General features: G+C 50.3%; 54 protein-coding genes (1 of these 54 running past the window's edge). 34 read left to right on the forward strand and 20 right to left on the reverse strand.

The window, feature by feature from the left end; all coding sequences use genetic code 11:
- The first annotated feature begins 489 nt into the window (after positions 1-489).
- Positions 490-1,029 (forward strand): gamma carbonic anhydrase family protein, encoded by a 540-nt coding sequence (locus tag CLC93_RS16005; protein ID WP_095506998.1) that lies wholly within the window; start codon positions 490-492, stop codon positions 1,027-1,029.
- Here the strand turns inward: CLC93_RS16005 and aroE are convergent.
- The 8 genes from aroE to CLC93_RS16045 all read right to left on the reverse strand — a co-directional run bounded on the left by aroE (position 1,015) and on the right by CLC93_RS16045 (position 7,288).
- Positions 1,015-1,818 (reverse strand): shikimate dehydrogenase, encoded by an 804-nt coding sequence (gene aroE, locus CLC93_RS16010; RefSeq protein ID WP_095506999.1) that lies wholly within the window; start codon positions 1,816-1,818, stop codon positions 1,015-1,017. The two genes, CLC93_RS16005 and aroE, sit on opposite strands and share 15 nt — an antisense overlap.
- A 5-nt stretch (positions 1,819-1,823) precedes the next feature.
- Positions 1,824-2,741 carry an oxygen-dependent coproporphyrinogen oxidase gene (gene hemF, locus CLC93_RS16015; protein ID WP_095507000.1) on the reverse strand — a complete coding sequence of 306 codons (918 nt, stop codon included), beginning with the start codon at positions 2,739-2,741 and terminating at the stop codon, positions 1,824-1,826.
- A gap of 11 nt (positions 2,742-2,752) precedes the next feature.
- A complete protein-coding gene (tsaC, locus tag CLC93_RS16020; protein ID WP_095507001.1) occupies positions 2,753-3,310 on the reverse strand; it encodes an L-threonylcarbamoyladenylate synthase type 1 TsaC in 558 nt (185 codons plus the stop codon).
- A gap of 5 nt (positions 3,311-3,315) precedes the next feature.
- Positions 3,316-3,819: a 5-(carboxyamino)imidazole ribonucleotide mutase gene (gene purE / locus CLC93_RS16025; protein ID WP_095507002.1), complete on the reverse strand. Its 504-nt coding sequence runs from the start codon at positions 3,817-3,819 to the stop codon at positions 3,316-3,318.
- A 113-nt stretch (positions 3,820-3,932) separates the two neighbouring features.
- Entirely contained in the window at positions 3,933-4,502 is a 570-nt protein-coding gene (locus CLC93_RS16030) for a DNA topoisomerase family protein (RefSeq protein WP_095507003.1), read from the reverse strand.
- 106 nt (positions 4,503-4,608) lie between these two features.
- The gene (locus tag CLC93_RS16035; protein WP_095507004.1) at positions 4,609-5,085 is read right to left on the reverse strand and encodes a DUF494 family protein; all 477 of its coding nucleotides are present in this window, start codon (positions 5,083-5,085) and stop codon (positions 4,609-4,611) included.
- Positions 5,086-5,087: 2 nt separating this feature from the next.
- Positions 5,088-6,167, reverse strand: coding sequence for a DNA-processing protein DprA (dprA, locus tag CLC93_RS16040; protein ID WP_483874414.1), 1,080 nt, complete (start codon positions 6,165-6,167; stop codon positions 5,088-5,090).
- Positions 6,164-7,288, reverse strand: a complete 1,125-nt coding sequence (locus tag CLC93_RS16045; protein WP_095507005.1) for a LysM peptidoglycan-binding domain-containing protein — start codon at positions 7,286-7,288, stop codon at positions 6,164-6,166. The genes dprA and CLC93_RS16045 overlap by 4 nt, the downstream gene beginning before the upstream one ends.
- A gap of 124 nt (positions 7,289-7,412) precedes the next feature.
- Between CLC93_RS16045 and def the strand changes: the two genes are divergently transcribed.
- From def to trkA, 4 genes are read left to right on the forward strand one after another with little or no spacing between them, the layout of a single operon-like run.
- Complete coding sequence (gene def / locus CLC93_RS16050) at positions 7,413-7,931, forward strand: peptide deformylase (RefSeq protein WP_095507006.1); 519 nt, start codon at positions 7,413-7,415, stop codon at positions 7,929-7,931.
- On the forward strand, positions 7,931-8,881 hold the full coding sequence (gene fmt, locus CLC93_RS16055) for a methionyl-tRNA formyltransferase (protein ID WP_095507007.1): 951 nt from the start codon (positions 7,931-7,933) through the stop codon (positions 8,879-8,881). Before def ends, fmt begins: the two co-directional genes overlap by 1 nt.
- A 1-nt stretch (position 8,882) precedes the next feature.
- Complete coding sequence (gene rsmB / locus CLC93_RS16060; RefSeq protein ID WP_095507008.1) at positions 8,883-10,181, forward strand: 16S rRNA (cytosine(967)-C(5))-methyltransferase RsmB; 1,299 nt, start codon at positions 8,883-8,885, stop codon at positions 10,179-10,181.
- A gap of 13 nt (positions 10,182-10,194) precedes the next feature.
- A complete protein-coding gene (gene trkA, locus CLC93_RS16065) occupies positions 10,195-11,595 on the forward strand; it encodes a Trk system potassium transporter TrkA (RefSeq protein ID WP_095507009.1) in 1,401 nt (466 codons plus the stop codon).
- 35 nt (positions 11,596-11,630) lie between these two features.
- Here the strand turns inward: trkA and hemG (CLC93_RS16070) are convergent, their stop codons facing one another.
- Genes hemG (CLC93_RS16070) through pepQ form a run of 6 tightly spaced genes read right to left on the reverse strand, consistent with a single transcriptional unit; the run spans position 11,631 to position 17,127 of the window.
- Complete coding sequence (gene hemG, locus CLC93_RS16070; RefSeq protein WP_095507010.1) at positions 11,631-12,170, reverse strand: menaquinone-dependent protoporphyrinogen IX dehydrogenase; 540 nt, start codon at positions 12,168-12,170, stop codon at positions 11,631-11,633.
- A gap of 3 nt (positions 12,171-12,173) precedes the next feature.
- Positions 12,174-12,701, reverse strand: coding sequence for a menaquinone-dependent protoporphyrinogen IX dehydrogenase (gene hemG / locus CLC93_RS16075; RefSeq protein WP_095507011.1), 528 nt, complete (start codon positions 12,699-12,701; stop codon positions 12,174-12,176).
- 9 nt (positions 12,702-12,710) lie between these two features.
- Positions 12,711-14,168, reverse strand: a complete 1,458-nt coding sequence (locus CLC93_RS16080) for a TrkH family potassium uptake protein (protein ID WP_095507012.1) — start codon at positions 14,166-14,168, stop codon at positions 12,711-12,713.
- 14 nt (positions 14,169-14,182) lie between these two features.
- The gene (locus CLC93_RS16085) at positions 14,183-14,800 is read right to left on the reverse strand and encodes a YigZ family protein (RefSeq protein ID WP_095507013.1); all 618 of its coding nucleotides are present in this window, start codon (positions 14,798-14,800) and stop codon (positions 14,183-14,185) included.
- Positions 14,797-15,810 carry a hypothetical protein gene (locus CLC93_RS16090; protein WP_095507014.1) on the reverse strand — a complete coding sequence of 338 codons (1,014 nt, stop codon included), beginning with the start codon at positions 15,808-15,810 and terminating at the stop codon, positions 14,797-14,799. The genes CLC93_RS16085 and CLC93_RS16090 overlap by 4 nt, the downstream gene beginning before the upstream one ends.
- A gap of 3 nt (positions 15,811-15,813) precedes the next feature.
- Positions 15,814-17,127 carry a Xaa-Pro dipeptidase gene (pepQ, locus tag CLC93_RS16095; protein ID WP_095507015.1) on the reverse strand — a complete coding sequence of 438 codons (1,314 nt, stop codon included), beginning with the start codon at positions 17,125-17,127 and terminating at the stop codon, positions 15,814-15,816.
- Between the two features lie 216 nt (positions 17,128-17,343).
- Between pepQ and fadB the strand changes: the two genes are divergently transcribed.
- From fadB to CLC93_RS16125, 6 genes are all read left to right on the forward strand, one after another.
- Complete coding sequence (gene fadB / locus CLC93_RS16100) at positions 17,344-19,485, forward strand: fatty acid oxidation complex subunit alpha FadB (RefSeq protein ID WP_095507016.1); 2,142 nt, start codon at positions 17,344-17,346, stop codon at positions 19,483-19,485.
- A 26-nt stretch (positions 19,486-19,511) separates the two neighbouring features.
- Positions 19,512-20,675 carry an acetyl-CoA C-acyltransferase FadA gene (fadA, locus tag CLC93_RS16105; RefSeq protein ID WP_095507017.1) on the forward strand — a complete coding sequence of 388 codons (1,164 nt, stop codon included), beginning with the start codon at positions 19,512-19,514 and terminating at the stop codon, positions 20,673-20,675.
- A gap of 129 nt (positions 20,676-20,804) precedes the next feature.
- Positions 20,805-22,016, forward strand: coding sequence for a cytosine permease (codB, locus tag CLC93_RS16110; RefSeq protein ID WP_095507018.1), 1,212 nt, complete (start codon positions 20,805-20,807; stop codon positions 22,014-22,016).
- A gap of 12 nt (positions 22,017-22,028) precedes the next feature.
- Positions 22,029-23,291: a cytosine deaminase gene (codA, locus tag CLC93_RS16115; protein ID WP_095507019.1), complete on the forward strand. Its 1,263-nt coding sequence runs from the start codon at positions 22,029-22,031 to the stop codon at positions 23,289-23,291.
- A 97-nt stretch (positions 23,292-23,388) separates the two neighbouring features.
- Positions 23,389-23,634, forward strand: coding sequence for a sulfurtransferase TusA (gene tusA, locus CLC93_RS16120; RefSeq protein WP_095507077.1), 246 nt, complete (start codon positions 23,389-23,391; stop codon positions 23,632-23,634).
- 104 nt (positions 23,635-23,738) lie between these two features.
- Positions 23,739-26,927 (forward strand): amidohydrolase family protein, encoded by a 3,189-nt coding sequence (locus tag CLC93_RS16125; RefSeq protein WP_245837184.1) that lies wholly within the window; start codon positions 23,739-23,741, stop codon positions 26,925-26,927.
- Between the two features lie 66 nt (positions 26,928-26,993).
- On the opposite strand, the gene CLC93_RS16130 is transcribed toward CLC93_RS16125, so the two are convergent.
- The gene (locus CLC93_RS16130) at positions 26,994-27,560 is read right to left on the reverse strand and encodes a DNA-3-methyladenine glycosylase I (RefSeq protein WP_095507021.1); all 567 of its coding nucleotides are present in this window, start codon (positions 27,558-27,560) and stop codon (positions 26,994-26,996) included.
- 122 nt (positions 27,561-27,682) lie between these two features.
- Here CLC93_RS16130 and glyQ point away from each other — a divergent pair, with 122 nt between their 5' ends.
- Both glyQ and glyS read left to right on the forward strand, forming a co-directional pair.
- A complete protein-coding gene (gene glyQ, locus CLC93_RS16135; RefSeq protein WP_095507022.1) occupies positions 27,683-28,600 on the forward strand; it encodes a glycine--tRNA ligase subunit alpha in 918 nt (305 codons plus the stop codon).
- A 1-nt stretch (position 28,601) separates the two neighbouring features.
- Entirely contained in the window at positions 28,602-30,665 is a 2,064-nt protein-coding gene (glyS, locus tag CLC93_RS16140) for a glycine--tRNA ligase subunit beta (RefSeq protein ID WP_095507023.1), read from the forward strand.
- A 101-nt stretch (positions 30,666-30,766) separates the two neighbouring features.
- Here the strand turns inward: glyS and gyrB are convergent, their stop codons facing one another.
- Genes gyrB through dnaA form a run of 4 tightly spaced genes read right to left on the reverse strand, consistent with a single transcriptional unit; the run spans position 30,767 to position 36,809 of the window.
- Positions 30,767-33,187 carry a DNA topoisomerase (ATP-hydrolyzing) subunit B gene (gyrB, locus tag CLC93_RS16145; RefSeq protein ID WP_095507024.1) on the reverse strand — a complete coding sequence of 807 codons (2,421 nt, stop codon included), beginning with the start codon at positions 33,185-33,187 and terminating at the stop codon, positions 30,767-30,769.
- Between the two features lie 2 nt (positions 33,188-33,189).
- Positions 33,190-34,287 (reverse strand): DNA replication/repair protein RecF, encoded by a 1,098-nt coding sequence (recF, locus tag CLC93_RS16150; protein ID WP_095507025.1) that lies wholly within the window; start codon positions 34,285-34,287, stop codon positions 33,190-33,192.
- Positions 34,288-34,299: 12 nt separating this feature from the next.
- The gene (gene dnaN, locus CLC93_RS16155) at positions 34,300-35,400 is read right to left on the reverse strand and encodes a DNA polymerase III subunit beta (protein WP_095507026.1); all 1,101 of its coding nucleotides are present in this window, start codon (positions 35,398-35,400) and stop codon (positions 34,300-34,302) included.
- A 23-nt stretch (positions 35,401-35,423) separates the two neighbouring features.
- Entirely contained in the window at positions 35,424-36,809 is a 1,386-nt protein-coding gene (dnaA, locus tag CLC93_RS16160; protein ID WP_095507027.1) for a chromosomal replication initiator protein DnaA, read from the reverse strand.
- Positions 36,810-37,257: 448 nt separating this feature from the next.
- On the opposite strand from dnaA, the gene rpmH reads away from it, so the two are divergent.
- The 21 genes from rpmH to glmU all read left to right on the forward strand — a co-directional run bounded on the left by rpmH (position 37,258) and on the right by glmU (position 55,646).
- A complete protein-coding gene (gene rpmH, locus CLC93_RS16165; RefSeq protein ID WP_095499575.1) occupies positions 37,258-37,395 on the forward strand; it encodes a 50S ribosomal protein L34 in 138 nt (45 codons plus the stop codon).
- Positions 37,396-37,415: 20 nt separating this feature from the next.
- Positions 37,416-37,772 (forward strand): ribonuclease P protein component, encoded by a 357-nt coding sequence (rnpA, locus tag CLC93_RS16170; protein WP_095507028.1) that lies wholly within the window; start codon positions 37,416-37,418, stop codon positions 37,770-37,772.
- Positions 37,739-37,993 carry a membrane protein insertion efficiency factor YidD gene (yidD, locus tag CLC93_RS16175; protein WP_095507029.1) on the forward strand — a complete coding sequence of 85 codons (255 nt, stop codon included), beginning with the start codon at positions 37,739-37,741 and terminating at the stop codon, positions 37,991-37,993. The genes rnpA and yidD overlap by 34 nt, the downstream gene beginning before the upstream one ends.
- 3 nt (positions 37,994-37,996) lie before the next feature.
- Positions 37,997-39,619 (forward strand): membrane protein insertase YidC, encoded by a 1,623-nt coding sequence (gene yidC / locus CLC93_RS16180; RefSeq protein WP_095507030.1) that lies wholly within the window; start codon positions 37,997-37,999, stop codon positions 39,617-39,619.
- Between the two features lie 47 nt (positions 39,620-39,666).
- Complete coding sequence (gene mnmE / locus CLC93_RS16185; protein ID WP_095507031.1) at positions 39,667-41,037, forward strand: tRNA uridine-5-carboxymethylaminomethyl(34) synthesis GTPase MnmE; 1,371 nt, start codon at positions 39,667-39,669, stop codon at positions 41,035-41,037.
- A 114-nt stretch (positions 41,038-41,151) separates the two neighbouring features.
- On the forward strand, positions 41,152-41,613 hold the full coding sequence (locus CLC93_RS16190) for a GyrI-like domain-containing protein (protein WP_095507032.1): 462 nt from the start codon (positions 41,152-41,154) through the stop codon (positions 41,611-41,613).
- A 63-nt stretch (positions 41,614-41,676) separates the two neighbouring features.
- Entirely contained in the window at positions 41,677-42,108 is a 432-nt protein-coding gene (gene mioC / locus CLC93_RS16195; RefSeq protein ID WP_095507033.1) for an FMN-binding protein MioC, read from the forward strand.
- 440 nt (positions 42,109-42,548) lie between these two features.
- Complete coding sequence (gene mnmG, locus CLC93_RS16200) at positions 42,549-44,438, forward strand: tRNA uridine-5-carboxymethylaminomethyl(34) synthesis enzyme MnmG (RefSeq protein ID WP_095507034.1); 1,890 nt, start codon at positions 42,549-42,551, stop codon at positions 44,436-44,438.
- Positions 44,439-44,522: 84 nt separating this feature from the next.
- Entirely contained in the window at positions 44,523-45,146 is a 624-nt protein-coding gene (gene rsmG, locus CLC93_RS16205; RefSeq protein ID WP_095507035.1) for a 16S rRNA (guanine(527)-N(7))-methyltransferase RsmG, read from the forward strand.
- A gap of 10 nt (positions 45,147-45,156) precedes the next feature.
- Positions 45,157-45,954, forward strand: a complete 798-nt coding sequence (locus CLC93_RS16210; protein ID WP_095507078.1) for a ParA family protein — start codon at positions 45,157-45,159, stop codon at positions 45,952-45,954.
- Between the two features lie 2 nt (positions 45,955-45,956).
- The gene (locus tag CLC93_RS16215; RefSeq protein ID WP_095507036.1) at positions 45,957-46,841 is read left to right on the forward strand and encodes a ParB/RepB/Spo0J family partition protein; all 885 of its coding nucleotides are present in this window, start codon (positions 45,957-45,959) and stop codon (positions 46,839-46,841) included.
- 226 nt (positions 46,842-47,067) lie between these two features.
- A complete protein-coding gene (locus CLC93_RS16220) occupies positions 47,068-47,454 on the forward strand; it encodes an ATP synthase subunit I (protein ID WP_095507079.1) in 387 nt (128 codons plus the stop codon).
- Between the two features lie 12 nt (positions 47,455-47,466).
- Positions 47,467-48,258: a F0F1 ATP synthase subunit A gene (gene atpB, locus CLC93_RS16225; protein ID WP_095507037.1), complete on the forward strand. Its 792-nt coding sequence runs from the start codon at positions 47,467-47,469 to the stop codon at positions 48,256-48,258.
- 76 nt (positions 48,259-48,334) lie between these two features.
- Entirely contained in the window at positions 48,335-48,586 is a 252-nt protein-coding gene (gene atpE, locus CLC93_RS16230) for a F0F1 ATP synthase subunit C (protein ID WP_095507038.1), read from the forward strand.
- A gap of 39 nt (positions 48,587-48,625) precedes the next feature.
- Entirely contained in the window at positions 48,626-49,096 is a 471-nt protein-coding gene (atpF, locus tag CLC93_RS16235; RefSeq protein ID WP_095507039.1) for a F0F1 ATP synthase subunit B, read from the forward strand.
- 14 nt (positions 49,097-49,110) lie between these two features.
- Positions 49,111-49,644, forward strand: coding sequence for a F0F1 ATP synthase subunit delta (atpH, locus tag CLC93_RS16240; protein ID WP_095507040.1), 534 nt, complete (start codon positions 49,111-49,113; stop codon positions 49,642-49,644).
- A gap of 14 nt (positions 49,645-49,658) precedes the next feature.
- Complete coding sequence (atpA, locus tag CLC93_RS16245; protein ID WP_095507041.1) at positions 49,659-51,200, forward strand: F0F1 ATP synthase subunit alpha; 1,542 nt, start codon at positions 49,659-49,661, stop codon at positions 51,198-51,200.
- Positions 51,201-51,244: 44 nt separating this feature from the next.
- Positions 51,245-52,105 (forward strand): F0F1 ATP synthase subunit gamma, encoded by an 861-nt coding sequence (gene atpG / locus CLC93_RS16250; protein ID WP_095507042.1) that lies wholly within the window; start codon positions 51,245-51,247, stop codon positions 52,103-52,105.
- A 34-nt stretch (positions 52,106-52,139) separates the two neighbouring features.
- Positions 52,140-53,528: a F0F1 ATP synthase subunit beta gene (gene atpD, locus CLC93_RS16255; protein WP_095507043.1), complete on the forward strand. Its 1,389-nt coding sequence runs from the start codon at positions 52,140-52,142 to the stop codon at positions 53,526-53,528.
- 17 nt (positions 53,529-53,545) lie between these two features.
- Entirely contained in the window at positions 53,546-53,971 is a 426-nt protein-coding gene (locus CLC93_RS16260; protein ID WP_095507044.1) for a F0F1 ATP synthase subunit epsilon, read from the forward strand.
- Between the two features lie 310 nt (positions 53,972-54,281).
- Complete coding sequence (gene glmU / locus CLC93_RS16265) at positions 54,282-55,646, forward strand: bifunctional UDP-N-acetylglucosamine diphosphorylase/glucosamine-1-phosphate N-acetyltransferase GlmU (RefSeq protein WP_095507045.1); 1,365 nt, start codon at positions 54,282-54,284, stop codon at positions 55,644-55,646.
- 85 nt (positions 55,647-55,731) lie between these two features.
- On the opposite strand, the gene CLC93_RS16270 is transcribed toward glmU, so the two are convergent.
- Positions 55,732-57,671 carry the 3' portion of a TonB-dependent receptor gene (locus tag CLC93_RS16270; protein ID WP_095507046.1) on the reverse strand. It continues 214 nt past the right edge of the window, so the window shows 1,940 of its 2,154 coding nt (coding positions 215-2,154); its start codon lies beyond the right edge, outside the window — the gene reads right to left on this strand; the stop codon is at positions 55,732-55,734.

The following is a 57,671-nucleotide window of genomic DNA, read 5'->3' on the forward strand; positions in this document are numbered from 1 at the left end:
TAAATATACGTTATGTATTGACATAAGCTATATGTTCACTTCGTTACATTGAGTTAAATATCGTTTTGGATACTTACACAATCAACGGAGTGCCCACACAGATTGCTTGATAAATTGTTAAAGAGCAGTGCCTGAAGTCTTGCCTCAAGCCGGAGCGCTATCTTACGCTCACCACCTAAAAAGTCAACCCTATAAATGAAAACTTTTTAAATTAACCTCACCTTTCAAGCCTTGGGGCAAGTGATTAACTCGACCCCCACTTTTCTGACAACTTATTACTCATAATAGACATCAGAATAGTGACTTACCTTTGGGAAACGATACGAGCAAAAGCCCTTAGTAGCGCCCCTTTCCGGTGAAGAGGAGGCGCATTATAGGGGAGTTAATTCCGATTACAAGGGGTAATTCTAATATTCTTCATCAAGTGGTTATTATTCGGCCAAAGCTGGTATAGTCATGGCTCAATGACTAGAAAAACAGCTAAAACCCATGTCTAAATCGATTCGAACCTTTAAAAACAAAACTCCAGTAATAGGCGAAGGCGCCTATGTAGATGAGTCCTCGGTATTGGCCGGCGATGTCACCCTTGGTAAAGATGTTAGCATTTGGCCACTAGTAGCTGCCCGTGGTGATGTGAATTGGATACGCATAGGTGATCGCACCAATATTCAAGACGGGTCGGTACTGCACGTATCCAGAGAGTCTTCTATTAACCCTGACGGCTATCCGTTAGACATTGGCGCGGATGTGACCGTGGGTCACAAGGCCATGCTGCACGGTTGTCGTATCGGCGATCGAGTATTAGTTGGAATGGGTGCCATCGTACTTGATGGCGTAATAGTAGAAGACGAAGTGATTATTGGCGCTGGAACCTTGGTCCCGCCGGGTAAGCGATTAGAGTCAGGCTACCTATACGTAGGGTCACCCGCTAAGCAGATACGTGAACTCTCGGAAAAGGAAAGAGGCTTTCTAAAAGACACCGCGGCCAAGTACGTCGAACTCAAAGAGGCCTACTCAGCCGAGTCGTAAACGCTTCATCACAGCCTGGGCATCAGGCGCGACGCCGCGCCAAAACTCAAACGCCAATGCCGCTTGATGAACCAGCATGCCCAAGCCATCTATACACTGCTTTGCCCCGCGCTTGTGCGCCCATTGGTTAAAGGGGGTGGCCCCATCGCTATACATCATGTCGTAAGCGGTGGTTTCACGTGAAACCAATTCGTCAGGTAAGTCGATGCTCTGACCCTGTAAGCTGGCAGAGGTTGAGTTAATAATCACGTCAAAGTTGCCGGACAACTCGGCTAAGGGTTTAGCGACGATGGCGCGCCCTTGATGCATCGCGGCAATTGCTTCCGCTTTATGATAGGTACGATTTGCGATAACCAGCTCAGCTACGCCTGCATCTAAGATAGGCAGTGCCGCGCCTTTGGCCGCGCCACCGGCACCAAGCAGTAAGACGCGCGACCCGCTCAGAACCACACCTTGGGAAATCAGGTCTGCTACCAAGCCAAGTCCATCGGTATTGTGGCCAACACACTGACCATCACGGATAAGAATAGTATTCACCGCTTGGGCGGCTTTAGCTTCAGCAGTTAGTTGGTCGCAAAGCGCATAGGCCTGCTCCTTAAAAGGCACGGTAACATTAAGCCCTTTGCCTTTATCGGCAACAAACCCTTGTAGCCAACACGCAAAGCCTTCAAGGGGTGCAAGTTGCTTGTCGTAGTGAATCGCTTGCTGAGTTTGCTCAGCAAACATGGCGTGAATCAAAGGTGACTTGCTGTGGGCGATTGGGTTACCCACTACCGTGTACTTATCCAACGAGCTTACTCCAAGCCTAACCAGTCTTGTGGCTTTAAGTATCTTTGATACAGCAAAGCTTCGGCACTATTCGGCTCTGGCTGGTAGTCGTACTCCCATCGAACCAAAGGTGGTAGAGACATCAAAATCGATTCGGTACGCCCGCCACTTTGAAGACCAAACAAGGTGCCACGGTCAAACACTAGGTTAAATTCCACATAGCGTCCACGACGGTACAACTGGAACTGGCGCTGAGTCTCGTCGTACTCAGTGGCCTTGCGACGCTCAACAATCGGTAAGTAGGCATCCATATAGCCATTGCCCACCGCTTGCATGAAAGCAAAGCTCTGCTCGAAGCCGCCACGATTGAGATCATCGAAGAACAAGCCGCCGACACCACGAGTCTCTTGGCGGTGTTTCAAGTAAAAGTACTCATCGCACCATTTCTTGTATTTGGGATAGACGTCCTCACCAAAAGGAGCGCAAAGGTCATAACAGACCTGATGCCAGCCAACCACATCTTCTTCAACTGGGTAATAAGGAGTTAGGTCAAAACCACCACCGAACCACCACACCGGATCTTCACCATCTTTATGAGCAATGAAGAAACGCACATTGGCGTGGGAGGTAGGAATGTGCGGGTTATTGGGGTGTATTACTAACGACACGCCCATGGCTTCAAAGCTGCGCCCAGCGAGCTCTGGACGGTGTGCCGTTGCAGAACCCGGCATCTTGTCGCCAAATACATGGGAGAAATTCACCCCAGCTTGTTCAAACACTTCGCCGTGGCGCAGTACTCGAGTACGACCACCGCCGCCCTGCTCTCGCTCCCAGGCGTCCTCCACAAACCGAGTTTCCCGCTCAAAGCCCTCTAACGACTGACAAATACGGTCTTGAAGATCCAATAAAAATGCTTTGACCGATTCAACGTTAACTTGGCTCATAAGTCATTCCTTTAAGGTCGGAGAGTATTCCCTGTAATCGCATCGCGAATAGTCGAAGGGCTGGTCGCGCCGCCAAGCGGCCCGTCTAGAATGGGTACTTGGTCACCCAACTGTTGTTGAACCGCTTGCCAGTCCATCGCCGCAGGATGTCCGCTAAGGTTGGCCGAGGTAGAGACGATTGGCTTGCCAAAAGCGCGGCACAACTCGGCCGCCGCTGAATGCCCAGTCACTCGAACCGCAAGCGAGTCAAACTGGCCTCGAAGCAAAGGCGATACGAAAGATTTGGCAGGAATTACCCAGGTATTGGGGCCAGGCCAACTGGCCTGAATGGTCTCGAGTCTAGAATCAGAAAGGGCCGAAAGCTCGAGATAAGGCGCTAGCATGTCGAAATCGCTAGCGATAAGAATCAGCCCTTTTTGCCATGGGCGTTGTTTGAGATCCAACACGGCCTGCAAAGCCTGCTCGTTGTCCGGATCACAACCAACGCCGTACACGGCTTCCGTTGGATAAACGATAAGCTGACCTTGTTGTAAGGCCGATACCGCTTGTTCAACGGAACACAACGCCATACTGATTAGGCCAGTTTAGCCTGTAGCTTAGCGTCTTTCGCTGCAACTTCTTCAGCACACTCAGCGCGCTCCGCTTTAACGCGAACCGCTAGGTCTTCGTCACCGCAAGACAGCATTTGTGCCGCGAGGTAACCCGCGTTTTTGGCACCAGCTTTACCGATAGCAACAGTTGCAACAGGAACACCGCCAGGCATCATCACGGTAGATAGTAGAGCATCGTGACCTTGTAGAGGGCCATTGTCGATTGGCACACCGATAACAGGACGAGTAGTGATACCAGCAACAGCACCAGCCAAGTGGGCAGCCAGACCAGCAGCACAGATAAATACTTTACAACCTCGAGCTTCCGCGTCTTGAACGTAAGCGTGAGTAGCCGCTGGAGTACGGTGCGCAGAAGTTACTTTTGCTTCGAAACGGATATCGAACTTTTTAAGCACATCTAGAGTGGCTTGCATGGTTGGAAGATCAGAATCGGAGCCCATTAATACGGCAACAAAAGGAGTTGTCATGAGTAAGTCCTTGTTGAATGGATAGAGGTTGGTATTGTTGTTGGCGGCAATTATACAAATACTTGAGCAAAGTCACACTGTCTTTTTGCTCAAAAATTAGCAATTGAGGCTCATTAGTCTTTGGAACGTTTGTAATTGCACGCTTTTTGCGGGCAAGCCAACGAAGGGCCCGCGGCCAAATTGCGTTCCACTAAGATTGACCAGCCACATTTGGGGCAAGCTTCAGCGACCGGCGTGTAGTTCACCACGTATTTACACTTAGGGTAGCGGTTGCAACCCCAAAACACTTTGCCGAAACGGCTGGTGCGAGACTCTAACTCCCCTTTGCTACAGACAGGACAGGGGGCCTTGTCGCTTTCCTGGGCCTGATTAGGGTTTTCGTGATAATCGCATTCAGGAAAGCCGGTACAGCCAATAAACATACCGTAACGCCCAGACTTCACCGCCAGCGGTTTTTCACATTGTGGACAGCGAGAGCCATCGATCACTTGTGATTCCATTGCTGAGGCTTGCACCAAAGGTCTGGAGTATTGGCATTTAGGGTATGCAGAGCAACTCAAAAAAGGTCCGCTCTTGCTTGAGCGAATTTGCAGTTTCGCCCCACATTCAGGGCAGGTTTCTAACTCACGCTCAAGGGCGTGCTCATGCAAAGAGAAGAGTTCAGAAGGCGTTTTGGAGGTCATGAGTGCAAACTTAGTAGAAACCTGCGTTGAGTTTATCATTTTTTAGCCCGGTTACAGACTAAAAAGCCACTCGAGTGAGTGGCTTAAACTTGGATTTAGGCAAATGTTACTGAAGCACGCCCGTGGCTGGGGCTTCAAACAACAAATCCTCCATATGCGCGTACGCACTCTCGCTGTTAGGTACGTTAAACAACACCATGAGAACAACCCATTTAAGGTCTTCCAACTCGAGCGTGCGACCTTCAAGAGCCATCAATCGATCGATGACCATTTCGCGAACCTCAGGAGTGATGACCGCGGCCTGCTCTAGAAACAGCAAGAAGCCTCGACACTCAGTATCGATCTTGTCCATTTCCTTTTGAGTGTAAAGACGAATAGAACCAAGGCCGGCGTTGATCAGATATGGCTTAGTATCGCTTTCTTGCAGTTCAGCCAACTTTTCAAGCCAGGTTAACGCCTTGAGAATGTCCGCGCGGTGGAAACCGGCACGGGTCAGCTCTTCGGTCAATTCCTCCTGATCGACCATCAGCTCCACTTCACTGTGTATAACGTTTTCGAACAAATACATGAGGATATCAAACATAATTAGCTCCTCTTTAAGCGCACGTAGCCACCGGGTACTGCGGAAATCCATCCCTGTAGCTCCAGAGTTAATAGTTGTTCTAGCACTAACTCCATTGCCAGCCCACTGGACTCGAGTATCGAGTCAAGATCTGTGACCTCAAAACCTACACTATCCAACACTCTGCGAAATGGCAACTGAGTTTGTTGAGCATCTTTTGAGGTTAAGCTTGCCAACCGCTGTCGCTGCACTCCGGGTAACTCCTCAAGCACATCCGAAATGCCGGTGACCAGCTTAGCTCCTTGTTGTATTAAACGATGACAACCGCCACTTTGTTCACTCAATATCGAACCCGGTACCGCGAACACTTCTCTGCCCTGCTCCGCGGCCAACCTAGCAGTGATAAGCGAGCCGCTTTGCACCGCTGCCTCTACCACCAAAGTGCCCAAACTCAAGCCGCTGATGATTCGGTTGCGCTTGGGAAACTGGCCTTTTTGTGGCGCCTGCTCTGGCCAGCACTCGCTAACTAGCGCCCCCGAGTCGACAATTTGATCTGCCAAACGGCGATTAGCGCTCGGATAAACCCGCTCCAAACCACAGCCTTGCACCGCGATGGTTCTCCCCTTAGCGGATAGAGCACCTTTGTGAGCGTGAGTGTCGATACCCTGAGCTAAACCACTGACAACCGTCAAATCAGCATCACAAGCGCTTGCGGCTAGCTCGGTTGCGACTTTCGCCCCTCCCGGAGTGCAGCGTCGACTACCGACCATAGCCAACGCAGGGTCGGTTAAACACTTGAGATCGCCCTTTACAAAGAGTACCACTGGAGGGTCTGGCAGCTCTGACAGTTGGGGAGGATATTTTGCGTGGCGAAGAGGCAGGATGTGGTGTTCATCTTTGGCTGCCTGCCAATTGAGGGCTTGCTCGATAAGATGATGGTGATGATCTTGCAGAGGTTTGGCGCCCAGGCTGGCGGGTTCGTAGCGAACCCGCTCAAGTAACTCTTCTAGGCTTATTGCATCAAGCCACTTGCGAATCCTGGTGGCGCCAAGGCCAGGTACTACACGTAAGGTGAGCCAATCCAGCAGTTGCTCGAGGCTCACCGCATCTGTGAGCCCGAGAAGCTCTTCGCCAGTTCAACCGGCGTTTTTAGCTTGTCATCAACACGTAAGGGCTTGTTGATTCGTAAAACAATGCCAAGCGATACCTTGTCGAAGACTTTGAAGACCATGACTTCGCCGTGATACACATCAGGCATATTCAACGCATTCTCCTCGGAGAAATTCGCCTTGATTCTGTTGTAGCGGCTGCGCTCGTTTGGCTGCACCGGTTTACCCTTGCTATCGATCACGATTCGCTTGCCTTGGCGGAACCCACTGAACACTTGCCCTGGTTGCAAGCCCTGTTCGGCGCCAGCATCGAGGTAAATGACTTCCATATTGCCCACGGCGCGCGCACCGTTATTAGTCGCTAGCACGCGTATGTCTTCGCCGCTTCCGGCTTGCGGCATGAAGTAAGCTGGCATCAAGCTTGAATCGTCAATGGCGATGACCTTATCACCAGCTGTGGTTTCCGAGTAATCGCTTTTTAGCTCGATGACATTGACGTCCCCGGATTGGCGAACAATACCACTGGCGCTGAGAATGATCTCAGTACCTAAGGGCTCGATGCCATCGACGGTTTGCTTAGTAAATGAGCGGCCAATACGATAAATGCCGACGCGCTGCCCTACTTCAAACTCGCCCTGACTATATACCTGCTGGCCACTGACGTGGTATTTGCGATTGGTTTCACCACTTAGCAGCTGCGGTTGCTCTTCAAGCCATTCGCTTTCTACCACGCGGTTCTTGCTTAAGTACGCTTGTATCGCCGATAGCTGAACCGGAGGAATTGGGCCATTCTTAGATTGGACACGGCCTTCTGGGCTGCGCTTGATAAAGGCTTTCTTCACCAGTCGCGGTTCGCCATCGATGAACACTAAGGTCAGACGGTCGCCGGGGTAAATCAAATGAGGGTTGGAGACTTGAGGGTTAGCGCCCCAAAGTTTCGGCCACAGCCAAGGATCTTCTAAAAACTTGGCAGAAATGTCCCAAAGGGTGTCCCCCTTAACGACCGTATAGGCCTCCGGATGACCGGACTTAAGGGTCAAGGTATCAGCAACTGCAAAGGCTGACAGCACAGTTAAACTAACGGCAACAAATAGCCTTTTAAGAGTCACATCCATGTTTCGTGCGCCTTTTATATTATGTATGGCTAGGATTGACAGCCACTAAGGATTAAAATTAGTAGCCAGAAACCCAGTATAATCATCTATTAATTGTTTTAGTAGGTTTGGCAAGAGTTTAGTTATGGCAAAGTTAGAAGTTTTGAAATACCCCGACGAAAGGCTGAGAAACAAGGCCCTTCCGGTGACAGAATTCAATGCAGACGTCAAAAATTTGGTGGCGGATATGCTTGAGACCATGTACGCCGAAAAGGGGATTGGACTGGCCGCTACCCAAGTGAACGTCCACAAACAAGTGGTGGTAATGGATCACTCAGATGACCAGTCTGAGCCTATGGTATTCATCAATCCCACATTCGTTGAAAGTGAAGAGCACTTCATCAATGAAGAAGGCTGCTTATCGGTTCCGGGCATCTACGCCAAGGTAGAGCGCGCAGCCAAAGTTACCATTAAGGCGTTTGATGCCGATGGCAAAGAGTTTGAAATGGAAGCGGACGAGTTGCTAGCGATTTGTATTCAACACGAAGTGGATCACCTAAACGGCGTGTTGTTTGTCGATTACTTATCGCCACTAAAGCGTCAGCGCATTCGTCAGAAACTTGAAAAGGCCGCCCGTCAAGCAGCGCGCGCCGGAGCCGCCTAATGACCCAAGCTTTACGTGTCGTTTTTGCAGGTACTCCAGAGTTTGCCGCTGACCATCTGCAAGCGCTGATTGACAGTACACATGAAGTAGTCGCAGTCTACAGCCAACCGGACCGTCCCGCCGGGCGCGGTAAAAAACTACAACCCAGCGCGGTGAAGCAATTGGCGTTGCAACACGAGTTGCCAGTAGAGCAGCCGGTTTCACTTAAAGACGCCGATGCCCAAGCGGTGCTTGCCAGCTACCAAGCCGACATCATGGTGGTGGTGGCCTACGGCTTGATACTACCGCAAGTAGTGCTTGATACCCCTCGCCTTGGTTGCATTAACGTGCACGGTTCCATTTTGCCAGCATGGCGTGGTGCGGCACCGATTCAACGCTCGATTTGGGCGGGTGACGCACAAACCGGCGTTACTATCATGCAAATGGATAAGGGCCTAGATACTGGCGACATGCTGCACATCGCTCGCTGCGACATTGAGGACAGTGACAATAGCGCTAGCTTGTATCTCAAACTGGCCAAGCTTGGGCCACAAGCTCTACTCGACACCCTTGCAGGCTTAGCCAAAGGTGAGATCACTCCTGAGCCGCAAGACGATGCACTTGCCACCTACGCTGAAAAGCTTTCCAAAGCCGAAGCCAAGCTCGATTGGAACAAATCCGCCGACGCATTGTGGCGTGAAGTACGGGCCTTTAATCCATGGCCCATCAGCTACTTTGAGCACGACGGACAAGCCATCAAGGTTCGCAGTGCCCAGACTATAGACCAACAGACTTCGGCCACTCCAGGCACGGTAATCGATGCCGGTAAGCACGGAGTCGACGTAGCCACCGCCAATGGCGTTCTGCGCTTGCTCGAGCTGCAAATTCCAGGCAAAAAATCACTGCCCGCCGCCGATGTGGTCAATGCTCGCCCTCAGTGGTTCAGCACTGGCAATCGCTTAGGAGAATAAATTGAGTCGAACCAATGTTCGCGCCGCCGCCGCTCAGGTGTGTTTCGCGGTAATCGACAATGGCCAGTCGTTGTCACGTGAGCTACCTAGGCACCAACAGACCCTCGCCAATGGCAAAGATAAAGCGCTACTAGCCGAGTTGTGTTACGGGGTTTTAAGACAGCTGGTTCAGCTAGAGCGCCTAATCAGCGACCGCTTACAAAACCCGTTGAAAGGCAAAAAGCGGGTCATTCATCACTTGTTGCTAGTGGGCGCCTATCAACTCTACTACACTCGAGTGCCGGTTCACGCCGCTTTGTCGGAAAGTGTAGAAGCCACGCGCAAACTAAAAGCCCCGGGAATGACCAAGCTGGTCAATGGCGTACTGCGTCAGCTAGAGCGCGAACGTCCCGAGCTTAGCCAAGATTCTCCGAGCTTAACCTACAATCATCCGGGCTGGCTTATCAAGTCACTGCAGCAAGCGTATCCCGACCAGTGGCAGCAAGTTCTCGAAGCCAATAATCAGCGTCCGCCTATGTGGTTGCGCAACAACGCCTCTTTGCAATCTCGAGAGCAATACCTGCAAGAGCTACAACAAGCGGACATCGCCGCTAGCGCTGGTGATAGCCAAGACGCCATTTTGCTCGAAGCACCAACCGATGTGGCCAATTTGCCCGGCTTTGATGCAGGCCGTGTTTCAGTGCAAGACGGCGCCGCGCAATGGGCTGCCGAGTTACTGGATGCCCAACCGGGCGAGCGTGTGTTGGACGCTTGTGCCGCGCCGGGTGGCAAGACCTGCCACATTCTCGAGCGCCAACCACAACTAGCCAGCTTGCTAGCGGTGGATTTTGACGGAGAGCGCTTAAAGCGCGTGCATCAAAATCTGGCCCGCTTGAACCTACAAGCTGAAGTACTGCAAGCAGATGCCAGCAACCTCAACGCCAGCTACGATGGCGAGCAGTTTGACCGCATTTTGCTGGATGCGCCTTGTTCGGCCACTGGCGTGATTCGCCGTCACCCGGACATCAAATGGTTGCGCCGCGCCAGCGATATCGACGAGCTGGTTTTGCTACAGCAACAAATACTCGAACACTTGTGGCAATGGCTTAAACCCGGCGGCACCTTGGTGTACGCCACTTGTTCGGTATTGCCTCAAGAAAACGAGCGTCAAATCAAAGCGTTTGCAGAAAAAACCGACGATGTTAGGATTGAAGCAATTACAGCTGGCAGCGACACGCTTGGCTGGCAATTGTTGCCAGGGAAAGCGCAAACCGATGGTTTTTACTACGCCAAACTGGTCAAGCAATCAGTGCCTGCCTAAGACTGGGTAATCAATGAAAATTATTATTCTTGGTGCAGGCCAAGTCGGCGGTACCCTCGCCGAAAACTTAGTGGGTGAAAACAACGACATCACCCTGGTCGATAACGATTTGGCCAAACTGCGCGACCTGCAAGACAAATATGACCTGCGCGTTGTCAATGGCCACGGCGCTCACCCTCAGGTACTGGCGGACGCCGGTGCCGAAGACGCCGACATGCTGATTGCGGTAACCAACTCGGATGAGTGCAACATGGCCGCCTGCCAAATGGCCTACACCCTGTTCTCCACGCCCACAAAAATTGCTCGAATCCGCTCAGAGAACTACATGTCTCATAAAGACGAGCTGTTTCACACCTCGGGCTCATCGAGCAAGGGCAAAGGCGGTTTTCGCATCGATGAGATCATCGCCCCTGAGCAATTGGTGACTAATTACATCTCGCGCCTAATTGAGTACCCAGGTGCGCTGCAAGTAGTAGAGTTTGCCGAAGGTAAGGTCAGTCTAGTAGCGGTGAAGGCCTATTACGGTGGTCCGCTAGTTGGCAATGCCCTGTCGACTCTGCGCGAGCACATGCCCAATATTGACACACGAGTGGCGGCGATTTTCCGTCAAGGCAAACCCATCATGCCTCGTGGCACCACCATCATCGAAGCCGATGACGAGGTGTTCTTTGTGGCCGATAGCCGCCACATTCGCGCGGTCATGAGCGAGATGCAAAAGCTGGATAACCAATATCGCAACGTGATGATCGCCGGTGGCGGTAACATTGGTTATGGCTTGGCGAAAAAACTGGAAGCGCGCCATTCGGTTAAGCTGATTGAGCGCAACCCGGCGCGCGCAGCTGAACTGTCCGAACGCCTGCACGACGCAACTGTGTTCTGCGGCGATGCCTCAGATAGAGAGCTGCTCAATGAAGAGCAAATCGACCAGATGGATGTGTTTGTTGCGGTCACCAATGACGACGAGGCCAACATCATGGCCGCCCTGCTCGCCAAAAACCTTGGCGCTCGCAAAGTCATGGTGTTGGTGCAGCGTGAGGCGTATTTGAATCTGGTGCAAGAAGCCAACATTGATATTGCCATCAGCCCGCAACAAGCCACGATTTCAGCCCTGCTGACCCACATTCGCCAAGGCGATATCTGTAACGTTTACAGCTTGCGCCGCGGTGCCGCTGAAGCTATTGAGGCTATCGCCCATGGCGATGAGACCACGTCAAAGGTGGTGGGTAAACAAATCTCTCAGATTAAGCTGCCACCAGGCACTACCATTGGTGCCATTGTTCGCGACGACCAAGTGCTCATTGCGCACGATAAAACCGTGATTCAGGCGGAAGACCACGTGGTGATGTTCTTAGTCGATAAGAAGCACATTGGCGATGTAGAGAAGCTATTCCAGCCAAGCGCCCTATTCTTCTAGCGCTCGCTCTAAACCCCAGATAAAAATTGGCGTCTCTAAGACGCCAATTTTATGAGTCCACGGCCGTACTCGGCCACATCCTCGTAGTCTGTGTAATCGATGACACTGGTTGGGTCGGTAGGCCCGTCGGTCATTTTCATGATCATCTGAATCATCAGGCGGTCGTACCATTTCCAGGCAGGGTAATTCACCTTACCGGCAATCACTTTGACTTGCTGCGGTTTCCAAGGTGATAACTCAATGAACTTTTGCAGATACTTGTTGTTATCTGGATTGCGCTTTTCAGGATTGCGCGCCACTACGTTAACGCTGTAGAAACTGTTAGGCAGCTTAGCCAGCTCGTTTTGATAGCGCTCCACCAATTCAAACAGCGAGGCGTGGTAGCTACCGTAAAGCACACAAGAGCCCACCGCGACCGCATCGTATTGGTCAAAGTCGACGCCGGCGCTCAAGGCTTCGTGAACGTGCATCATGTCGCATTGATGCCCTTCGGTATCGATTGCCTGCTTGATGGCTCGAGTGATATGCGCGGTGTGACCGCCTTGAGAGTAATACAAAACCAGAATGCGTTTCATGGGCTAGGCACCTTTTGCGATAAAGGACTGGGCAAAGTCGTCGACTCGCTGCCAATCGGTAAACTCATAACTTTGAGTAATGTCGGTGGGCCCTTTGGTGATCCACATGATGAAGCGGATCATGGTTCGGTCAAAAAACGAATATTTCGGATAGTCGATTCGTCCAGCAAACACCTCTATATGCGTTGGCTGCCAATCAATCGCCTCTAGCAGCTTTTGCATATAAGGGTTCGTCTCTACGCGGTTTTTCTCAGGCTTTCTGGCCACCACGTTAACCCCAAAAAAACCGGAATCTTTGGACTCGAGTACTTGTTGCTGCGCCTTAACGAATTCAAATAAAGTCGGCTGAAATTTGCCATAGCGAATAGAAGCGCCAACCAACACTCGGTCGTAGTCTTGCAGTTGAGCATCGACCGTAAGATCCAATACGTCTACTTGGTGACCTGCAGCGCGCTGTGCGTTGGCGATACGCTCACCAATGGTGCGCGTGTGACCATCTGTTGTAGATATTAGAATTGCGATTCGGCTCATAACAGCTCGTTAACTCTTCCAGAATGTTGGGGTAAACAGCACCAGCAGAGTGAACACTTCCAGACGGCCACAAACCATTGCCACCAACAAAATCCACTTTGCGGTATCCGAGATATCGCCATAATGCGCTGCAACTTCGCCCAATCCTGGCCCTAGGTTATTCAGACAAGCGGCAGTGGCACTAAAGGCCGTTATATCATCCAGACCTGTCGCCATCAGTGCCACTAAGCAGATCACAAAAACCAAAGCATAGGCCGAGAAAAACCCCCAAACCGCATCAATCACACGGTTAGATAAGGCTTTGCTACCTAAGCGAATTGAATAGATGGCCTTTGGGTGCACGAGTCGCTTGAGCTCACGACTGCCCTGCAAGAACAACAACACCACTCGAATGACTTTCATGCCGCCACCGGTAGAGCCGGCGCAGCCGCCAATAAAACTAGAGAAAATCAGCAGCATGGGTAAGAACAAGGGCCAAGAAGCAAAGCTTTCGGTACCGAACCCAGCGGTAGTCGAGATACTTACCGACTGAAACAAGGCGGCGTCCAGCGCAGCTTCTGGCGTGTCAAACGTGGCGGTGTTGTACAAAGTCGCAAAGACAATGGCCACTAACACCAATTGAATCAGTAAAAAGAAGCGCAGCTCAGTGTCTTTAAGATAAGCCTTTAAATTGGCTCCGCGCGACGAAAAGGCAGTGAAGTGCAAGCTGAAATTCATCGCCGAAATCAATAAGAAAATCGCACACACCAGGTTAATCGCACTGCTATCAAAATGGCCAATGGACGCGTCGTAACTACTAAAACCGCCAATCGCAATGGTCGAGAATGAGTGACCGATGGCGTCAAACAGGTTCATTCCAGCAAGCCAATAGGCCGAAGCGCACAGGCCGGTTAACGCCAAATAGATGTACCAAAGCGCCTTAGCGGTCTCGGCAATCCTTGGGGTCATTTTGCTGTCTTTTACCGGCCCGGGAGTTTCGGCGCGATACAGCTGCATCCCCCCAACACCCAATAACGGCAAAATGGCGACTGCCAATACAATGATCCCCATACCACCGAGCCATTGCAGCATGTGTCGGTAAAACAAAATGGCCTTGGGCAATTGCTCAAGGCCGACAATCACAGTCGCACCCGTGGTGGTTAGTGCCGAGAAGGATTCAAAGAAACTATCAGCCACACTCAAATCCGGATTAGCGCTGAGCAACAGTGGGATCGCCCCTATCGAGCCCAGTACTACCCAAAACAACACCACAATCAGAAAGCCACTGCGGTTCCTTAGCTCCTCTTTGTGATGACGATTGGGGTACCAAAACACCATACCGATCAACAGGCTCAACACAAACGAGCGCAAGAATGCGGTACCGCCGCCATCTCCGTAGATAAGAGCGACAAGTGCAGGAGGAAGCATGGCTATTGAAAATAGCGCAATCAAAAGACCGATGATTCGAGTGATATTGCGGTATTGCATGGTGACCTGTTGTTTTAACCCTTGTGCTCAAAGTGGGGGCGCACACGTCCCTGAGTGAGATTATTCACCTGTCGGCTGAACTTGTCTAACTGATTCTCGGGTAACGCAAATTTTATTATCACCTGAGCGCCATAGTCGCTGCTAAGCAACTCCCCTTCGCAGGCTTTCAGCTCATGGGTGATAGTTTGAGCATCGGCATAATCGACCCGCAGTTCGGATTCGATAAGTTGGCGAAAAACATGAGTCGGCAAATTGGGGATCGCTTGCTTAATTCCACTGGCATAGGCTCTAGCCAGCCCGCCGGTGCCGAGCTTCACGCCGCCGTAATAGCGCACCACTATAGCCAACAGCTGGCCCACCTGAGCACCTTGTAGCACTGCCAACATTGGCCGCCCTGCGGTACCGGATGGCTCACCGTCATCAGAATACCCCATGTTAACCGTGTCTGAAGGGGCACCGGCCAGATAAGCCCAGCAGTAGTGACTGGCACCTGGATAGCGCGCTTTGGCCCGCGCCAATCGCTGTTTTAGGTCATCGCCAATGGTAAAAGGCTCGAGCAGGGTAATGAAGCGGCTTTTGTTGATGGTCTCTTCAAACTCCAATGCCTCGCTGGCGACCCTGAAGTCACTCATGGAGCGACCACAGTAGCCGCGTCAGGCGCAAACTCGCAGATGCGCACGCTAAACTCGTAGCCAATAGGAAATTCATCCGCTCTTTTTGCCACTAAGATTTCGTTGAGACCAATGAACCGCACGCGCTCTCCTTCACTTTGAGCACAATAACTCTTTGGATAGGTTTCCAATTGGTAGGTCAACCAAGCCACTATCAAACTCACCACCGGCTGTTTTGCAGGCTTAGCGGTTTCGCTGAGTTCTTGATCGCTCGACGTTGTTTGCTCCTCAACTGTGGCCGCTTGCTGAGCGGAATCCTCGCCCACATCCAGTTTAACTGCCGTTTGGGAGCCACCGCCTTGGTGCCAGTTCAAGCCGTATTCTGGCGCTTCAAAATCGGTGCCATTCTCACCAACCGAAATATTGATACCGTAGGCAATCGACATATTCACTAAGGCATAAATCATCGCAGGCACCACAATGATGCGCACCAACATAGTGGTTAAGGGATACGCTTCGCGCTTCTCAAAGTGGGCAATTCGAATTCGAAGCAAACGCAACAAGGCTAAAATGGCCAATAAGCAATTCAGCACAAACAGGTAAACCATCATGGCCAACATGGTGAATACCAGAATCCACATCGGCGCCATAATGAGCGTCGTCACAAACAGTGCATTAGACAGTTGCTGCGGCTCAACTCCAACCACGTCGTTGATCTGTTGACCGGCAAAACCCAAGGCAATGTGCGCGACGCCTGCGTTGAATATTAGAATGATTCCTTTACCCAGCAGGGTGTCCCACAATTTGACGAACATAGGCCAGACGTCGTTAAATACCGCCGCCAAACCTAGTGTGGCCGAAACAAACACCCAGCGCTCGCCGTGCCCCTCTTCAGAGAACATGGCGATAAGCAGCGCAACGAAAGCGAACAGATAGAGCTTTTGGCTCAAGCTCAACCGAGCAAGCTCAGACTCCACTTTCCCTTTGAGTCGCTTGCCTTTGGTGGCCGCTTTCAGCGCTAGGCTAGTCACAAGTTACAGACCTTGGGCTCGAGTCAAGTTATCGCTGCCCTGCTCAGTCACCAGCACATTGTCTTCAATCCGAATACCACCAAACGGACGCAGCACATCCACTTGTGCCCAATTCACCAGCTTCTTAGCCGAATCCGATAACTCATCGAGCAGGCTATCAATCACATAAAGTCCGGGCTCTACGGTTAGCACTTGTCCAGCCGCGAGTTCGCGGGTGCAGCGCAAGAATGGATGCTGCTCAGGTGCAGCTTGGTGAGAGCCCTCAGGGTTTTGCATAAAGCCCGCAACATCATGTACTTGTAGACCAAGCATATGTCCAAGTCCGTGCGGGAAGAAGGCTCGAGTCACCTGCTGCTCCACCAAAGACTCAACGCTGGCATCGCTCAATTCAAAGTCGCGCAGCATGGAGCCGATACGCTGATGCATGTCTAGATGTAAGTCCTGATAGGCCACACCGGGGCGAATACCTTCAATGATTTCTAGTAGCTCTTTGTCCATGCGCTCAATCATGTCGGCAAATGGGCCAGAACTGAACGCATAGGTGCGGGTAATATCAGAGGCATAGCCGTTGCAGTTGGCACCCGCGTCGATTAGAAACGAGTTCAGCTGCGCCGGTGCTCGGCGTTCAAGCACTGTGTAGTGGAGTATCGCTGCATTCTGATTCAAGGCGATGATGGCGTTGTACGGAGCGTCGTTCTCTCCTTGCTCGGTGGCTTTAATATAAGCCTGCTGGATCTCAAACTCGCTAGCCCCGCTGTAAAACGCATCTTTCGCAGCCATGTGGCCAAGTGATGCGATGCGGTTGGCTTCGCGCATACAGGCCTGTTCCCACTCGGTTTTAAAGCTGCGGTGGTAATGTAAAAAGTCCACCACGGGCTGAGGGTTGATCGCTTCAAAGCCCAGTTCCTGTGCAACCGCTTGATGCTCGCCCAAGTAGGCCCAGCCAGTCTTATTGCCCGGCAGGTGTTGTTCGGCTTGAGTTTTGTCGGCAATGACCACCACCTCAAAGGCTTTTACCCAAGGCGCTTGTGGCAAGGGCTCGACCTTATGCCAGAAATCAACAGGTTGAAAATACAATAGTTTCGGCTTGGTTTGGCCATCAACAATTAGCCAGCAATGGGGATTAGCGGTCAAAGGTAACCACTGTTTGAAATGCGGACTGGCTTTAAAGGGATAATCCATGTCATCGCCAAAAATGCGATGGGGTTGACCGGCGTGGATCACCAGACCTTGCAATGACTGATGCTCTCTAATTGCCGCAACCCGTTGCTGCAGCGACTCTACGTGGGAAAAGTACAAATTCTCTTTTAAATTCATTGTTCTGACTCGCCATTTTTGCTTTGGACAATGCTAGCACATTGCGGCTGTAAGCCTAATTGTTGAATTTTACTTCTAATGTTAAACGCTTGTTTAAATTGCTTGTTGAAATTTACGTCATTAGTAAGCAAACTGGTTGCCGATGCTATTTACAGAATAACAACAAGGTATCCCATTTCGGTACTACCACTGTGGCCCATAAGAAGGACGGATGTAATGATTTACCAAAGCCCAAACATTCAGGTCAGCCAGCTCGATAATCAGATTGCTGAACTGCGATTCAATGCGCCAGGCTCGGTCAACAAGTTCGACAAAGAAACCCTTAACGCCCTTAACGAAGCGCTTGCAGCTATTGAGCAAGCCAAACCACGCGGTGTTTTAGTCACCAGTGGTAAGTCGGTTTTCATCGTAGGCGCGGACATCACCGAGTTCACTGATTACTTCGCCCAACCCGACGACGTCATCCTAGATTGGATCAGTGAGACCAACGCCATTTTCAATCGCCTAGAAGATTTACCTATGCCAACCGTGTGTGCCATCAACGGTTTTGCCTTGGGTGGTGGCTTTGAAGCGGCGCTATCTTGCGACCTACGTATTGTTGCTGAATCTGCCCAAGTCGGTCTTCCTGAAACCAAACTGGGCCTGATTCCTGGTTTTGGCGGTACCGTGCGTTTGCCACGAGTGATTGGTGCTGACAACGCCCTTGAGTGGATGACTTCAGGCAAACACCAAAAAGCCGCAGCCGCTCTGAAAGTGGGTGCCGTTGACGCAGTGGTTGCCGATGACAAGCTGATTGAGCAAGCCAGCGTACTGCTTGAGCGCGCCATTAGTGAAGAGATTGACTGGCAAGCACGTCGCCAAGCCAAGCTATCGCCTTTAACCCTATCCAAACTAGAAGCCACCATGGCCTTTACCACCGCTCGCGGTATGGTGGCCAAGCTTGCGGGTAAACACTACCCAGCACCAATGACTGCCGTTGACGTGGTTGAGACTGCTGCCGGTGCCGCGCGCGCCGAAGCGCTAGAAGCTGAAAAACACGGTTTCTTGAAATTGGCTCGCACTGACGCCGCTGCCGCTCTCATTGGAATTTTCCTAAACGACCAGCTAGTTAAAGGCAAAGCCAAGAAAATGGCCAAGGCCTCGGGCAAGGTTGAGTCAGCTGCCGTATTGGGCGCTGGTATCATGGGTGGCGGTATCGCCTACCAAAGCGCCTACAAAGGCGTGCCTATCGTGATGAAGGACATTGCTCAAGAAGCATTGGACTTGGGCCTATCTGAAGCCTCTAAGATCGCCGGCAAATTGGTAGAAAAAGGTCGCTCGACTCCGGCCAAAATGGCCAAGACCTTAAACAATATCGTACCAACACTGGACTACTCGGGTATCGCTAACGCCCAGGTGGTTGTGGAAGCTGTGGTCGAGAACCCTAAAATCAAAGCCGCGGTGCTCAAAGAGACCGAGACCAAAGTGGCGGACAATGCGGTTATTACCTCAAACACCTCTACCATTTCTATTGATTTGTTAGCCGAGAGCTTAGACAAGCCAGAGCGCTTCTGTGGTATGCACTTCTTTAACCCTGTGCATCGCATGCCGCTAGTGGAAGTGATTCGCAGCAAATACTCCAGCGAAGACACCATCAACCAAGTGGTGGCTTACGCCACTCAAATGGGCAAAACCGCGATTGTGGTTAACGACTGCCCTGGCTTCTTCGTTAACCGCGTGCTTTTCCCTTACGTCGGTGGCTTTAACCAGCTCATCGCCGATGGAGCAGAGATTGCTGACATCGACAAGGTAATGGAGAAAGACTTTGGTTGGCCTATGGGTCCTGCCTACTTGATGGACGTAGTCGGTATCGACACCGCTCACCACTGCCAAGGCGTGATGGCCGAAGGTTTCCCAGAGCGCATGGCCAAGCCAGAAGTCGACCTGATTGCGGCTATGTTTGAAGCCAACCGCTACGGTCAGAAAAACAAAGTCGGCTTCTACCAGTATCAAAAAGACAAGCGCGGTCGCACTCAAAAAGTGGCCGATGACGCTTCGCAAGCCATCATCGAAGCCGCCCGTGGCGCTGGTAAGAGCTTTAGCAAAGAAGACATCATCGCCCGTTGTATGATCCCTATGATCATTGAGACCGTGCGCTGTTTAGAAGAAGGCATTGTCGACTCGCCAGCTGAAGCCGATATGGCTTTGCTATACGGCTTAGGCTTCCCAGCCTTCCGCGGCGGCGTGTTCCGCTACCTAGACACCATGGGTGTGGCCAAGTTCGTTGAACTCGCGGACAGTTTTGCCCATTTAGGTCCTTTGTACCAAGTGACTCAAGGACTTCGCGATAAAGCTGCCAGCAACGGCACTTACTACTAAATGAGCAGAATTTAAGGAAAAACATCATGAAACAAGCAGTAATTGTCGATTGTATTCGCACCCCAATGGGCCGTTCAAAAGGCGGTGTCTTTCGCAATGTTCGCGCCGAAGCGTTATCAGCGCACCTAATGAGCCAATTGCTTGAACGCAATCCAGCTGTACAAGCTGAGCAAATCGAAGACATTTTCTGGGGCTGTGTTCAACAGACCCTAGAGCAAGGCTTTAACGTTGCCCGCAACGCTGCCCTATTGGCCGGTATTCCAAAGCAAGTAGGTGCCGTAACCGTTAACCGTCTGTGTGGCTCTTCTATGGAAGCCCTGCACCAAGCAAGCCGTGCCATTGCCTGTGGCGATGGCGACATCTTCATCATTGGTGGTGTTGAGCACATGGGTCACGTACCTATGACTCACGGTGTCGACTTCCACCCGGCGCTGGCTAAAGGCGTAGCCAAAGCCTCCGGTATGATGGGCTTAACCGCTGAAATGCTGGGCAAGATGCACGGCATTAGCCGTCAGGCCCAAGATGAGTTTGCTGCGCGCAGCCATCAACGCGCCCATGCCGCCACCTTATCTGGCGCGTTTGCCAATGAGATTGTGGCCACCGAAGGTCACGATGCCAACGGCAACCTAGTACGTGTCGACTTTGACGAAGTGATTCGCCCTGAAACCACAGTAGAAGGCCTGAGCACGTTGCGCCCAGTGTTTGACCCAGTCAATGGTACTGTGACTGCTGGTAGCTCGTCTGCCCTATCCGACGGTGCCGCCGCTATGCTGGTGATGGAAGAGAGCAAAGCCAAAGAATTAGGCCTACCAATTCGCGCCCGAGTCCGCTCAATGGCAGTTGCAGGTTGCGATGCGGCTATTATGGGTTACGGCCCAGTACCAGCCACTCAAAAAGCGCTTAAGCGCGCTGGTTTACAGGTTCAGGACATTGACCTGTGGGAGCTCAACGAAGCCTTTGCCGCTCAATCACTACCTGTGGTTAAAGATCTTGGCTTAACCGATGTAATCGATGACAAGGTTAACCTAAACGGTGGTGCAATTGCTTTGGGCCACCCACTGGGTTGCTCTGGCGCGCGCATCTCGACGACTTTGCTCAACTTGATGGAAAGCAAGGACGCCACCTTAGGCGTTGCCACCATGTGTATCGGTTTGGGACAGGGTATCGCCACCGTGTTCGAGCGAGTCTAAACGCTTAAGCAACAATCAAAAAGGCAGTCTAGGCTGCCTTTTTTAATGCCTCAAGCTTGAGAGCCGCTACAACTGAACTAGGCTTTGGACAAGTAACACCTAATTTTCCGTTTAAAACGAGTCCGTTACATGTCCTCCGATAGCGAATACAGCCTGCAACCCGTTCCTCAATCTGCCCGCAAAGGTTTCTTATCGCTGACCTTCTTAATGTTGGGGTTAACCTTTTTTTCGGCCTCTATGTGGACCGGTGGCAAATTAGGTACAGGCTTGGGTTATGACGACTTTTTTGCAGCAGTGCTCACAGGAAACCTGTTACTCGGGCTTTATACCGCATCTCTGGGATACATAGGCGCAAGCACAGGGCTTTCAACCCACTTGCTGGCGCGATATTCGTTTGGCCGCAAAGGTAGCTTTCTTCCATCTGCCTTGCTCGGTGGCACTCAGGTGGGATGGTTTGGCGTAGGTGTTGCCATGTTTGCCTTACCCGTGGAGAAGGCTACTGGCATAGACGCCATTTGGTTAATTGGCATCGCCGGGGTGGCAATGACCTCCACCGTATACTTCGGCATCAAAGCGCTAATGCTGCTCTCTTCAATCGCGGTTCCGGCCATCGCCGTACTCGGGGGCTATTCGGTGTATTTGGCAGTGATTGATATTGGCGGTGTTAACGAGCTCAAACAGTTGGTGCCCGAGCAAGCACTGGCAAGTAATGTGGCCATTTCTATGGTTGTTGGCTCGTTTATTAGCGCAGGCACCCTGACCGCTGACTTCGTACGCTACGGACGCTCGGCCAAAACCGCGGTACTGATAACCCTTATCGCCTTCTTTATCGGCAACTCACTGATGTTTGCGTTTGGTGCAGCAGGGGCTGCTGTCACCGGCGAGGCGGACATTTCACAAGTCATGTTGCTGCAAGGCTTGTTGATTCCCGCAATTTTGGTGCTGGGGCTAAATATTTGGACCACTAACGACAATGCCCTGTATGCCTCCGGGTTAGGATTCGCCAATATAACTGGCGCCTCTTCTAAAAAGCTCAGTGTTATCAACGGTATTATCGGCACCTTGCTGGCGCTGTGGCTATACAACAACTTTGTCGGCTGGCTGACCTTTTTATCCGCAGCCATACCGCCGATCGGCGGCGTACTCATCGCAGACTATTGGCTGCGACGGCAGAAATATCAGACCTTTGATGACAGCCGATTCAAGAACATTCGCTGGAGTGCCCTAATCGCGGTGGCCATTGGTGTTGCGGCAGGCCACTTGCTCCCGGGCATCGTCCCGGTAAATGCCGTGCTCGGTGCAGCGATTAGCTACGCATTTCTCAGCCGCATCGAAGACTAGCGCGAGGTTCTCATGCAAATCATCAACGCCCGCTTTAACGATAAGCCCGGCTTGTGGAGTGTCCGCTGCGAACAGGGGCTTTTTAGTGACATCTGCGCCATGGATGCCAATCCAAAAGTCGACAGCGATGCCTATGATGCCCGCGAAAAGCTGCTCGTCAGTCCGTTTGTTGAACCTCACATCCACTTAGATGCCACCCAGACTGCGGGGCAGCCCAATTGGAATTTATCTGGCACCCTGTTTGAGGGCATTGAACGTTGGGCTGAGCGCAAAAATGTGCTCAATATTGAAGACGTCAAAGCTCGTGCACACAAGACCTTATCCTGGCAGATAGCCAACGGAATTCAGCACGTGCGAACCCATGTAGACGTCTCAGATCCAAGCCTGATGGCTCTACATGCCATGCTAGAAGTAAAACAAGAAATTGCTGACTACATCGACCTGCAGATAGTCGCGTTTCCACAAGAAGGCATTCTCTCTTACCCTAATGGCAAGGCATTAATGCGACAGGCGATGGAGCTAGGTGCCGATGTGGTCGGTGCCATCCCCCATTTCGAGTACACCCGCGAATACGGTGTTGAATCGCTGCACTTTGCCATCGAACTGGCGCTTGAGTACGAGGCGCTGGTGGACGTTCATTGCGACGAGATAGATGACGAGCAAAGCCGCTTTGTTGAAACTCTGGCTTGCCTAGCGCTAGAGCATCAAATCGGCCATCGAGTGACTGCCAGCCACACCACCGCCATGCATTCCTACAACAATGCTTACGCATCGCGCCTATTTCGACTGCTCAAACGCAGCGGCATCAGTTTTGTCGCCAACCCGCTAGTTAACACTCACTTACAAGGAAGGTTCGATAGTTATCCAAAACGCCGCGGAGTAACTCGAGTAAAAGAGATGCTTGATGCCAATATTAACGTCTGCTTTGGCCACGACGATGTCTTCGACCCTTGGTACCCTCTTGGAACCGCTAATATGCTGCAGGTACTGCATATGGGCCTGCACGTTTGCCAAATCATGGGCTTTGAGCAAATCAATCAAGGGTTACGCTTGATTAGCGAGCACTCCGCTAAAGCCTTGAACCTATCCAAGTTCGGTATAACACAAGGTCTGCCAGCCAGCTTCCTATTGCTAAATGCCAGCAATGGCTTTGATGCGCTTCGCCGCCAAGCAGAGGTAGTGCTTTCCGTTCGAAAAGGCATTGTGATTGCCAAAACTGAGCCGGCGCACAGCGAGATACTTGGCCCACTAAATCAGCAAATCGACTTTCGTTAATGCTAAAGCGGTCACTGTTTGTGCAAATGGCGTTGGCCATTAGTGCGCATCCAAGTAGAATTGAGGCCTGTGTGAAGAGGAACCCTTAGTCAATATGATGCCCGACCCATTTGAAAACGCCGAACACCATCTCGATGCCTTAGGCCTGCGCTGTCCAGAGCCAGTAATGATGGTGAGAAAGACCGTGCGTAAAATGACCCAAGGTGAAACCTTGTTGGTTGTTGCCGATGACCCATCAACCACTCGTGACATTCCCAGTTTTTGCGAGTTTATGGACCACACTTTGGTTGCCAAGCAGATCGACGCTTCCCCTTTTCAATATCTCATTAAAAAGGGCGGCTAACCGCCCTTTCTCATCTCTATCAATTCCCCACTAAAAATTATCAATTGTCGGCAATTTGTGCGATAACTAGTAGCGCAAAAATATAACAATCAACGCCGAGAATGATGATGAACAAAAGCCTGATAAGTCTGTGCATTGCCGCAGTGTTTTCAGTTCCTACCGCCTTAGCCGATGACGATGCCAAAGCCCCAAGTTGGGATGTCAACGCACCCGCTAACGCGCCGTTAGAAACCATACAAATCGATACCAAATCGGGGACTTGGATGAATGTGTCCCTGTCTCCTGACGGCAAGACCATAGTATTTGACTTGTTAGGTGATATTTACAGCATGCCAGCCAAAGGAGGTGAGGCGACGCCACTGATCAAGGGTATCGCTTGGCACATGCAACCTGTATTCAGCCCAGACGGTAAAACCATTGCGTTTACCTCAGATCAAGGCGGCGGAGATAACATATGGATCATGAACGCCGATGGCTCTAACCCTCGCGCGGTTACCAACGAGACGTTTCGTCTGCTAAACAGCCCAGCTTGGAGCCCAGATGGAAAATACCTAGTGGCTCGTAAGCACTTTACAGGCACCCGTAGCCTAGGTGCCGGCGAGGTGTGGATGTACCACGTTGAAGGCGGCTCTGGGGTAAAACTTACCGAGCGTCCAAACGATCAGAAAGACTTGGGCGAACCCGCTTTTTCACCGGATGGTAAATACATTTACTTCAGTCAAGATGACACTCCGGGCAAAACCTTTCACTACTCTAAAGACTCGGTTCAAGGCATTTATAAGATCAAGCGCTACGACCGCGCTAGCGGCGAAATCGAGGTGCTAATTCAAGGTACCGGCGGCGCTATTCGCCCAACGCCAAGCCCAGATGGTAAACAGTTGGCCTATATTAAGCGCGATGGCTTCCAATCTACCCTGTACGTCATGGATTTGGAGTCGGGTAACCATCGTAAAGTCACTGACCACCTCGACCGCGATATGCAAGAGACATGGGCGATTCACGGTGTCTACCCCACCCTTTCATGGACAAGCGATAACAAGGAAATATTCTTCTGGGCCAAGGGCGGTCTAAACAAAGTTGCGGTAAAGGACGGACAGCTTGATACCATTCCGTTTCATGTCAAAGCCGAGAAGCAAATACAGCCGTCTTTGCGCTTCAAAAAAGACTTAGACCAAGACCAGTTTGACGTCAAAATGCTTCGCCAAGCCCAAGTATCACCGGATGGTGAAAAGGTAGTATTTGAAGCCATGGGTAAACTTTGGCTAAAAGAGCTTCCCAACGGTAAAATGAAGCGTCTAACCAAGCTAGACGATGAGTTCGACGAACTATGGCCGCAGTGGTCTCGCGACGGTAAGTCCATCGTATTCTCGACTTGGAACGACCAGAAACAAGGTGAAATACGCGTCGTAACGGTTCGCAACGGCCGCTCCAAAGCGCTCACACAAGAGCCTGGTAAATACGTAGAACCCACCTTCTCTCCTGATGGTGAAACCGTGGTGTATCGCAAGGCCGGGGGCGGTTATCTTCTCCCTAAAACTTGGTCGCAAAACCCAGGCCTTTACAAAGTCGCCGTTAATAAGGGCACACCTGAGCGCATCAGTCGCAAAGGTTTCCAGCCGCAATTTGGCGCCAGCAACGACCGCGTTTACTTTATGGAAAGCGGCAAAGAGCAGAAGTTGAGCTCGGTCGGAATGAATGGCTACGATGCTCGTACCCACTACACCAGCAAGCTAGCAACGGAATTCCGAGTCTCGCCAGATGGAAAGCACTTGGCGTTTGCTGAGCGATTTAAGGTGTTTATCACACCATTTGCTAAGCATGGTGAAACTGTCGTAATCGGCCCACAAGCCAACAACCTTCCTGTGACTCAACTGTCACAGCGTGCTGGAGAGAGCATTAGTTGGGGTGGTGACAATCAATCGCTGCATTGGACTTTGGGCCCAGAGCTGTTCACAGCGAAAGTCGACACCAATTACCAAACAGATGAAGCCCAAGCCAAAGAACAGCTAACGATTACAGATATTGGTTTCACCCAAAAGAGTTATGTTCCACGTGGAACAGTCGCCTTTACCGGCGGCCAAGTGATTACTATGGAAGGTGAAAAAGTCATTGCCAATGGCACGGTAGTGGTTCAAGACAATAAGATTGTTGCAGTGGGTAATGTCGATGACACCCATATTCCAGCCAATGCGCAAATTATTGATATCAGTGGCCAAACCATTATGCCTGGGCTTTTCGATGCCCATGCACACGGTGGTCAGGGCCAAAACGAAATCATTCCTCAGCAAAACTGGATCAACTATGCTGGCTTAGCCCTAGGCGTAACCAGTATTCACGACCCATCAAATGATACCACTGAGATATTTGCCGCCGCCGAGCGACAAAAAGCGGGTATCTCGGTTGGACCACGTATTTTTAGCACGGGTACCATTCTATACGGTGCCCATGGCGCCGGTTATACCTCGCACGTAGATTCACTGGATGATGCAAAGTTCCATTTGGAGCGGTTGCAAAAAGTGGGTGCTATCAGTGTGAAGAGCTATAACCAGCCTCGCCGCAATCAGCGTCAACAAGTGATTCAGGCAGGGCGAGAGTTGGGAATGATGGTGGTGCCCGAAGGTGGCAGTTTGCTGCAGCACAACTTGAGTATGATTGCCGACGGCCACACAACCGTGGAGCACTCCTTACCTGTAGGCGCTATCTATGACGACATTCTGCAGTTCTGGGGACAAACTAAGGTAGGCCACACGCCTACGTTGGTTGTGGCATACGGTGGTATCTGGGGTGAAAACTACTGGTACGATAAAACTGACGTTTGGTCGCACCCTCGCCTAACTAAGTATGTCCCATCTGAAATTTTGAATGTTCGCTCTATGCGTGTGACCACCGCACCTGACGAACACTATAACCACTTTAACGTCGCTCGCGTTGCTAACGAACTAATACAAGTTGGTGTTAACTCCGCGATTGGCGCGCATGGCCAACGAGAAGGTCTCGGCGCTCATTGGGAAATATGGATGTTTGAGCAAGGCGGCATGACGCCGTTGCAAGCCTTAAAGACTGCGACCATTAATCCAGCCACGCATTTCGGCATGGACCATCAGTTGGGCAGCCTGACCCCGGGCAAGCTAGCTGACATTATCGTAATCGACGGTGATCCGCTAAAAGACATACGCCAAACCGACAAAGTGCGTTTCACCATGGTCAATGGCCGCCTGTTTGACGCAGAAACCATGAACCAACTAAATGGTGATAAAACACAGCGTAAAGCCTTTTACTTCGAACAAGAATAACCGGCATCTAGGCAACAAAAAGGGAAGCCAGCTGGCTTCCCTTTTTTAATGTTTCACGTGAAACAATTAGTCAGTCTTTTGTCTTGGATAGCAGTGACAACCCACTTCATGGTCATTGACCATGCCCACCGCTTGCATAAAGGCATAACAAATGGTCGGTCCTACAAAGTTAAACCCGGCTTTTTTAAGCGCTTTGGACATGGCTTCTGACTCAGGGGTTTGAGCTGGCAACTCGTCCATACTCTTCCAAGCATTGAGTCTTGGCTCCCCACCTATGAAGCTCCATAAAAACTCGCTGAAATCTACGCCCTGCTCTTTCAACGCAATATAGCCTTTGGCGTTGCGAATGATGGATTGCACCTTGAGGTGATTGCGGACAATTCCTTTGTCTTGCAGTAATGCTTCAACTTTGGCTTCATCGTACAGTGCAATCTTGTATGGGTCGAAACCGTCAAAGGCTTTCTCGTAGTTAGCCTGCTTCTTTAAAATTGTTATCCATGATAAGCCGGCTTGCTGTCCATCAAGGCACAATTTGGCAAACAACTCGCGCTCATCGTACACAGGCCTACCCCAAACCTTATCGTGATATTCTTGATAGATGGGATCGTCACTTACCCAGCCACATCGTTGCATATTGCATCCTGTTGATTTTTCCTAGCCTATCTAAAAATTAACCTACATTCCCAAACACTGACAAGGTATACTTTGTCGGTTAATTTTATCGATAAAACTATTGCTGGATATTCAAAGCCATCATGCCTAAATACGACATAAAAACCTTTCAGGGCTTTATTCTTGCTCTGCAAGATTACTGGGCGCAACAGGGCTGCGCCGTTGTACAACCGTTAGACATGGAAGTAGGCGCTGGTACTTTCCACCCGATGACCTTCTTAAAGGCGATTGGACCTGAGCCAATGAGCTCGGCCTACGTGCAGCCATGCCGTCGTCCAACTGACGGCCGTTACGGTGAAAACCCTAACCGTCTGCAGCACTACTACCAATTTCAAGTGATGCTCAAACCATCGCCAGACAATATCCAAGAACTATACCTTGGCTCTCTGCGCGCCCTGGGTATCGACACTAGCATTCACGACATTCGCTTCGTTGAAGACAACTGGGAAAGCCCAACTTTGGGCGCCTGGGGCTTGGGTTGGGAAGTTTGGCTAAACGGTATGGAAGTGACTCAGTTTACCTACTTCCAGCAAGTGGGTGGCTTAGAGTGCTCCCCTGTCACTGGTGAGATCACCTATGGTCTAGAGCGTTTGGCCATGTACATTCAAGGCGTGGATTCGGTTTACGACCTAGTATGGACCGATGGCCCAATGGGCAAAATCACCTACGGCGACGTGTTCCATCAAAACGAAGTTGAGCAATCCACATACAACTTTGAGCACGCCAACGTAGAGGTGCTATTCGCGACTTTCGATCAGTGCGAACAAGCCTGTAATGAGTTATTGGCACTTGAGCCAGCTTTACCTTTGCCAGCTTACGAACAAGTGATCAAAGCGAGCCACGCCTTTAACCTACTCGACGCCCGTCACGCTATTTCGGTGACCGAGCGTCAACGCTATATTCTGCGCGTGCGCACCATGTCTAAAGCGGTTGCCGAAGCTTACTACGCTTCCCGCGAAGCCATTGGCTTCCCTATGTGCGCCGATAAGGAAGAGAAATAGAATGCAAAACTTCCTAATTGAACTGGGTACCGAAGAGCTACCTCCAAAAGCCTTGCGTCAGCTTGCAACCAGCTTGGCCGACAACATTGTTGACCAGCTAAACCAAGCCGAGTTTCAATTTGAATCCAGCCAGTGGTACGCCTCTCCACGTCGTCTAGCGGTAAGCATTAAGCAACTGGCCGAGCGCCAAGCCGACAAGGTGGTTGAGAAGAAAGGTCCTTCGGTTAAGGCCGCATTTGATGCTGATGGCAAGCCTACCAAAGCCGCAGAAGGCTGGGCGCGGTCCAACGGCATTACCGTTGACCAAGCACAGCGCTTTGTTACCGATAAAGGTGAGTGGTTGCTTCACAAAGCCGAAGTCAAAGGCAAAAGCATTGTTGAAGTCATGCCTGACATGGTTAAACAGGCTATCGCTAAACTGCCAATTCCTAAGCCAATGCGCTGGGGCAGCACGCGTGACCAATTCATTCGCCCTGTGCACACGCTAACTTTGCTATACGGTGACCAGCTTATTGATGCCGAAGCCTTAGGTGTTCGTTCAGCGCGAACCCTGCAAGGCCACCGCTTCATGGGTCAAGCTAGTTTAGAGATTAATCATGCAGATCAATACCTTGAGCTTCTTAAAGAGCAAGGAAAAGTGATCGCTGATTACCAGGCTCGCAAAGAATTCATCGCCGCTGAAGTCACCAAAGCCGCAGAGGCTGCTGGTGGTATCGCCGACATGGAAGACGACCTACTGGAAGAAGTGACTTCTCTGGTTGAGTGGCCAGTCGTACTGACTGCCAATTTCGACGACAAGTTCCTAAAAGTGCCAGCAGAAGCTTTGGTCTACACCATGAAGAGCGACCAGAAGTACTTCCCGGTTTACGACGAGCAAGGCAAACTCAACAACCGCTTCATTTTCGTTTCTAACATCGAGTCTAACGACCCTCAACAGGTCATCGAAGGAAACGAGAAAGTGGTACGCCCTCGCCTCGCCGATGCTGAGTTCTTCTTCAACACCGACCAAAAGCATAAGCTAGCGGATCGCGTTGATAGTTTGGAAAGCGTTATCTTCCAAAAGCAACTGGGTACCTTGAAGCAACGTTCTGAGCGCATCAGCGCAATTGCCGGCTTTATTGCCAGCCAATTGGATAGTGACTCTGATGCAGCCAAGCGCGCTGGTCTTCTGTCTAAAGCCGACCTGATGACCGAGATGGTGATGGAGTTCACCGACACTCAAGGCATCATGGGTATGCACTACGCTCGCCTAGACGGTGAAGCCGAGAGTGTGGCGCTTGCGATTAGCGAACAATACCTACCTAAGTTTTCTGGTGACCGAGTACCAAGCGAAGCGGTATCCATCGCAGTTGCTCTGGCTGAGAAGCTGGACACCTTAACCGGTATCTTTGGTATCAATCAGCCGCCAAAAGGGGACAAAGACCCGTTTGCACTGCGTCGTGCTTCCATTGGTACCCTGCGTATCATCATGGAAAACCAATTGCCGCTAGACCTGCGCGAACTGCTTCAATTCGCAGTAGAGCAGCACGGTGACAACCTGAGCAACGACAACTGCCTAAACGACGTGTTGGAATTCTGTTTTGGCCGCTTTAGAAGCTGGTACCAGGACAACGGCTTCTCAGTTGATGTGATTCAAGCAGTGTTGGCCCGTCGCCCTTCTCGTCCGTACGACTTTGATTTGCGCGTTAACGCGGTAACGGCATTCAAGCAATTGGAGCAAGCCCAAGCACTGGCAGCAGCCAATAAGCGCGTGAGCAATATTTTGGCCAAGTACGACGGTGAGTTAAGCGATTCACTTAACCCTGAATTGCTGACCGAAGCCGCTGAAGTGCAATTGGCCGACGCGCTAACCAAAGTGAGTCAGGGATTAGAAGCGAAAGCCGCTTCAGGTGATTACCAGTCTGTGCTAACTGAATTGTCGACTTTGCGCGACGACGTCGATAACTTCTTCGACCAGGTAATGGTGATGGCAGAAGATCCAGCGGTGAAACAAAACCGTCTGTCTCTGCTAAATCAACTGCGTGATCGTTTCTTGTTAGTCGCCGATATTTCGGTACTACAATAAGCGCAAAAAAGGGGATCGCACTCGATCCCCTATCAACAAAGTTATCCACATAAAAAAGCCGCTCGATTGAGCGGCTTTTTCGATCCCAGAAAAGGATCCGATTAAACGTCCAAGTTGGCCACGTTAAGCGCGTTAGATTCGATGAAATCACGGCGTGGTTCTACGTGGTCGCCCATGAGCGTAGTAAACAGCTGATCCGCTGCCACTGCGTCTTCTACGGTAACTTGCAACATACGACGCGCTTCTGGATCCATGGTGGTTTCCCAAAGCTGGTCAGGGTTCATTTCACCCAGTCCTTTATAGCGTTGAATGTACAATCCGCGCTTAGATTCGTTCATCAACCAATTCAATGCTTCCACAAAGTTATCAACAGGCTTAGAACGCTCTCCACGGCGCACATAGCCGTCTTCTTCTATCAAGCCGACGATGGCCTCGCCTAGGCTTGCAATGCGGTTGTAATCGCCGCTCAGGAAGAAATCTTTGTTGAACGCATAATGGCGGTCAATACCGTGCTGGCGAATGGTGATTTGAGCAGCTTTAGCGCCGGTGTCTTCGGTAATCACTCGTCCTGAGTACAGAGCACCATCCACTTCTTGTTCGGTTAGCTCAGCAACCAGAGCATCCAACCAAGTTTGTAGCTTAGCTTCGTCACCTGCAGCGGCTTCGTCCATGCGTGGCTGATAGATAATGCGGTCCATTACCTTAACTGGGAAGCGACGCTCTAGGCGGGCAATAATGCCCTCTACTTCGCGATACTGGCCAACCAACTGCTCTAACGGCGCACCACTGATAGCTGGAGCGGTAGCATTTGAGTGAATGCCGGCGTTGTCCAAGGCCAAAGTAGTCAAGTACTGAGTCAGCGCTGGATCGTCTTTCAGGTACTGCTCTTGCTTGCCCTTTTTCACCTTGTACAAAGGCGGTTGAGCAATATAGATATAACCACGCTCGATCATCTCTGGCATTTGACGGAAGAAGAAGGTCAACAGCAGGGTACGAATGTGCGAGCCGTCGACGTCAGCATCGGTCATGATGATGATGTTGTGATAGCGAGTTTTATCTGGATCGTATTCATCGCGACCGATACCACAACCCATGGCGGTAATCAGAGTGGCGACTTCTTGCGAAGACAGCATCTTGTCGAAGCGCGCTTTCTCTACGTTTAGAATTTTACCCTTCAGCGGCAAAATCGCTTGGTTCTTACGGTTTCGGCCCTGTTTGGCGGATCCGCCGGCCGAGTCACCCTCCACAATGTAGAGTTCAGAAAGCGCTGGGTCTTTTTCTTGGCAATCTGCCAACTTACCTGGCAGACCAGCCAAATCTAGCGCGCCCTTACGGCGAGTCATCTCACGAGCTTTGCGCGCCGCTTCGCGAGCACGGGCTGCATCCATGATTTTGCCAACAATGGTTTTGGCGTCGACTGGGTTTTCTAATAGGAAGTCGTTGAGCTTTTCACTCATGGTTTGCTCAACCGCACCTTTCACTTCAGATGACACCAACTTGTCTTTGGTTTGCGAGCTGAACTTAGGATCGGGCACTTTAACCGAGATAACCGCGGTTAGACCTTCACGAGCATCATCACCGGTGGCGTTGCCCGCTTGCTTGTTCTTCTTGTTCAAACCTTCGCGCTCGATGTAACTGTTTAGGTTACGAGTCAAGGCACTACGGAAACCAGCTAGGTGAGTACCACCGTCGCGCTGAGGAATGTTGTTGGTAAAACAGAAAATGCTTTCCTGGAAACCGTCGTTCCACTGCATAGCCACTTCGACGGTAATTCCGTCTTCGCGCTCTTGGGTGAAGTGAAATACTGACTTGTTTACCGGCGTCTTGTTGCGGTTCAGGTAGTCAACAAAGGCGCTAATACCACCTTCGTACATGAAGTGATCGGACTTACCATCGCGCTCGTCATGCAGACGAATCGACACACCAGAGTTCAAGAACGACAGCTCGCGCAGACGTTTTGCCAGAATCTCGTAGTGGAAAGTGGTGTCGCTAAAAATGGTGTCGCTTGGCCAGAAGCGAAGCTCAGTACCGGTTTTCTCGGTTTCGCTTATCTGCGCTAGTGGCGCTTCAGGCTCGCCCAAATGATAAGTTTGCTGGTGCAGGCCGCCGGCGCGACCAATGGTCAATACCAGCTTGTCAGACAGTGCGTTTACTACCGAAACACCTACGCCGTGCAAACCACCGGATACCTTGTAGGAATTGTCGTCAAACTTACCGCCAGCGTGCAGAACCGTCATGATAACTTCTGCGGCCGAAACACCCTCTTCCGGGTGAATATCCGTCGGAACACCACGACCGTCATCTTTTACAGAAACAGAGCCGTCGCTATGAATGGTTACCACAATGTCTTCACAGTGGCCTGCAAGGGCTTCGTCAATTGAGTTATCTACTACCTCAAACACCATGTGGTGCAAGCCGGTGCCGTCATCGGTATCACCAATGTACATGCCGGGGCGTTTACGCACCGCATCCAGTCCTTTAAGGACCTTAATACTGGACGAATCGTAACTGTTCTCAGACATAATTATCTCTCATTTGTTGATTCTACTTCTTCGACGAGGCCGCGTTTCACGTGAAACACCTTGGCCGGTGGCGCGTCGAGTGAGTCGATGATTGCTTGTGGCTCAATCGCTGTTACCAGCAGCTGAGCCCCAGTTTCATGCAATTGGCTAAGCAGCAAACGTCTGTGCTGTTTGTCCAATTCCGATGGCAAATCATCCACCAAATAAATACTGTTTTTTCCGGTTTGCTGTGTCAAAAGGCGCCCTTGGGCGATACGTAATGCGCAAACCAGCAATTTTAGTTGGCCCCTGGAAAGGGCATCCTGCGCAGGCAGAGTACCGACCTTGAGTCTAAGGTCTGCCTTATGAGGACCGGTCACCGTATAACCTAACTCAATATCCCTTTGATAACTATCGGATAATACGCTTTCCAGCGACTTTGTTTTATCCCATCCTTGATAAAAGGAAACACGCACATCTAAGCGAGGAAGAAACTGGTTGATTATACCTTTTAATACGTCATTTAACGAGGCCACATACGCATTTCTCAGTGCACTAACCTGCTCGCCAAAACGCACCAGTTCTTTGTCCCAAATTGACAGCTCAGCAGCGCTTGCACGGCGTTTTAGCAGCACGTTGCGCTGACGTATAGCACGCCGACTAGCAACCCACATAGCGTGGAACTGAGGATGAGAGTGAAACACTCCCCAATCGATGAATTGGCGACGAGCCTTAGGGCCTTCAAACAGCAGCGAAAAGCTCTCGGGTGTGATGACCTGAATTGGTAGTGATTCGGCCATTTCCGAGAGCTTGGCGGCCTTAGCGCCATCGATGCGGATTTGGGTTTCACCAGCTCGGTCGCGAGCAATACCGACCTTGTGGATGGTGTCTCCTTGGCGGACCTCTGCAAACACTGTGGTTTGGCTGGTGTCGTTGCGGATCATCCGCTGGCTTAAATGACTGCGAAACGAGCGCCCCATACCGAGAAAGTACAAAGCTTCGAGTAAAGAGGTTTTACCCGAACCGTTGTCGCCGTAAATAAGATTCAGCCCATCGGCGAGAGCCAGACGGGCTGAATCAAAATTGCGAAAGTTGTGCAGCGAAAGCTGACGCAGACTCATGTTCGCCGTAGATTACAAACGCATCGGCATAACCACGTACATAGAGTCTTCTTGATCATGGTTTTCGATGAGGGCACTGGAGTTACCGTCGATGAGTGTGATGCGCACGTCTTTTGACGGCAGACTGTTCATGACATCCAACAAATAACTCACGTTAAAGCCAATTTCCAGGTCCGTGTTTTGGTAATCCACGTCCATGATTTCTTCGGCTTCTTCCTGCTCTGGGTTATTGGCGGTAATTTTGAGAATGTCGCTTTCAAGCTGAACCCGCACGCCACGGAACTTCTCGTTGGAAAGAATCGATGCGCGCAACAAGCACTGGCGCAGCCACTCGCGATCGGCAACCACGACTTTGTCGCCGCCTTTTGGCAGCACGCGACGATAATCCGGGAAGCGTCCGTCTACCAGCTTGCTGGTTAACGTCGCTTGCTCGGTCACTGCGCGAATGGAATTCTCACCAATGGCAATGTGAATACTGGCATCTTCTGACTCAAACAAACGCGACAACTCAATCACACCTTTGCGAGGCACAATCACTTGTTTCTCTGGTAGTGAGGCTTCGATCAGTCGATAGCTCAAGGCCAAACGGTGACCATCGGTAGCTACCGCACGCAGGGTGTTGCCTTCGGTTTCCAACAACAAACCATTGAGGTAGTAGCGTACGTCCTGGTTCGCCATAGAGAACTGGGTGGCGTCGATTAGCGACTTCAGAGTTCCCTGAGTAATGGTGAATTCGATACTCGGATTCCAATCGTCGACGTTTGGATACTCTTCTGCCGGCAAGGTTGCCAGCGAGAAGCGCGAACGGCCACAGCGAATAAGCAGACGATTTTCTTGCTGCTCGACTTTTACTTCGGCGTTGTCCGGTAAGGAACGGATGATATCGAGAAACTTTTTGGCGGGAACCGTCGTGCGACCTTCAACCACGTCGCCTTCAAGGCTGGCATGGCCCACCAATTCCACTTCTAAGTCTGTACCAGTAAGCTTTAGTTGGTCAGTACTTACTTCCACTAGGATGTTAGACAAAATAGGAAGGTTATGTCGCCTTTCAACCGCTCCAGATACCAGCTGAATTGGCTTTAATAAACTGTCCCTATTGATAGTAAATTTCATGGTTTACCTATTCCCTAATGACTTTAAGACGACAAGGTCCGAATCAGATTGGCATAATCTTCTTTTATATCATGACTTTCTTCGCGTAGCTGCTCAATCTTACGACAAGCGTGCAACACTGTGGTGTGATCCCGTCCACCAAAGGCATCACCAATTTCCGGCAAACTGTGGTTGGTCAGCTCTTTGGCCAATGCCATCGCCACCTGACGAGGACGTGCCACACTGCGCGAACGGCGTTTAGACAACAAGTCCGCCACTTTAATTTTGTAGTACTCGGCAACGGTCTTTTGAATGTTGTCGATGGTCACTAGCTTTTCTTGCAAGGCCAACAGGTCGCGCAGCGCTTCGCGAACAAAGTCGATAGTAATTGGACGACCGGTGAAGTTGGCATTTGCAATCACGCGATTAAGCGCGCCCTCTAGCTCGCGCACGTTTGAACGCAGGCGTTTAGCAATAAAGAAGGCTACTTCGTCAGGAAGGTGAATGCCGCTCTCTTCGGCTTTGCGCATCAAAATCGCCACGCGAGTTTCTAGCTCTGGCGGTTCAATAGCAACCGTTAAGCCCCAACCAAAGCGCGACTTAAGGCGATCTTCTACCCCTTCGATTTCCTTAGGGTAACGGTCAGAGGTCAAAATGATCTGATGGTTGCCCTCAAGCAATGCGTTAAAGGTGTGAAAGAACTCTTCTTGAGTACGATCTTTCTTAGCAAAGAATTGAATGTCATCAATTAGCAGGGCATCGACGCTGCGGTAATAGCGTTTGAAATCTTCGATGGCATTGGTCTGCAGCGCTTTAACCATGTCCTGCACAAAGCGCTCAGAATGCATGTACACCACTTTGGCATCAGGATTGTTCTCAACAATGCCGTTACCCACTGCGTGTAACAAGTGAGTTTTACCCAAACCGGTACCACCGTACAAAAACAGCGGGTTGTAAGCGCCACCAGGATTGGCTGCCACCTGCATCGCCGCCGCACGGCCGAGTTGGTTAGATTTACCTTCAACGAAGTTGTCGAACTGATAAGTCGGATTGATATTGCTGCGGTGACTCGGTTGCTCAGCTTTCGCTGTAGGCGCCGGCGCTTTCGGTGCTGCCGGTTGGCTCACAGGCTTAGGCGCCGCAGCCACAGGTTGAGGCGCAGGCGCTGGTGTCGGTGCCGGCTTAGGTCGACTACCGACTTCAAAACGCAGTGTCGGCGCGTCACTACCTAGAGTGTCACTCAGAAATTGGTTAATAATGTTGAGATATTTATCCCTAACCCAATCCAGTACAAAGCGATTTGGTGCGTATAACACCAAGGTATCTTGAACCAATTCAACTTGTAGAGGACGGATCCACATATTGTATTGTTGTGCCGGCAATTCGTCCTGAAGTTGCCCACAACATTGCTGCCAAAGCGAAACAGCCACTTTTTTATCCCCAGTTGGATCCTTGTTAATGTGGATATTCTATCTATCTGAGTGTCGGATCGCTACCGTTTAACAGTATTTATCAACAGCCTGATCCTAACTTGTGATCGCCGAGATCCTCATCGATCGACGCCTGAATAAATAATTGCGATCGGCTTCAAAACGCCGCTGGACGGGAGCTGGGATCGATCGCTACAATTATCCACAGGATCCGACTATCTAGTGTAAACAACACTACATCTTGTGGTGATCCACAAACTTATCCACAAGAGGCGTCCAGGCAACCGATGCAGATCTGCTCAATTGCGATTAATTCGAGGATTGAGCGGCAATTCTGTTGACGCGTCTGGATAAAGTGATTACAATTCGGCCTCTTTTTTTGCCAAGCTTGCCTTTATATAGGTAGCGATGGCGTAAACTTAACTAACTTGAAGACGGATTGCCTCCAATGAGTAAACGTACTTTTCAACCAACGAACCTGAAGCGCAAGCGTACTCACGGCTTCCGCGCTCGTATGGCAACTAAAAATGGCCGCAAAGTATTGGCTCGTCGCCGTGCTAAAGGTCGTGCTAGCCTAGCTGTATAAGCTAGAACTGGTAAAAAAAGGTGAATTCTTACACCTTTCCTCGGGAGTTACGTCTGTTAACTCCCAAAAATTTCCAAAACGTCTTTTCTAATCCCGTTAGGGCTTCGACTCCACAAATTACCTTGCTAGCTGTGCCCAACAAGAGTGAGCACCCGCGGCTGGGATTAACTGTGGCCAAAAAACAAATCAAACTGGCTTGTCGTCGCAATCGCGTAAAACGCTTGATCAGAGAGAGTTTTAGACAACACCAACACGACCTTCCCGCGGTTGATATCGTGGCCATCTGCAAAAAAGACATGCAGAATATGGACAACGAACAAATCCACAAAATGGTAACCAAGCTATGGCGCAAACTCAGTCGCCGTTGCAATGGCTAGTTATTAAACTGGTTCGCGGCTACCAGCTGCTAATTAGTCCACTCATTGGACCGCGCTGTCGATTCACTCCCACCTGTTCCCAATATGCGATCGAAGCGATAAAAACGCACGGAACTGCAAAAGGTTGTTGGTTAAGCATCAAACGCATATTAAAATGTCACCCTTTACATCCAGGCGGGCACGACCCCGTCCCCAATAAACACGATAGGTGTAATAAATAGGCTATGGAATCTCAACGCAATATACTGCTGATTGGCTTGTTGTTAGTCAGTTTCTTTCTCTGGCAGCAATGGTCGGCGGAACAAAACCCGCAACCTCAAACGACTCAGGCAAGCCAGAGCCTAGATCAAGCTAGCGGTCAAGCGGCCGATGTCCCCATGGCCGACAGTGCTATCACTGACACCCAAGCTGTGTCTGAAGACCTGATCAAGGTCTACACCGACCAGCTAGAACTGCACATTAACCCTGTTGGTGGCGACGTCGTTTATGCGGCCCTGCTAACCCACATGAAAGAACTGGATGGCGAAGACCCATTCGTTATCTTTGAGCAAGGCAGTGGTTTTAACTACATTGCTCAAAGCGGTCTGATTGGTCGCGATGGCATCGACTCTAGCAGCAAAGGCCGTGCGGCTTTCAGTGCTAGCAGCCAACGCTTTGACTTGGCCGAAGGTCAAAATGAGCTTGTAGTTGATTTATCCCACACCGCTGACAATGGCGTAGTTTACGTTAAGCGTTTCACTCTGACTCGTGGTCAATACGACATCAAGGTTAGCTACCTTATCGACAATACCTCTGCAGCACCTTTGCAGCTGCAAATGTACGGTCAGCTTAAGCAGTCCATCAGTTCTGAAACCAAGAACCTGATGATGCCTACCTATCGCGGTGGTGCTTTCTCGACCACTGACGTGCGCTACGAGAAGTACGACTTTGAGGATATGGCGAAAGCCAACCTAGACAAACAAACCCTAGGTGGTTGGGTTGCCATGCTGCAACACTACTTTGTATCTGCTTGGGTTCCACCGGCGAATGAACAAAACAAATTGTTCACCAGTGTGGTGAGTGGCGGTCAAGCCAACATAGGTTATCGCGGTAACCTGGTAGACATCGCCCCTGGCGAAAAAGCCGAAATCAGCGCTCAACTGTACGTCGGTCCTAAAGACCAAGACGCCCTGTCCGCTATTTCAGAAACTCTGAACCTGGTTGTAGATTACGGTTTCCTATGGTGGTTGGCGCTGCCAATCAATGCCGTATTGATGTTCTTCCAAGGCCTAGTGACTAACTGGGGTGTGGCCATTATTTTGGTGACTCTGACAGTGCGCGGTCTTCTGTACCCGCTGACCAAAGCTCAGTACACCTCGATGGCCAAAATGCGTCAGCTTCAGCCTAAGCTACAAGATTTGAAAGACCGCTATGGCGAAGATCGCCAGAAGATGGGTCAGGCTATGATGGAGTTGTACAAGAAAGAGAAAGTAAACCCAATGGGCGGTTGTTTCCCTATCTTGCTGCAAATGCCTATCTTCATCGCACTTTACTGGGTGCTGCTAGAAAGCGTTGAACTGCGCCACGCACCATTCCTATGGCTAGAAGATTTGTCAGTGATGGACCCATACTTTGTAATGCCGTTGCTAATGGGTGCCTCTATGTTCGCCATGCAGAAGATGCAGCCAGTTCCAGCCACTATGGATCCAATGCAGCAGAAAATGATGCAGTGGATGCCAGTGGTCTTCACCGTATTCTTTGTATGGTTCCCAGCCGGTCTGGTTCTATACTGGCTAGTAGGTAACTTGGTGGCGATTGCCCAGCAAATGTACATCTACCGAGACCTTGAGAAAAAAGGCCTTAAGTAGCATTTTAAAGGCGACCTAAGGGTCGCCTTTTTTCTATTAGGAAAACCATGACACTCTCTTCATCCGACACTATTGTGGCTCAAGCGACCGCCCCCGGGCGCGGTGGGGTTGGCATTGTTCGCGTATCTGGTCCAGCTGCAACTCAGGTAGCCGAACGTGTTTTGGGCGAATGCCCCAAGCCTCGTATTGCCAGTTATCTGCCATTCAACGACGCCGAAGGACGAACGGTAGACCAAGGCATTGCCCTGTTCTTTAAAGGCCCCAATTCCTTTACCGGCGAAGATGTTCTTGAGCTGCAAGGTCACGGTGGCCAAGTCGTCATGGACTTGCTGGTACAAGCGTCGCTGGCAGTCGATGGGGTGCGCCCTGCCCGTCCTGGCGAATTTAGCGAGCGCGCTTTTCTCAACGACAAATTGGATTTAGCCCAGGCAGAAGCCATTGCGGATTTAATTGACGCGACTTCCGAGCAAGCGGCTCGAAGTGCACTCAATTCGTTGCAAGGTGAATTCTCTAACAAGGTCCATGGCCTGGTTGAGTCAGTCACTCAACTGCGGATCTACGTTGAAGCGGCTATCGACTTTCCCGAAGAGGAAATTGACTTTCTATCCGACGGCAAAGTCCAAGGTGACTTAACTGCCATCATTGAAGAGCTGGCTAGCGTGCGTAAAAGCGCCAACCAAGGGGCATTGATCCGCGAAGGCATGAAAGTGGTCATCGCTGGCCGTCCCAATGCCGGTAAATCCTCTTTGTTAAACGCATTAGCGGGCAAAGAATCGGCGATTGTCACCGATATTGCCGGTACTACACGCGATGTCCTCCGTGAACAGATTCACCTAGATGGCATGCCACTGCATATTATCGATACCGCCGGTTTACGCGATGCTCGCGACGCGGTTGAACGAATCGGTATTGAGCGCGCCTGGGAAGAAATCGAGCAGGCGGATCGCGTCTTGTTTATGGTTGATGGCACCACTACAGACGAGCTGGATCCCATGAAAATTTGGCCCGACTTTACCGCGCGTTTACCCGAAAATATGGGTTTGACCGTAGTGCGCAACAAAGCGGATGTCACCGGTGAAAGTCTGGAAGTGATCAGCGATCACGGCCACCCCGTCTATCGCTTATCCGCTAAAACCGGTTTGGGATTAGAGGCGCTAAAACAACACCTAAAAGACTGTATGGGCTATCAAGGTGCGACCGAGGGTGGCTTTAGCGCTAGGCGCAGACACTTGGACGCATTAGCAGTGGCCGCCGAACATTTGGATCTGGGTGAGCAGCAACTTCAGGTTTTCCACGCGGGCGAATTATTGGCAGAAGAGCTTCGAATGGCCCAGCAAGCCTTGAGCGAAATCACCGGCGAATTTAGCTCTGACGATTTGCTCGGTCGAATATTTACCTCATTTTGCATCGGTAAGTAGTTAGTCTTAGCAGATGACTGTCGTAAAGCGGGTACCTAGGGTACCCGTTTTTTTATGCGTATTGGCGTTCGCGACTATTCTTAATAGCTTGTACTGCCCATTTGAAAAAGCACAATGACCCCATCCCAGCAAACCATCGAAGAACGCCAATTACCCTCTATTGAAGTGGTCAGCCAACGCTGGTCTGGCAGCTATCAGGACACTGGTAAAGCGATGAAGCACCTGTATCGAAGCGCCGCTAGGTATGCCGCAGGCAAGGCGTTCAACTTGTATTACGATAGCGAGTACAAGTCTGACAATGCCGATATCGAGTCCTGTTTACCGGTAAAACAAGCATTATCCGGTAAAGTCGAAAGCCGTACCTTAGCCGGAGGATTATTCGTCTGTTTGGTCCACCAAGGCAGTTATCAGACGCTCAGCCAAAGCTATGCCAAAGTGTTTAGCTACATAGAAGCCCAAGGATATCGCCCAGAACTACCCTATCGAGAGGTGTTTTTTAAAGGCCCAGGGATGATTTTCAAAGGAAATCCGAATAAATACCTCACCGAAATCCAGATACCAATTGCAAAAATCTGATCGTGGAATCCTTGGATGCTCAGGTTACAATGCCGCCAAACAGCCCATATTTAGGACGTAAACATGGAAATCATAGTAGGTACCACGCTCGGTGGTGCTGAGTTTATCGCTGATGAAATCGCCGAGCATTGCCAGAATATCGATGTCGCTACCCAAATTCACAGCTCGCCTGCCCTAGACGAACTAGCAAGCGATCAGCCTTGGTTATTTGTCACCTCGACCCATGGCGCTGGAGAATTACCCGATAATTTGTTGTCGTTTCACGCCACTTTGGAGCAGCAAAAGCCCGACCTATCTCAGGTAAAATTCGCCATTTGTGCCATTGGTGACTCGAGTTACGACACTTTTTGCGGCGCAGGCAAAATTATCGAAACCATCATGCTTGAACTGGGCGCTGAACCGATTGTGGATAAGATCGAGATCGACATTCAGCAGGATCCAACACCGGAGGATCCTGCATTGGAATGGGCAAAAAGCTGGATCAACTCGATCTAACACCTAGAATAACTACCAAGATACCCCCAGTTACCACATAACTTATCCACATTTGGTGATCATCAGGATCAAAAGATGTGGATAAGAAAATTAAACTCGGCTTTTAGATTCGAATAGATCTGTGGATAGATCCACGCCTTGATCCGCTTGTGGATAAAAGCCGATTTTGATCCCAGCTTTTCGCACAATTGATCCAAGCTTATTCACAGCTTAGATCTTTCATAACCTCATGTTTTAAATGATTTATCTGGGTTTTCCACAGAAAACAGTCCCTTTAATAGACATAATAATAAAAAGATCTATATAAAGATCTTAAGATCTATTTAGTCAGGGCCATTTGATCCACTGAGAATTTAGCGATCGAAAGATCGTTCACCAGAAGCCGCCTATAGTGGTAGAATACGCGCCCTTATTTTTCATCGGTTCATTTTGAGGATCTTATGCAGTTTCACGAGCACTATGACGTCATTGTTGTTGGTGGTGGTCACGCAGGTACTGAGGCTGCTTTAGCAGCTGCACGCATGGGATCTAAAACACTTCTGTTAACCCAGAATGTAGACACTTTAGGGCAAATGTCTTGTAACCCGGCGATCGGCGGGATCGGCAAGGGCCATTTGGTTAAAGAGATCGACGCCCTTGGTGGTGCGATGGCGACTGCTATTGATCACGCCGGGATTCAATTTCGCACATTAAACTCCTCAAAAGGACCAGCAGTACGTGCGACTCGCGCTCAAGCAGATCGCGCTTTGTATCGTCAAGCGATCCAAAACATTCTGCAAAACCAGCCAAATCTGGATATTTTCCAGCAATCCGTAGAAGACATAACCCTAGAACAAGAACGAGTATCTGGAGTTGTCACTCAAATGGGATTGGCTTTTGGTGCCAAAACTGTAGTGCTCACCGCAGGAACCTTCTTAGCCGGACAGATTCATATCGGCCTTGAGAACTACGAGGGAGGCCGCGCAGGCGATCCTGCGTCTATGGGGTTAGCTGCACGCTTACGAGAGCTTCCTATACGCGTAGGGCGTCTTAAAACCGGTACTCCGCCTCGACTCGATGCCAAAAGTTTAGATTTTTCGGTGATGCAAGAGCAGCCAGGCGATAACCCGACTCCGGTATTTTCCTTTATTGGCAAACGCGAGCAGCAACCGCAGCAGATCAGTTGTTTTATCACCCACACCAATGCCCAAACCCACGACATCATTCGCTCGGGACTGGATCGCAGTCCTATGTATTCGGGTGTTATCGAAGGGGTTGGGCCACGTTATTGTCCGTCGATTGAAGACAAGATCATGCGCTTTGCCGAGCGCGATTCACACCAAATTTTCGTTGAGCCTGAAGGGCTTAACACCTGTGAGATCTATCCCAACGGTATTTCCACCAGTTTGCCTTACGATGTTCAGCTAGCGCTGGTGCACTCCATCAAAGGATTTGAAAACGCCAAGATTGTTCGCCCAGGGTACGCTATTGAGTACGATTTCTTCGATCCAAGAGATCTGAAAAACACCATGGAGACTAAGTCTATTCAGGGCTTGTTCTTTGCAGGGCAAATCAACGGTACTACAGGCTACGAAGAAGCTGGCGCTCAAGGGTTGCTAGCGGGGATGAACGCTAGCTTGCAAGCCCAAGACAAAGACAGTTGGAGTCCGCGCCGCGATCAAGCTTATCTCGGTGTACTGGTTGACGATCTGTCGACCCTGGGCACCAAAGAACCCTACCGCATGTTTACTTCGCGCGCCGAATATCGCTTGCTATTGCGCGAAGACAACGCCGATTTACGTCTGACTGAACAAGGCCGAAAGCTTGGTTTAATTGACGATGAGCGTTGGGCGGCCTTCTGTGAGAAACAAGAGACCATAGAAACTGAGCTGCAACGTCTGCGCAGCGAGTATGTGTTCCCTACCTCACCGCTGGTGGAAGGACTAAACCCCCATTTGAAAACGCCGATCAGTCGTGAAGCCAGCTTCGAAGAGCTGCTACGTCGCCCAGATCTGGACTATCAGCAACTGATGTCTATCGAAGGCTTTGGCCCAGCTGTTAACGATGAAAAAGCCGCTGAACAGGTGGAAATTCAGGTGAAATACGCCGGTTATATTCAACGCCAGCAAGATGAGATCGAAAAAGCGGTGCGCAACGAAAATACTGGCTTGCCGTTTGATCTGGATTACCAAACCGTACCTGGACTATCTAACGAAGTGATAGCCAAGCTCAACGAGCACAAACCGGACACCATAGGCCAAGCGTCGCGAATTTCCGGTGTTACACCGGCGGCAATATCAATTCTATTGGTTCACCTCAAAAAACTTGGCCTGCTGAAAAAAGCGGGTTAAGCCACAGCCCCAGTGATTGGGGCTTTCTTTCCCAAGAGAGCCCCTTCATAATATAGCGTTACCCTAATTTTCGAGACGTTCTTAGTGCAATCCTTATTAGATGAGGGCTTGTCCCAGCTCGGTTTAACCGCCAGCGATCGTCAAAAACAGCAACTACTCGACTTTGTCGGTTTGCTGGACAAATGGAACAAAGCCTACAACCTGACTTCCGTTCGCGATCCTCGTCAGATGATGGTTCGCCATATTTTCGATAGTCTGGCGGTATCTCCCTATTTGAAGGGTGAGCGATTCATCGACGTAGGCACAGGACCTGGATTACCTGGGATTCCACTGGCCATATTAAATCCGGACAAAGAGTTTGTGCTGCTAGACAGTTTGGGCAAGCGCATTCGATTTCAAAAACAGGTTAAGCTGGAACTGGGTTTGACCAATATTGTGCCGACACAATCTAGAGTCGAGGAATATCACAGCGACTCAGGTTTTGATATGGTATTAAGTCGAGCGTTTGCCTCGCTTAGTGACATGCTGCACTGGTGCCAGCATTTACCGAACGTCGATGGCTGTTTCATGGCTTTGAAAGCCAATTTAGACGACGCAGAAATGAGCCAAGTTCCGGCTCAGTTTACTGTAGATCGTATTGAACAATTGACCGTGCCGCGCCTGAATGAGCCGCGTCACTTGGTTTACGTCAGCAAAAATGCTGAATGAAGGTGAGATTGTGGGAAAAGTAATTGCGGTAGCTAACCAAAAAGGTGGTGTTGGGAAGACAACCACTTGCGTTAACTTGGCTGCATCCCTAGCAGCCACTCGTCGTAAAGTACTGGTGATTGATTTAGACCCGCAGGGTAATGCTACAATGGGCAGCGGCGTTGACAAATATCAAACCGAAACCACAGCTTACGAGCTATTAATTGATGAAAAGCCGTTCGAGCAGGTGGTGATCAAAGACACCTCGGGTAAGTATGACCTGATTGCTGCTAACGGCGATGTAACCGCTGCCGAAATCAAGTTGATGGAGTGCTTTGCTCGCGAAGTTCGCTTGCGCAACGCCCTTCAACCGGTACGCGATTACTACGATTTTATTTTCATCGACTGCCCACCGTCATTGAATATGCTGACGGTAAATGCCATGTCCGCTGCGGACTCCGTATTGGTACCCATGCAGTGCGAATACTATGCGCTTGAGGGAATTACTGCGCTTTTAGATACCATCAGCAAGCTCGCTTCGGTGGTAAACCCAGGTTTGGAGATCGAAGGTATTCTGCGCACCATGTACGACCCGCGCAATCGTTTGGCCAACGACGTATCTGACCAACTGAAAGGACACTTTGGCGATAAGGTTTATCGCACTGTCATTCCTCGAAATGTGCGCTTGGCAGAGGCGCCAAGTTTTGGTGCGCCTGCCATGTACTACGAAAAATCCAGTGCTGGTGCCAAAGCCTATTTGGCGCTAGCTGGCGAAATGATCCGTCGCGAAGAACAAAAACAAGAACACTTGGCTACTGAGGCAGGGTAACAATGACAGTTAAAAAACGAGGTTTAGGTAAGGGCCTGGAAGCGCTACTGAGTACCAGTCACGCCGCCGCACAAAAGCAGTCAAACGCAACCAGCAGTTCCGCCGTTAACGAAGGCGAGTCGCTGCAACATCTGGCGATCGAATTGCTTCGTCCGGGTAAGTATCAGCCTCGTAAAGACATGTCGAGCGAAGCCCTTGAAGAGCTGACTGAGTCGATTAAAGCCCAAGGTATTATTCAGCCGATTGTGGTTCGTCCGATTCAACAAGGTCAATACGAAATTATCGCCGGTGAGCGTCGTTGGCGCGCCGCTCAAGCTGCCGGTTTGAGCTCTGTTCCTACTCTGGTAAAACCGGTTGAAGACGAAGCGGCGGTAGCGATAGCCCTTATTGAAAATATTCAACGCGAAGACCTTAACTCAATGGAAGAGGCCATCGCCTTGCAGCGCCTAATGGACGAGTTTGAAATGACTCATCAGCAAGTGGCGCAAGCTGTGGGTAAATCTCGCTCCACCGTATCCAACTTACTGCGTCTGAACGGTTTAGAAGAAGACGTTAAACGCATGCTCGAGCACGGTGACATTGAAATGGGCCATGCCCGTGCATTATTGGCCATTGAGGGTACCGAACAAGTTCAAGCCGCTCGCCAAGTGGTGGGCAAAGAACTGAACGTTCGCGAGACCGAAAAACTGGTTCAGCAATTGCTCAATCCGACCCCAAAACCAGCCCCAAAAAGCCCAGATCCGGACATAGTTAGTTTACAAAACAAACTATCTGACCAATTTGGCGCCAAAGTCGAAATCAAGCACACCAAAAAAGGCAAAGGCAAGTTAGTGATTGATTACGCCGATTTAGCGCATTTGGACGGAATTCTCGCCAAACTTTCCTAATTTAGCTGCTGCAGGTAGCTCAAGTTCACAATACCTTCTTTACAAACTGTGAAGTCGATTCGAAAAAGCTCACTAATAGTGAGCTTTTATCTTGTCTATCTGAGGGCATTGAAGTTGCATAAAAGGCCCGAACAGGTATACTTTCGCATGCTTTTCAACTGACTGGCCAAAGCGTATAGACTTTGCCTTGACTCGGTTGGAAAAAATGAATTCGGAGAAGTGGAATTTGACCAATAAATTGGCCGCAAAAGGCAGAAAATCAGCCTATCGTATGGTTGGTGTACAAGCCATTGCAGTCGCGTTAGTCAGCCTCGGCTTCTTCGTTTTGTTGGGTAAACACGCCGGTGTTTCTGCTCTTTGGGGTGGAATCATTGTTGTGCTGCCCAATTTTATATTCGCAACCCTGGCTTTTGCCTATTCAGGTGCAAGGGCCGCCGATAAAGTGATTAAGACGTTTTATTGGGGGGAGGCGTTGAAGCTAATGCTGACTATGGCGCTGTTTAGCGCGGCATTTATCACAATGAAGGATATCGGTTTTATGCCGTTATTTGTGTGTTATATCTGCGGCCTAATTGTGCAATGGACAGCTCCTCTATACTTCAAGCAAAAATAAGTGGGATGAATCATGGCTGCAAACGGTGAACTAACACCGCAGTACTACATCGAACATCACTTGACCAACCTATCCGTTGGTGAAGGATTTTGGACGTGGCACATTGATTCATTGCTCTTCTCGGTTGGACTAGGTGCTCTATTCCTGTGGTTGTTCCATTCTGTTGCTAAAAAAGCGACGACCGGCGTTCCTGGCAAGTGGCAATGCTTTGTCGAAATGATCGTCGAATTTGTCGATAGCAGCGTTAAGGAATCTTTCCACGGTAAGAACGCGCTGATTGCTCCGCTGGCGCTTACAGTGTTCGTTTGGATTTTCCTGATGAACCTTATGGACTTAATCCCTGTTGACTGGATCCCGCACGCGGCGACCCTGATGGGCATTGAGTACATGAAGATAGTGCCAAGCACCGACTTGAACATTACCTTTAGCTTGGCTTTGGGTGTGTTTGTGCTGGTTATTTACTACAGCATTAAAGTCAAAGGCATCGGCGGTTTTACTAAGGAATTGACACTGCAGCCCTTCAACCACTGGGCAATGATTCCTGTAAACCTCATCCTGGAGACAGTTACCTTGGTAGCGAAGCCTGTATCACTGGCGCTTCGTTTGTTCGGTAACATGTATGCAGGTGAGTTGATCTTCATCCTTATTGCGCTTACGTATTCTGCCAACCTGTTGATTGGCGCCCTAGGTATTACCCTTCAGTTGGGCTGGGCGATCTTCCACATTTTGGTAATTACACTGCAAGCGTTTATCTTCATGATGCTAACTATTGTTTACATTAGTATGGCGCACGAAGATCATTAAGGATTGCTAGAAGATTTTTATACTTTTTTATTAACTAAATCATCAACTTAACAAAGATTTAGAACTGGAGATACTGATGGAAACTGTACTGGGCTTTACTGGAATTGCTGTGGCTATTCTGATTGGTATGGGTGCTTTGGGTACTGCGATTGGTTTCGGCCTACTAGGTGGTAAATTCTTGGAAGGCGCTGCTCGTCAACCAGAAATGGCTCCTATGCTGCAAGTTAAAATGTTCATCGTAGCTGGTCTATTGGACGCCGTTCCAATGATCGGTGTTGGTATTGCACTATACATGCTGTTTACCAACCCACTGGGTGCATTGCTGTAATAAACGCTTCTGTCTTAACCTAACTTAGGAGGTGCTGTTGTGAGTATCAACGCTACCTTATTTGGTCAGACGATAGCTTTTATCCTTTTTGTGTGGTTCTGCATGAAGTTCGTGTGGCCGCCACTACTGGCCTCTATCGAAGAACGCCAAAAAAGGATCGCTGACGGTCTGTCTGACGCAGAACGTGCAGCCAAAGACCTTGAGTTGGCTCAGCAGAAAGCAACTGAGCAACTAAAAGAAGCTAAAGCACAAGCTGGTGAAATCATTGAGCAAGCCAATAAGCGCAAAGCTCAAATTGTTGACGAAGCCAAGGCTGAGGCTGATGCCGAGCGCGCTAAAATTATCGCGCAAGGCCAAGCAGAAATTGAAGCTGAACGTAATCGCGTTAAAGAAGAACTTCGCAAGCAACTAGCGACCCTAGCGGTTTCTGGCGCTGAGAAGATCCTAGAGCGTTCGATTGACGAAGCTGCACACAACGACATAGTTGAGAAACTTGTCGCTGAAATTTAATGAGGACATGAGTTATGGCTGAACTAAATACCATTGCTCGTCCTTACGCAAAAGCAGCTTTTGATTTTGCCGTTGAGAACAAGTCAGTGGACGAGTGGCAGCAAATGCTGGCCTTCGCCGCTATGGTGTCTGAAAACGAGACCATTGCAGACATGCTGTCTGGTTCTATTGCCGCCGAGAAACTGGCTGATATTTTCACCCAGGTTTGTGGTGAGCAAGTAAACGCGCACGGTCAAAACCTGATCAAGGTAATGGCTGAAAACGGACGTTTAAAGGCACTACCAGCTGTTGCTGCTCAGTTTGCGGAATTCCGCAACGAGTGGGCTAAAGAAGTGGAAGCCGAAGTGCAATCCGCCTCTGAACTTAGTCCAGAGCAAGTACAGCAGATTAGTGACTCTTTAGAAAAACGTTTAGCACGCAAAGTTAAGCTGAACTGCAGCGTTAATGCTGAATTGGTCGCCGGCGTAGTAATCAAAGCTGGTGATTTGGTAATTGATGGATCGGTGCGAGGCAAACTAGACCGCCTAGCCGATACACTGCAGTCGTAATTGGGGATTTGAGCATGCAACTGAATTCCACTGAAATCAGCGATCTGATTAAACAGCGGATTGAGCAGTTCGATGTTGTGAGCGAAGCTCGCAACGAAGGTACCATCGTTTCTGTAAGCGACGGTATTATCCGCATCCACGGCATGGCTGACGCTATGCAAGGTGAGATGATTGAACTGCCTGGTAACCGCTACGCAATCGCGCTGAACCTGGAACGTGACTCCGTAGGTGCGGTAGTTATGGGTCCTTACGCTGATCTAGCGGAAGGTACCAAAGTAAAAACTACTGGCCGTATTTTGGAAGTTCCAGTCGGTAATGGCCTTCTAGGCCGCGTAGTAAACACCCTGGGTGAGCCAATTGATGGTAAGGGCCCAATCGAACACGATGGCTTCTCACCAGTAGAAGTAATTGCACCGGGTGTTATTGACCGTAAATCGGTTTCTCAACCAGTACAAACTGGTTATAAAGCCGTTGACTCCATGATCCCAATCGGTCGTGGTCAACGTGAATTGGTGATTGGTGACCGTCAGACTGGTAAAACCGCTCTGGCCATCGACGCCATCATCAACCAGCGCGATTCTGGCATTAAGTGTGTATACGTAGCAGTAGGCCAAAAGGCTTCTACCATTGCTAACGTAGTACGCAAGCTAGAAGAGCACGGTGCACTGGAAAACACCATTGTTGTTGTAGCTTCTGCTTCTGAAGCAGCTGCTCTGCAATACTTGGCGCCATACTCTGGCTGTTCAATGGGTGAGTACTTCCGTGACCGTGGTGAAGATTCATTGATCGTATACGATGACCTGTCTAAGCAGGCTGTTGCATACCGTCAAATTTCACTATTGCTGAAACGTCCACCAGGCCGTGAAGCCTACCCAGGTGACGTATTCTACTTGCACTCGCGTCTGCTAGAGCGTGCCTCTCGCGTAAACGAGAACTATGTAGAGAAGTTCACCAACGGTGAAGTGAAAGGCAAGACCGGTTCTTTGACCGCTCTACCTATCATTGAAACCCAAGCAGGTGACGTATCAGCGTTTGTACCAACTAACGTAATTTCGATTACCGATGGTCAGATCTTCCTAGAAACTGACTTGTTTAACTCAGGCCTACGTCCTGCGGTTAACCCAGGTATTTCGGTATCTCGTGTAGGTGGTGCAGCTCAGACTAAGATCATTAAGAAACTGTCTGGTGGTATTCGTACCGCATTGGCACAGTACCGTGAATTGGCTGCGTTCTCGCAGTTCGCCTCGGACCTTGATGACGCAACTCGTGCTCAGCTTGAGCATGGTGAGCGAGTAACCGAACTGATGAAGCAGAAGCAGTACGCTCCTATGAGTGTTGCTGACCAAGCTATCTCTATTTTCGCCGCTGAAAAAGGCTATTTGAAAGCCGTTGAAGTAGCGAAGATCGGTGACTTCGAAGCCTCTCTACTGTCTTACATGAACAGCGAGCACGCGGAACTAGTTTCAACTATCAATGCCACGGGTGATTACAACTCTGACATTGAAGCTCAGTTGAAAGCCGCACTCGATAAGTTTGTGGAAACCCAAACCTGGTAAGACCTAAAGTCTTTTGATTTTAGGTCCGAATTTGGAGAGTAGAGATGGCTGGCGCTAAAGAGATTAAGTCAAAGATCGCGAGTGTTCAGAACACTCGTAAGATCACGTCTGCCATGGAAATGGTAGCTGCCAGTAAGATGCGTCGCGCTCAAGAGCGCATGGCAGCAAGCCGTCCTTATGCAGACAATATGCGTACGGTGATTGGTCACGTAGCGCACGGTAATCTGGAATACAAGCATCCGTATCTTGTAGACAGAGAGGTAAAACGCGTTGGTTACATCGTCGTTTCTACCGACCGTGGCCTTTGTGGTGGTCTCAACGTCAACCTGTTCAAGCGCCTTGTGCGCGACATGAAAGAGCACGAGCAAAATGGTGCTGAAGTGGAAATTGCCACTATCGGTAACCGCGCAGCTTTGTTCTTTGATAGCTTTGGCGGCAACGTTAAAGCGCATGTTGGTAACTTGGGTGACGCACCATCGCTGACAGACCTAATTGGTGCTGTTTCAGTGATGCTGGAGTCCTTCAACGAAGGTAAGCTGGATCGTCTGTATGTTGTTTACAATCGCTTTGTAAACACCATGAAGCAAGATCCTGTGATCGAGCAGCTGCTACCTCTGCCTAAATCCGATGATGGCGAAATGGCTCATCATTGGGACTACATCTACGAACCAGATCCAAAAGAGCTGTTGGATCAATTACTGGTTCGCTATGTAGAGTCACAGGTTTATCAAGGTGTTGTAGATAACGTGGCGTCAGAAATGGCTGCCCGTATGGTGGCGATGAAAGCCGCAACTGACAACGCCGGAGAACTGATTGATGGACTGCAACTGGTCTACAACAAAGCCCGTCAGGCTGCGATTACGCAAGAGCTGTCGGAAATTGTTGGTGGCGCCGCAGCAGTTTAGGCAAGGTAACTAATAAAGGTTTAGAGGATTAATCATGAGCACAGGTACTGTCGTCCAAGTAATTGGCGCGGTTGTGGACATTGAGTTTCCACAAGATTCCGTACCTCAAGTATACGACGCTGTGAAGATCACCAGCGAAGGCGCGTGCCAAGGTCTAGTGCTGGAAGTCCAGCAACAGCTAGGCGGTGGTGTAGTACGAGCCATTGCAATGGGTTCTACAGATGGTTTGCGTCGTGGACTGAGCGTAGAAAACACAGGTGCCCCTATTAGCGTTCCAGTAGGTACCCAGACTCTGGGTCGTATTATGAACGTACTAGGTGAGCCTATTGATGAAGCAGGCCCAATTGGTGAAGAAGAGCGTTATCAGATTCACCGTGAAGCCCCTTCATACGAAGATCAGTCTAATGAGACCGAACTTCTAGAAACTGGTATCAAGGTTATTGACCTAGTTTGCCCATTCTCTAAGGGTGGTAAAATTGGTCTGTTTGGTGGTGCTGGTGTAGGTAAGACCGTTAACATGATGGAGCTTATCAACAACATCGCTAAAGCCCACTCGGGCTTGTCTGTATTCGCCGGTGTAGGTGAGCGTACCCGTGAAGGTAACGACTTCTACTACGAGATGGAAGAATCAGGCGTACTAGACAAAGTAGCCATGGTATACGGCCAGATGAACGAGCCACCAGGAAACCGCTTGCGTGTTGCCCTGACCGGTTTGACCATGGCCGAGAAGTTCCGTGACGAAGGTAAAGACGTACTGTTGTTTGTTGACAACATTTACCGTTACACCTTGGCAGGTACCGAAGTATCGGCGCTGCTAGGTCGTATGCCTTCTGCGGTAGGTTATCAGCCGACTCTGGCTGAGGAAATGGGTGTTCTTCAGGAGCGTATTACTTCGACCAAAACTGGTTCGATTACTTCGGTTCAAGCCGTATACGTACCTGCGGATGACTTGACTGACCCGTCTCCAGCAACCACCTTCGCCCACTTGGATGCAACCGTAGTATTGAGCCGTGACATTGCGGCCCGTGGTATCTACCCTGCGATTGACCCACTGGATTCGACTTCACGTCAGCTAGATCCATTGGTTGTTGGTCAAGAGCACTACGAAGTTGCACGTGGCGTACAGAACGTTACTCAACGCTTTAAAGAGCTGAAAGACATCATCGCTATTCTTGGTATGGACGAACTGTCTGACGAAGATAAGATGGTTGTTTCTCGTGCTCGTAAGATTGAGCGCTTCTTGTCTCAGCCGTTCTTCGTTGCTGAAGTATTTACCGGTTCACCTGGTAAGTACGTATCGCTGAAAGACACCATTGCTGGCTTTAAAGGCCTGCTAAACGGTGACTACGACGATATTCCAGAACAAGCCTTCTACATGGTTGGTACCATCGACGAAGCTCTGGAAAAAGCGAAGAAAGCTTAACCCGATAGGAGATGGAGATGGCAGCTATGACTGTACATTTGGATGTTGTTAGCGCGGAAAAAGAGATCTTCTCTGGTCGTGTAGAGCACCTTCAAGTGACTGGTGGCGAGGGTGAGTTAGGCATCAAGCCTGGTCACGCTCCATTGCTGACTACCATCAAACCTGGAATGGTGCGCCTTGTGAAGCAGCACGGACACGAAGAGGTAATCTACCTGTCCGGCGGTATTCTAGAGGTGCAACCTTCATCTGTGAGCATTCTTGCAGATGTGGCCTTACGTGCCGATGATATCGATCGTGACGCGGCTGAAAAAGCCAAGCGTCATGCGGAAGAAGCCATTGCTAACGCAGGTGCTGATTTCGACTATGCCGAAGCGGCAAAAGAGCTAGCCAATGCGGTTGCTCAGCTTCGCGCTATCGAGCAAATCAAGAAACATACCAGATAATTGACGGTAGACTGATCAAGGGCGCCTTTCGGCGCCCTTTTTATGTTCAGGACGAACGGGCAGAAAACTGCTCCTGCGTTTTCTGCACTTCCGCCATCCCTGGCGGTCGTATGCCGCGGTCACAGGTCGTGAAGGAGCGGTGCTAACCCCGTCATTCCCGAGAAATAACGTCATCCTCGTGAAAACGGGGACGGGAATCTAGCCACTCGCTACCACCCCTCCCTAAACTTCAGCGAACACTCAAATTAGCCAGCGGGCGTTAAAATCCTTATAATCCGGCTGTTAAATTCACAGTTGAGTAGGCATTTGCATGGCCCTGAAAGTTGTCATTCTCGCCGCGGGTAAAGGTACTCGCATGAAATCCAGCTTACCTAAGGTATTGCACCCGGTAGCTAAGAAGCCCATGGTTGAGCACGTAATTGATGCGGCCAACCAACTCCAAGCCGAGCAAGTATTGCTGGTATACGGCCACGGTGGCGAGCAAATGAAACAGCACCTGGCTCACCGCGAGGTGACTTGGGTTGAGCAAGCCGAGCAATTGGGTACCGGCCACGCCGTAGCGCAAGCCCTGCCCCACATCAACGACGACGACCAAGTGCTGGTGCTTTACGGCGATGCGCCACTGATTACTGCGGATACCCTTAAGCGTTTGCTTAGCAGCCAGCCAAGTGGCGGTGCCGCCCTGCTAACCGCGATTTTAGATAACCCATTTGGCTATGGTCGTATCATTCGCGAGAACGGCAAAGTGGTTGCCAACGTCGAGCAAAAAGATGCGACTCCAGAGCAGCAAGCCATTAAAGAAGTGAATACTGGCTTTGTATGTGCTGATGGTAAGTCGATGCACACTTGGTTATCCCAGCTGTCGAATGACAACGCCCAAGGCGAATACTACTTAACCGACATCATTGCCATGGCCCACCAGCAAGGCGAAGGCGTAGTCCCGGTGACTACCGATGACTTGATGGAAGTGGAGGGAGCCAACAACCGAGTACAACTGGCAGCCCTTGAGCGTGCTTACCAAGCTCGTCAGGCCAATCAGCTAATGTTAGACGGCGTAACCCTTGCAGACCCTGCTCGCATCGATGTACGCGGTGAAGTGAGCGTTGGCCACGACGTATTTATCGACGTCAATGTGGTTCTTGAAGGCAAAGTTAGCATTGGTCATAACGTTCAAATTGGCGCCGGTGTAGTCATTAGCGACTCGCAAATTGCCGATAATGCCGTTATTAAGCCTTACTCTGTGATTGAGTCTGCTGTGATTGGCGAAGATTGTTCTGCCGGTCCTTTCTCGCGCATGCGTCCTGGTGCTGAGCTAGTGAAAGACAGTCACATTGGCAACTTTGTCGAAATGAAGAAAGCGCGCTTAGGCGAAGGCTCTAAAGCCGGCCATCTTACCTATTTGGGTGACGCTGAAATTGGTAAGGGCGTGAACATTGGTTGCGGTACGATTACTTGTAACTACGACGGTGCTAACAAGCACCTAACCGTGATTGAAGACGATGTATTTGTTGGCTCAGATACTCAGTTGGTTGCGCCGGTAACCGTGGGCAAGAATGCCACTTTGGCGGCAGGTTCCACCATCACCAAAGACGTGGCGGCAGACGAGCTAGTACTGACTCGAGTGAAGCAACGTCATATCACCGGTTGGAAACGTCCGGTCAAGACCAAGAAGTAACGATAAACAGCTTAAAAAAAGCCGCCCTATGGAGTGACCTCCTAGGGCGGCTTTTTGTTGGTCTGTTCTTTGTTGAGCTAAAAGCTTAGAAATCCACTCGGTAGCTAATGCTGGCGTAGCGACCACGGCCTTTAAAGTAGCGGCTGTCGTTGCCTACGGTTTGCGAGTAGTAGGTGTAGTAATCCGTGTTAGTCAGGTTTTGAATACCTAGGCTCAATTGACCCACTTTCAGCGGAATTGCTAGCGACACATCCAAAGTGTTGTAACCGTCAAACTTAGAGGTCACCTGCCCCTCGTTGTTCTTAAAGTCACGGCTTAAGAAGAAGTTAGCCTGCCAGCGCAGAGACATTTCATTCTCGAAGTTGTGCGCCCAGAACAGGTTGATGCGATCCGGAGCAATGTTCGAACCGTCCAAGTCGGTATCAAGCTTACCGTCATTGTTGGAGTCGTACATGCCTTGGGTGGTGGCTAGGTTAAAGCCCACATCGTCGTTGCTACCAATGTACCAGGTACCCGATGCTTCGATACCACGAATTTGGTTGGCTTCGCGCTTCACTTCGTAGATACCGTCGTCATTGCGCTGCAAACGCGCGCCAAATTTAGAGTAAGACTGGAAGTAAGCGGCTTTTACCACGAAGTTTTCGCCAGAGTAATCAAAGCCTAAATCGTAGTTGTCGGTCACGATAGGTTGCAGAGTTACGTTGCCGTCAACTTGTGGGTTGTCGATGAAGTTATTCCCATCGCGCAGCACTCGGCCAATGTCTGGCATACCAAAGCCTTGCGAGAAGCTGGTATAGACCCGCCATTGGTTGTTGATCTGGTAGCTGATACCGGCATTGCCCAGCGTCTCAGAAAACTCAGGTGTGCCGCCTTTAACCGCCACATTGCCAGAGCCCCACAGGGTGCGATAATCACCCACGGTCAGGCGCGCCGCCTCGTGGCGAACACCAGCGGTTAAAGTCATACCGTCGATTAGCTGGTAGTCTGCTTGTGCATAGGGCGCTATGTTGTCATAGGTGCTTTCTGGTACCCATTGGTAGCCGGTTGTTAGCAGGTCTTGCTTGGTGGTATCGCGAAAAATGTCCATACCGTAGGCCAGTTTCACACCCGAATCCATCAAGTTGTCGTTGATGAACGAAGCTTTTAAACCCAGCTTATTGGAGTGGTTAACCGACTGCTCGTAGTACAGAGTTTCACCGTTAGAACCGGTGCCGCATGGCGTGACTTGGTCGCTGCCTTCCCACTCTGGATTGTAGAAGCTCTCGAAGCAGCCGCCGCCAAAAGTGCCCTCAAAATTCTGTGAGAAAGCTTGCAGGTGCATTTGCTGACCAGCGATGTCGTTGTGGGTGTAGTCCACGCTAACCGTGGTGACCTTGTTGTTAGCTGGAACCCAAGGTTGTTTCTTTTTCTCGGCGCCGGTTGGAATGTCGTTTTCCTTGTCGCCCTTTACTGAAGTCCAGTTACCGTTGTTCTCTATTTGGTAGCGGCTAGCCATCACTTGCAAACGCGAGTTATCGAAATCTTTGCCTAGCTTGATAAAGCCGTTAGCCGATTGTGAGTCGGCGGTGTCGCCTTGAGTGGTGTCCATGCCAATCGGATTACCATTGGCATCGTAGTACATGCCTTCGTTGCGGTAGCTGATCGAACCAATCACATCTGTGCTCTCACCCGCAGCTGCGAAACTATAGGTAGTACCAAAGCTGACACCATCGCTACCGCCTGAGGTTGGCGCTGAAGCGTCTACCGTAATGCTGTGACGGGTTTCGCCATCGGCTTTCTTGGTGATGTAGTTGATGATGCCGCCCTGAGCGCCCATGCCGTGCATGGCGTTGGCACCGTGAATGATCTCAATCCGCTCAATCATTGCGGGGTCAATGGTTTTGCCCGAACGGCCACCATCGCGCAGCGGATTTGACTGAGGTACACCATCAATCAGGATTAGTGGTTTGCGACCACGCAGAGTTTCGCCAGTTGAACTCATTTTTTGACGGCTTGGTGAGAAACCCGGTGCCAAGTTACCCAAAA

This window comes from Paraferrimonas sedimenticola (genome assembly GCF_002282855.1).
Taxonomy (GTDB): domain Bacteria; phylum Pseudomonadota; class Gammaproteobacteria; order Enterobacterales; family Shewanellaceae; genus Paraferrimonas; species Paraferrimonas sedimenticola.

Coding starts and splice junctions, on each gene's coding strand:
- CLC93_RS16005 (WP_095506998.1), top strand. CDS start 490: ATGTCTAAATCGATTCGAACCTTTAAAAACAAAACTCCAGTAATAGGC.
- hemF (WP_095507000.1), bottom strand. CDS start 2,741: ATGAGCCAAGTTAACGTTGAATCGGTCAAAGCATTTTTATTGGATCTT.
- tsaC (WP_095507001.1), bottom strand. CDS start 3,310: ATGGCGTTGTGTTCCGTTGAACAAGCGGTATCGGCCTTACAACAAGGT.
- purE (WP_095507002.1), bottom strand. CDS start 3,819: ATGACAACTCCTTTTGTTGCCGTATTAATGGGCTCCGATTCTGATCTT.
- CLC93_RS16030 (WP_095507003.1), bottom strand. CDS start 4,502: ATGACCTCCAAAACGCCTTCTGAACTCTTCTCTTTGCATGAGCACGCC.
- CLC93_RS16035 (WP_095507004.1), bottom strand. CDS start 5,085: ATGTTTGATATCCTCATGTATTTGTTCGAAAACGTTATACACAGTGAA.
- CLC93_RS16045 (WP_095507005.1), bottom strand. CDS start 7,288: ATGGATGTGACTCTTAAAAGGCTATTTGTTGCCGTTAGTTTAACTGTG.
- def (WP_095507006.1), top strand. CDS start 7,413: ATGGCAAAGTTAGAAGTTTTGAAATACCCCGACGAAAGGCTGAGAAAC.
- fmt (WP_095507007.1), top strand. CDS start 7,931: ATGACCCAAGCTTTACGTGTCGTTTTTGCAGGTACTCCAGAGTTTGCC.
- trkA (WP_095507009.1), top strand. CDS start 10,195: ATGAAAATTATTATTCTTGGTGCAGGCCAAGTCGGCGGTACCCTCGCC.
- hemG (WP_095507010.1), bottom strand. CDS start 12,170: ATGAAACGCATTCTGGTTTTGTATTACTCTCAAGGCGGTCACACCGCG.
- hemG (WP_095507011.1), bottom strand. CDS start 12,701: ATGAGCCGAATCGCAATTCTAATATCTACAACAGATGGTCACACGCGC.
- CLC93_RS16080 (WP_095507012.1), bottom strand. CDS start 14,168: ATGCAATACCGCAATATCACTCGAATCATCGGTCTTTTGATTGCGCTA.
- CLC93_RS16085 (WP_095507013.1), bottom strand. CDS start 14,800: ATGAGTGACTTCAGGGTCGCCAGCGAGGCATTGGAGTTTGAAGAGACC.
- pepQ (WP_095507015.1), bottom strand. CDS start 17,127: ATGAATTTAAAAGAGAATTTGTACTTTTCCCACGTAGAGTCGCTGCAG.
- fadB (WP_095507016.1), top strand. CDS start 17,344: ATGATTTACCAAAGCCCAAACATTCAGGTCAGCCAGCTCGATAATCAG.
- fadA (WP_095507017.1), top strand. CDS start 19,512: ATGAAACAAGCAGTAATTGTCGATTGTATTCGCACCCCAATGGGCCGT.
- codB (WP_095507018.1), top strand. CDS start 20,805: ATGTCCTCCGATAGCGAATACAGCCTGCAACCCGTTCCTCAATCTGCC.
- codA (WP_095507019.1), top strand. CDS start 22,029: ATGCAAATCATCAACGCCCGCTTTAACGATAAGCCCGGCTTGTGGAGT.
- tusA (WP_095507077.1), top strand. CDS start 23,389: ATGCCCGACCCATTTGAAAACGCCGAACACCATCTCGATGCCTTAGGC.
- CLC93_RS16125 (WP_245837184.1), top strand. CDS start 23,739: ATGATGAACAAAAGCCTGATAAGTCTGTGCATTGCCGCAGTGTTTTCA.
- CLC93_RS16130 (WP_095507021.1), bottom strand. CDS start 27,560: ATGCAACGATGTGGCTGGGTAAGTGACGATCCCATCTATCAAGAATAT.
- glyQ (WP_095507022.1), top strand. CDS start 27,683: ATGCCTAAATACGACATAAAAACCTTTCAGGGCTTTATTCTTGCTCTG.
- glyS (WP_095507023.1), top strand. CDS start 28,602: ATGCAAAACTTCCTAATTGAACTGGGTACCGAAGAGCTACCTCCAAAA.
- gyrB (WP_095507024.1), bottom strand. CDS start 33,187: ATGTCTGAGAACAGTTACGATTCGTCCAGTATTAAGGTCCTTAAAGGA.
- recF (WP_095507025.1), bottom strand. CDS start 34,287: ATGAGTCTGCGTCAGCTTTCGCTGCACAACTTTCGCAATTTTGATTCA.
- dnaN (WP_095507026.1), bottom strand. CDS start 35,400: ATGAAATTTACTATCAATAGGGACAGTTTATTAAAGCCAATTCAGCTG.
- rpmH (WP_095499575.1), top strand. CDS start 37,258: ATGAGTAAACGTACTTTTCAACCAACGAACCTGAAGCGCAAGCGTACT.
- yidD (WP_095507029.1), top strand. CDS start 37,739: ATGGCGCAAACTCAGTCGCCGTTGCAATGGCTAGTTATTAAACTGGTT.
- yidC (WP_095507030.1), top strand. CDS start 37,997: ATGGAATCTCAACGCAATATACTGCTGATTGGCTTGTTGTTAGTCAGT.
- mnmE (WP_095507031.1), top strand. CDS start 39,667: ATGACACTCTCTTCATCCGACACTATTGTGGCTCAAGCGACCGCCCCC.
- CLC93_RS16190 (WP_095507032.1), top strand. CDS start 41,152: ATGACCCCATCCCAGCAAACCATCGAAGAACGCCAATTACCCTCTATT.
- mioC (WP_095507033.1), top strand. CDS start 41,677: ATGGAAATCATAGTAGGTACCACGCTCGGTGGTGCTGAGTTTATCGCT.
- mnmG (WP_095507034.1), top strand. CDS start 42,549: ATGCAGTTTCACGAGCACTATGACGTCATTGTTGTTGGTGGTGGTCAC.
- CLC93_RS16215 (WP_095507036.1), top strand. CDS start 45,957: ATGACAGTTAAAAAACGAGGTTTAGGTAAGGGCCTGGAAGCGCTACTG.
- atpB (WP_095507037.1), top strand. CDS start 47,467: ATGGCTGCAAACGGTGAACTAACACCGCAGTACTACATCGAACATCAC.
- atpE (WP_095507038.1), top strand. CDS start 48,335: ATGGAAACTGTACTGGGCTTTACTGGAATTGCTGTGGCTATTCTGATT.
- atpH (WP_095507040.1), top strand. CDS start 49,111: ATGGCTGAACTAAATACCATTGCTCGTCCTTACGCAAAAGCAGCTTTT.
- atpA (WP_095507041.1), top strand. CDS start 49,659: ATGCAACTGAATTCCACTGAAATCAGCGATCTGATTAAACAGCGGATT.
- atpG (WP_095507042.1), top strand. CDS start 51,245: ATGGCTGGCGCTAAAGAGATTAAGTCAAAGATCGCGAGTGTTCAGAAC.
- atpD (WP_095507043.1), top strand. CDS start 52,140: ATGAGCACAGGTACTGTCGTCCAAGTAATTGGCGCGGTTGTGGACATT.
- CLC93_RS16260 (WP_095507044.1), top strand. CDS start 53,546: ATGGCAGCTATGACTGTACATTTGGATGTTGTTAGCGCGGAAAAAGAG.
- glmU (WP_095507045.1), top strand. CDS start 54,282: ATGGCCCTGAAAGTTGTCATTCTCGCCGCGGGTAAAGGTACTCGCATG.